Origin of the sequence: uncultured Citricoccus sp., from assembly GCF_937871995.1 — a bacterium.
Taxonomy (GTDB): Bacteria; Actinomycetota; Actinomycetes; order Actinomycetales; family Micrococcaceae; genus Citricoccus.
In genome coordinates this window covers 1-57671 of record NZ_CALMQR010000103.1, presented here as the reverse complement: position 1 = coordinate 57671, position 57671 = coordinate 1, and the positions used below count along the sequence as shown (strand labels likewise).

Genomic DNA, 57671 nt, shown 5'->3' with positions numbered 1-57671 from the left:
CAGCCTGGAAGGAGTGCACCACGATGACACCTTCGAACACTGAGTAATACATTGCCGTCAGCGCCAGGATGATGCTCGTGATCACCGTGCCAGACTTGCCCAAGATGGTGCGCGAAAAGCGCACCACCGTAGCGCGGTTGTTGAGAGAGTATTTAGTGAGAACGCGGTTGATCAGACTGTAGACGACGATCGTCAATGCGATGCCAATGAGCGCATCTCGGGTGCCGTAAGCCATGGCCATGGCTGCACCGATGTACAGCATGAAAATTGCGCTGCTGATGGCCCAGAAAGCCATCATTAGTGACCATTTGCCCATTTGATCGTCGTCAGGACCTGATCGGTACAGGGCGTCGGTCACCTCGATAGTGTCGTTGGTGCCTTTGAGATCCATAGCTTCCCCTTAGGAAGTGAGAACGCGTCTCCGTGCGATCGACTGTGACAGATCACGTTCTCTTGGTAGATGATTCCCCATCGGCTTGAGGGTTCGTGTGCAGACCTGGTGGATCCACTAGAACGCCTGAGGCCGCCTCCGCTTGGTGGGTCGTTCGGGCCCGGCCGGGCCCGAACGACCTGTCTGTGCCGGTCGCGTTGGAGCTGGTCAGATCAGCTTCATGGCGAGCGGACGGATAGGGGCACCCGTGGCGCCCTTTAACCGGATGGGGGCAGCGATCACACATAATTCGCTGACATCATCGGTCGACAGCTCCTCGAGGTTCAGGAGCTCGATCATGGGAACACCGGCCTCGGTGAGGAAGTGTCCGTGTCCAGGAAGCCAGTTGTCCTCGTGCTCACTGGGACCAACCTCGACGCATTCCTGATCCGCGCCGATGATGCTGATCCCTTGCGCCGTGAGCCACCGAGCGGCATCCAGGCCAAGCCCCGGGGGATTACCCAGAGTCTTCGTGCCGTCGGGCCAGTAGGACATTCGCCCGGTCCGAACGAAGACCACGTCGCCTTGTTCGATTGTCAGGCCGGTGCGCTGCAGTTCGCTCTGGATATCGTCGACTGTGATGGCGTAAGAGTCGTCGAGACACTGCACGCCCTTGAGCTTGGCGATGTCCAGCAGGATCGTCCGAGCGATGATCGGGGGAATGACATCGGCTCCGCCCTTGGTCCATGCCCTGCTTCCGAGGTGGTCCTTTGCAGTGAAGCCGTTGTAGATCTCACCATCGACACCGAAGTGGTTCAGCGCATCGATGTGGGTGCCGGTGTGCGTGTAGAGGAAGACGACGTCACCGGAGTAGCAGACATGTCGGTTGATCTCAGCGCCCACTCCATTGAGGTTGTCGACAACCGTCCCGTCGGGGGTGTGACTCATAAAGATTTGATACGACGGGTCACCGGCTCCCTGAAAGCTGGGCATTCCGACGAAGTAGTCGACACTTAGGTCGTAGACCTTCGAGGAATCGGCACGGCTGAGCGTTTTCGCCTGCTCGGTGGCGGCCAGGGCGTTCAAGGCACCGAGTTCGTCGTGCGATCCATACGGGCTCTTCCCGACCTGGATCCCTGCCTTGGCCTTCAGGTCCGCAGTCACTTCCGGCCCTCTTCTCGGACAAAGTCGACCACAGCCCGGCTGCGGACCATAGGAAGCAACTGCCCCACAATCTCCTCGTGGAACGGGTCCGTGGAGTACGCTTCGAGGTCTTCCCAAGTGGCGAAGTCGGTGATCAGGGCCCCATCCCAAGGTTCACCGTTCTCATTCGGTTCCCCCTGATGTCCGCCGACCTCCCAGCTGTTGATCATCGTGAGGCGATCCGAGAGCTGACCAAGCAGATCAAGGACCTCTGAGTTCTTTGCAGATTCGGCAACCTGCCACATGAATATATGCCTAATCAAAGCGTTCTCCTATCGACGTCAAACACTCGCGTTACGAACTTGTAAACGATATGTTTCGCTGTGTTTCACTCTGCTCTTGCCGTGAATCGAGTCTCATACAACGCCCATAAGAACGTCCAACACCTGGTTGTCATTTCATCTATCGATGGCGATCATGGATGGATGGAACTGCAGCAACTCCGCTATGTGGTCGCCGTGGCGGAGGAAGCCAACTTCACACGCGCCGCCGCCAAGTGCTTCGTGGTGCAATCTGCCCTGAGCCATCAGATCAAACGGCTCGAAGAGGAGTTGGGCGTAGCGCTGTTCAATCGCACCAGTAGACGCGTTGAACTCACCGCCGCGGGAGCAGCCTTCGTAGAAGAGGCGCGCTCAAGCCTGGAGCACGCAGAGCGGGCCGCCGTGGAAGCCGCCGCAGCAGCAGGGCACATCAGGGGCCATTTGAGCGTGGGAGTCATCCCAACAGTGACAGCAATCGATATGCCGGCCGCCTTGAAAATCTTCCGCAAAGCTCACCCTCAAGTGCACATTTCCCTGCAGGTCGCCGGGAGTCATGAGCTTGAAGCAGCCATCTCAAGCGGCGCCGTTGATATTGGCTTGTTGGGCCTCCCTCAGCACCGGCGACCGCGCGGTGTCGCCTGGCGCCACCTCATGTCGGATGAGTCTGTTGCGGTCGTTAGCAGTGCCCACCCTCTGGCTGGCGGTCGGCAGTTACGGCTCGCGGACCTCGCGGAGGAGGTCTTTGCCGATTTCCCGGCCGGGACACCAGTACGCATCGAGAGCGATCAAGCATTTACCGCGATAGGCATCAACCGCAACGTGGCCTTCGAGTCCATTGCCATCGATCTAATCATCGCTCTAGTCCAAGAGGATCTTGCAATCACGCTTCTTCCGTCCAAGTACGTTGACCACCACCCCGACCTAGTGAGCGTTCCGATCGCAGGCGGCCCAACGCGCAGCGAGTATCTCGCGTGGAGTAACTTCAATCCCAGCCCCGCCACCCAGGCCTTTCTGCAGATTGTCGGCGCGACCGACAACTAACCAGCTAGGCCTCATGTCATGAAGCTGCCTGCCTCACTCGGAAGCCGAGCGATGCCGATTACCCAACGATGTGCAACGCTTCGTTCAGCTGGAACTGAAGCGCATACATTCATGCGGACTCCGAAGCATTGCCGCGTGGAGTGACCGACCACTCAGCCTCTCGGGGAACACAGCAGCGGGATGGTGCAGCATCCGATCCTCCTCGTCCCTCCACGGCCCAAAACGCCATCCTGAGGCACCCAGATCATCCATGAGGCCGATCGATCGGTCTGACGAAGGTCAATCCTTAGACGTGTCGTCCTCACCTGCCACACACTGGAGCTAGCACATTGTGTGGCTCAGGGCACACCCAGAAGCTCGCTACGGACCTACAGGAGGATTCCATGAGCACCGTCGCGCCCTGGCCTGCTGCTTCGCACAGAAGGTGCTCACTGATCGGCAATCACCGAGGAAACGGATAACGTACTTTCCCATCAGACCATGACATGTTCACGTCAGATGCGAATACGCCAGTCTGGACGAATCCCCCGCGATGGAGGCGGCGCTGCCGCTTTCCTGGGACACCTTCGGTCGTCCATGGGGATCTGTCTTTGGACGGGTGGGCATCAGACCGCCCCCGACCTGGGCTTGCGTGAGGTTCTCATCGGAATTCGCGTCCTCTGCGAAGTTTTCGCACTCTACGCGAACGACTTTCCCGGAGTAGAAAGCTTCTGACCAGCCCCGCAGCCGGATAACCAGCGGAGTACGCCGGTCCCGAATACGTCAGGGCAGCACTATGGTCTCGCGTACCCGCTGGATAAAACGCGTGACTGTGGCAATGGGGCACGATCCCATGCCGATACTGAGATGGGTACCGACGAGGTGGGGTGGAGGCTGCAGGATTCAGATTCTTGACGTCCGGAGCAGGCCGCGGTGGCGTGCCAGGTCGTTTCGGGCGATCTGGACAGCAGCTTCGGTGATCAACTCGGGGACATAGAGGGCTTCCACATGATCCATGTAACCGGTTACCTCCATCCCGGTCCATTGCGTGGAAAGTGCGATGCCTGGGCCGTCGAAGCGCCAGAGCCGGTCGGCATCTCGCACGAGGGCATCTTCGAGGGAGTAGGCGACATGTCGGGTGTCGTGCCCGTCGATGATCTCGCAAACACGCGCGATGAAGTCCCTGTCATATCCCAGGGCGCTCAGGACGCGGCGGGCCACGGCGCATCCATGGACTTCGTGCTCGAACCGGATGAGTTCTTTGCGCCAGTCACCGCTTCCGCGGAATCCCTCGCTAATGAGCCGGGACTGATCCACGTGTGCCCATCCGGTGTCATGGAGGATGATCGCAACCAGGACGAGGTCGCGATCGGCCTGAGGGTAGGCATCGCATAGGCGTGCCGCGTATGCCGCGGAAATCGGCAAGTGCACGTCGTTAGCCCGGGACCGCAGCTCCGGATCAATGGACCGCCACAGGGCGTCGTACCCAGTGGACGGTGTTAACATAATCGGCGCGGTATTGACCGGACCGGACGGTGGGATCGGCACCTCGGGATAGGCTGCAGCGAACGCCAGGGCCCGCGGATCCTCACCGTGGGCGGTGGGATCCACGGCCATCCGCGCGGCGACCTCGTCGGAAATGTCCTGGGCCTGCTGGGCGTGCTGTTCAGTCGTACTCACGTCATCACCTCATGTTCCACGGGCGGTCAAAATAGCAAAGGGCCCTCGGTGCTGGGCACGCGGGCCCGGGGCCGTGCGTTCAGGCAACAGCCCCGAACCCCACCGACCCCACCGGCCCGGGCGCCTGTCAGCATGGTCAGGGTTCTCGGGGCTGGCGCTGATACTGGCGTGCTTGCCGAATGAACCAGTCGAGGGCCTCGGGGTTGGCCAACGAACCGGGATTGATCACGGCCTGCGGGGCATGCCCGAAGAACAGTCGTTTGATCGGGACCTCAATTTTCTTTCCGGCATGGGTCACCGGCAGGGCAGGGACTTTCAAGACTTCATCGGGGACATGCCGGGCACTCGTGCGGGCCCTAATGGTCGAGGCGATCCGAGCCGTGAGTTCCTCGGACAGGGTAACCCCGTCCTTCAGGACCACGAAGAGGGGCATGTAGTACCCGCCGTTGGATTCTTCGACGCCGATGACCAGCGCCTCGACCACTTCTGGCACGTGCTGCACGGCGGCGTAGATATCCGCGCTACCCAGGCGCACCCCCTGCCGGTTCAGGGTGGCATCGGAGCGTCCGTGCACGATGAAACCACCCCAGGAGGATTCGGTGATCCAGTCACCCTGAGCCCAGGCCCCGGGGAACTTCTCGAAGTACGCGCTGCGGTAGCGGGAACCGTCCGGGTCACCCCAGAACGCCACGGGCATGGAGGGCATGGGGCGAGTCACCACGAGGTCGCCGACCTCGTCCGTGACGCGCACACCCTCCTCGTTCCACGCCTGGACGGCCACCCCGAGTAGAGGGCCCTGGAGGTACCCCAATCGGACGGGCTCGAGTGGATTGGACCCGATGAACCCGGAGCAGATATCCGTGCCCCCAGTGTCGGACCCCAAATGCACGTCAGCTTTGACCTCGTCGTGGACCCACTGCCAGGTCGACTCCGGTAACGGAGATCCCGTGGAGAGGATCGCCCGGAGCCGGGACAGGTCCCAATCCTGCCCTGGGTGCACCTCGGCCTTCTGCGCCAGACTCAGGTACGCGGCGCCGGTGGCGAACATGGTAGCCCCGGTCTGCGCGATGATCTGAAACTGCCGGTCCTTGCGCCCATAGGTGGGGGAGCCGGCATAGGTGACGACCGAGGCCCCCACCATGAGGTTGTTGACCAGGGTGTTCCACACCATCCAGGAGGTATTGGCCGCCACGTAGTACAAGTCACCCGGGCCCATGTCCTGATTCAGCCCGCATCCCTTGGAGGCTTCCAGGGTCATGCCACCATGGCCGTGCACGATTCCCTTGGGGGCCCCGGTGGTGCCCGAGGAGAACAGCACCCACAACGGATGATCGAACGGCACCCGTTCAATAATGGGATCGACCGCGACCTCCGTCAGCTCGGCGAAGTCCACGGCGGGAAAATCGAAGGTGTCGGCAGAGACCTCCGGGTTTAGCTTCCTAACCACCACGGTGTGCTTGAGCGTGGGCAACCCGGTCCGGATGTCAGCCAGATGCTCGGTGCGATCAAACGTCTTGCCGTTGAACTGGTACCCATCCGTCCCGATGAGCACCGTCGGTTCCAACTGGGCCAGACGATCCAGGGTGGCCTGCGCGGACAGGTCGGGGGAGTTGATCGTCCACACCGCACCGATCGAGGCCGCGGCCAACAACCCGATGATCGCTTCCGGGATGTTGGGCAACACGGCCGCCACCCGGTCCCCGGGGCTCACACCGAGACCGCGGAGCTGCTGGGCCAGGGCCCCCACCCGGCCGGCGAGCTGGGCCCAGGTGATGTCCGTCCGCACGTCGTCTTCCCCGACGTCGACGATGGCCGGTGCATCCCTTAACCGCGGATCGTGGGCATGACGTAGGACGTTTTCGGCGAAATTCAATTTGGCGTGGGGATACCACACCGCCCCCGGCATCGCCTCGGTGGCCAGGGCGGGGCCCTCGAACCCCTCACCGAGATGACCGAAGTACCGCCACACGGCGTCCCAGAAGTCAGACAGCTCCGTGACCGACCACGACCACACCTGCCGGTAGTCCCGCAGGTGCACCCCGTGGTGCTCGCCCACCCAGCGCATGAAGTCCGTCAACCGGGCCTGGGCCACCTGCTGTTCGGAAGGCTGCCACGTCACCGGGGGCAGCGCGAGAGATGCCGTGCTCATGAAACCTCCGTCGGGGTCACAGGCGCCGTCTCCAGCAGGTCGGCCAACTCATCGAGAGAATCCAGGATCAGATCGGGGCGGTGTTCCGCCTCCACCAGGGCGGCATCCTGACGGGAGTGGGTCCCGGTGGTCACGAGCACTGCCATCGCCCCGTGCTGGCGGGCCATCAACGTCTCTAACTGCAGGTCATCTCCGACCACCAGCATCTGGTCCGCCTGAGTGTGGGTGCGGGAACAGATGGCCTGAAAGGCCTCCGCGGAGGGTTTGCCCAAGACCCGGTAGGGCCGGCCGGTGACATGCGTCAGCCCGGCGGCAATAAACCCGGACACCCCCACGTTCAACCGCTCATGAGAGGCAAAGGTCGGCGCCGCCGAGGTGGTGTACAGCTCGGCACCGGAGAGAATCACCTCCGAGGCCGCCACGATCTTGGACCGCACGAATTCGGTATCCCAACCGACCACAACCGCGGCCACCTCCCCGGCCCGGCCGGCCGCCGCCTCCTCCAACTCCACCAGGTCAATCCCGCGGGCACTAAGGGGTTCGGTCACCCCCGGACCCCCGAACGCGAGCACCCGTCCCCCCGGGTGCCGGTGAGCGATCGTCTCAGCGGCGACCACGGCCGGAGTCATCACCTGCTCATCACTCACCTCCAGACCCAGCTCGCGCAGGGTTGAGGCGATCGCCGCAGGGGTTTGAAACGACCCGTTGGTGAAGCAGACGAACTCACGCCCCGTGGCGCGAACGGCCTCCAACGCGCGGCGGGCCCCAGGCAGCACGGTGCCCCCATACCCACTGGGTTGGTCGGCCAACAGCAGACACCCGTCGACATCGAACATGACCGCGCGGACCTGCCCGATCTGCGCGGTACCATCCTCCGAGTCGGGCGCCGTCGTTGCTGGCGCGCCAGGGGAGAGTGCAACGGAAGTCTTCAAGGGGGTGTTCATGTTGTGCTCACCTTCTGCCCGCCCACCTGCTCGGTGGTGGGCCGGTCCGTACGCCGGTCCAACCGGATCTCTTGGGTACCGCGGCGCACATGCATCGACGTCCACCGTGGCAGGGCATGGGCGGCCCGGATGAAATCGGCCAACGACTCCACCCGTGGGGCAGGGTCCGCCGCCCACGTGGGAGCCGGCCCGGTGGCATGAACGGCCGCCAAGACATCCGGGGCCATGACCAGACGCAACAACAAGTCCTCATCGGACAGCTCCCGACCGGCCGTGCGGCTCTGCTCGGTACGGATCTGTTCCAGCGGGGCGTTGTGGGCTGGCTCGAAGTGCAGTTCCTTGGCCCGGGGCAGGGCCTGCACCCGTTCCACCACGCCCGGGTCGATGTCCCCGGCCGGGGTGCCGAAGTGGCCCAAGACGAAACGCACGACTTCATCCGGGATGCGGCTGTAGCGCTCCTGACCGGACTTTACGGCCAGAACATTCATCAACGCCTGGCTGCCGACGAACTGACTGAACGGGGTCACCATGATCGGGTACCCCAGCTCGGCCCGCACGCGACCGGATTCGGCGATCACGGCCGGAAGCGCATCCTCCATCCGCAATTCGGCGAGTTGGCGCTTAAGGGTGCCCATCATGCCCCCCGGAACCTGGTGGGCGTGCGGTGCCAGATCGTACGGCATGACCGGCCCGGCCGGCAACCCCTGGGACGAGGCGATCCGTTCGATGATGGCGGTTGCCCGAGCCAGGGCGTCCCGGTCGAGGACGTGGGGGATACCCGCGGCCTCCAGGTTGTCCGCCACGGACAGCAGGCCCGGCTGGGCCGTGCCATTCGACAGTGGCCCGATCCCGGTGTGCAGCGCGTCGACGCCCAGCTCGGCGGCCAGAATATAGTTCTGGGGCGCCTCCCCGGTCGTGCAGTGCCCGTGCAGTTCCAGCGGCTTGCCAACCACCGCCGCACGCAGCGCCGGCACCAACTGTGCGACCCGGTCGCGGGTGAGCAAACCCCCGGGGTCTTTGAGATAGACCGCGTCAATGCTCGCATCCCCGGCGAACTCGCGGGCGGCCTCGACATAACTGGCGTCGGTGTGCACCGGAGACTCGGTGAACGTGGTGGCCGCGACCACGGTCGCGAAACCCTCCTCCTTCGCCCAGCGGGCCACCATCCGGACCGCGGCAGAGTCGTTCATGGGATCGGCGATCTGCAACCGGTCCAGTCCATGCCGGGCCATCAACCGCAGCGCCAGGCGCATCACCGTTTCCGAGGCCCGCTCCCAGGACATGAAACGCATGCCGGTCGTGATCGCCGACAGGGCAGTGTCCCCGGCCGCCGCGCGCATCCGGGAGATCCGCTCCCACGGGTCCTCCCGGTGCGTCTTGGCGCCCATGAGCAGGTTGGTGGAACTGGTGAAGTCCAGCGCCGCGAAACCGACCTGCGCCAAATCAGTACCCAAGGCCTCCACCATGCCCGTCGTCAGACCGGTGGCTCCCCAGAGTGATTGGTTGCCATCACGCAACGAGGTATCCACGAAGCGAACGGGCCGGCGCCCCGTCGTGGTGTCGGAAGCGGTCATCGATCCGCCTTTCGCATCTCTGCCGTGGCCCGGGAGTGTTCTTCCCACAGGGGCCCGAACCACGTGGTGGGCACACCCCCGGCCCGGAAATCGGGGTGGTTCAGGACGTGTTCATGCAGGGGCAGCGTGGTGACCACCCCGTCGATGCGGGTCCGTCGGACGGCCGACTCCAACGCGCCAACGGCGGCAGCGCGGTCATGGGCTCGGACGATGAGCTTGGCCATGAGGCTGTCGTAGAACGGCGGGAAGGAGTACTCGTCGCGCAGGTGCGTATCGACCCGGATTCCGGGCCCGCGAGGCCACGACACCGTAGTGATCCGTCCGGGGGCCGGCCGGAAGTCCCGGTCCGGGTCCTCCGCATTCACCCGCACCTCGATCGCCGTCGCCGGGGGCACCGCCGGTACCTCGGGCAGTTGGGGGTCCAGGCCCAGCGCCAAGCGCAACTGGGCGGCGACCAGGTCAACGCCGAAGGCCTCCTCGGTCACCGGGTGTTCGACCTGGATGCGGGCATTGACCTCCAGGAAGATGACGTCCTCGGACTGGGTGTCCACCATGAACTCGATGGTCCCCGCCCCGCGGTAGCGCAACTCGCGGACCAACGCCCGGGACGCATCATGCAGTACCCGACGACGCTGCTCACTGAGCCCGGGGGCCGGGCATTCCTCAATGAGCTTCTGATGCCGGCGCTGCACCGAGCAGTCACGGTCACCGAAGATCAGCACCCCGCCGTCACCATCACCGAAGACCTGGACCTCCACGTGACGGGCCGCCCCGTAGTAGCGCTCCACGTACAGCTCGCCATTGCCGAACGCGGCGATGGCCTCGGCCGCAGCCTGGGGAGCCAACTGCACCAGCGTCTCGTAGTCCGGGGCTAACCGGATGCCGCGACCGCCACCGCCATAGACCGCCTTGACCAACAGGGGGTACCCCACGCTTTCACCCAGCCCCCGCAGGTGCTCGGCGTCGTGCGGGTCCACCACCGGTGCAGCCGCTGCCACCGGCACCCCGGCGGCGATGGCCACCTTGCGCGCACTGGATTTATCCCCGACCGCCCGCAGCGTTTCCGCCCGCGGACCAGCGAACGCGACGCCCTCGGCCTCGAGAATCTCCGTCAGCTCGGGTTGTTCACTGAGGAACCCGTACCCCGGGTGCACGACATCCGCACCGGATTGCAAAGCCGCTTGGGCTATGAACTCCGGTCGCAGATAGGACTGCGAGGCCTGGGCTGGACCGATGACGATGGTCTCATCCGCCAAGTGAGCCCCCACCGAGTCACGGTCGGCGGTGCTGACGGCCAGCACCGCACGAGCGCCGATGCGGTGGGCGGCCTCAATGACCCGCACGGCGATCTCTCCGCGATTGGCCACCAGGACGGTGGGCACCGTCGCCGGATCGCTCATGATCTCTCCGGTACGACGTAGAGCAGATCCTCACCGAACTCCACGGCCTGGGCATCAGCCACCGCGAAGGAGGACACGGTGCCGGCCACACCGGCCTGGACCGGGTTCATCAGCTTCATCACCTCGATGATCCCGATCGTGGAATCGGCCTCGACTCGATCCCCCTCCTGGACGAAGGGTGGTGCACCGGGGGAGGGGCTGCGGTAGAAGACCCCGACCATCGGGGAGGGCACCGCCGTCCCCGTGGTGTCCACCCCTGAGCCCCCCGTCCCCGACGGGGCTGGTTCGGCTACTGGTTCTGGTGTCGAGGCCGCGGGGGCCGGTGCGGAGGGAACCTCAGCTGGTGTGCTGACCTCCGTGGCCGGCCGGGTGGACCCGTTCGAACTGCCGTTCTCGGAGATTAAGTCACCCCGGGAGAGCCGGACGGAGACATCACCGTAGGTGATGGCGACGTTCTCAAAGCCCGCTCCATCCAGTTCGGTAACCAACTCCAGCAGATCACTCCAACTGGGCGTAGACCTCTCAGTGGCCACGGTCAGGCTCCCTTCGCGACGGCAGAGAGCAGATTCAGCATGCCGGTGGTCGCTCTCGGTGCCTTCGCCCGGGCGGCCTGCTCGTCCTTGCGCTTCTTCCAATTGGTCTCGGGCCGGGACTGCAGCAACATGATCGTGCTCGTGCCATCGGCGTTGCGTTCCAACGCCCACTCAATGTCCTGCGGTGTCCCGTAGTGCTTCTCCACCGCCATGGCGATGCGCGCCAGGTCAATCAGTTCCTCCTGCGTCAGACAGGCCTGCCCACGCCGCTCGGCGTCAACCTCGCGCAATTCAATGCCCGTCCCGGCGGCATTGACCACATACTCGTGGGCCTTGTCCGCGATCCGGGAATCCTTGATCGTCGGACCGATCTTGGATAACCAGTACTCATCGGGTGTGACCTCGCCGGAGACCACGGCCTGACCCAGCCCGTAGCTGGCATTGATGGCAATCACCGAGCGGTCCCCGGTCTTGGGACTAACCGTGAAGGTCACTCCCGCCACATCCGCGGTGGCCATCAACTGCACCGCCACGGAAATCCGAGAGGTCGCCGCGCCCTCAGCAGCATCCATCGAGGACCGGTAGGCGATGGCCTGCGGTGTGTAGAGACTGGCCCAGCACTCCCGGACCTTCTCCAGCACCGCGGTGACCCCGTTGACCCACAGGAACGTTTCCTGCTGGCCAGCAAAGGAAGCGGCATCCCCGTCCTCGTCGGTCGCCGAAGACCGCACCGCCACCGGGATCTGGACCTGGGAGGCGTCCAACCCGCGACGCTGTGCCGCGTGCCGGACCAGCTCCTCGTACGCCTCGGTGATCTGTGCTTCCATCGGTGCCGGCAACGGCCGATTCAGGATCATCTCCACGGCCCGGTCGTGGGCCCGTTGAAGTTCCTGCGGGCCGGCACCCTGCATTCCCTGCACCAGTGCCTGCAGATCTGCCCTCAGTTCAGAAGCATCACGGAAATCCTCGAACGCGTCCACGGTCACCGCGAACCCGTCCGGGACGGGCAGGCCGGCGTTGACCATCTCACCCAGGCTGGTGCACTTGCCCCCGACCGACTCCCGGTCCCCGGACCCCAGCTCGCTAAAGGGGCGAACATAGCGTGACATCAGTCCTGCTCCTCCAGAATCGTCACCGTGCCGGCATCGCCATCCACACGGATCAGCTGACCGGTCTTGATGTTGGACGTGCCGAATCCGACCCCGACCACCGCCGGCAGTTCGTACTCGCGGGACACGATGGCCGCGTGGCACATGATGCCGCCGATATCGGAGACCGCACCACGGATGCGTCCGAAGACCGGCGTCCAGCTCGGACTGGTCACCGGTGCCACGAGAATCTCTCCGTCCTGGACCGTGTCCAACTCATCGGGACGGTGCACCACCCGGGCGCGTCCCTCGGCGACCCCGGGAGAACCGGCGAAGCCCTCCAACACGGCGGAGGTCGAACCACCCTCCTGGGCGCGCAGCCACCGGTCCACGGTCTCCGGGGTGATACCCCACAGCATGATCGTCAGCGGTTCGTTGACCTCCCCGGGCACCGGGCCCAGGGCAGGCGGCGGGTTCCACGCGTCCAGCACCTTGTAGATCTCCCGGCGGCGCTGGATGATCGCCGGCCAGTGGTACCCACCCTGCGGAACGCCCCCGGCGCCCCAGGCCATCTGCAGATCAAAGAGCGCCTCCTCGACCTCAGCGCGCCGCAGGAAGAAGATGTCTTCCACGTCCGCCCAGAAACCCCACTCGACGAACTTCGCGCTGAACTCACGGACCTTGTTCCAAAAACCGGTCATGAACCAGTGCTCGACATAAAAGTTGTGGTTCTCCACGTACGGGAACACCGTGCGCGCCAACCCCAACGCGTCATCGAACGCGGGACGGTCCTGCTCCTCGAGCAGGTCCCGGTACCGTTCCACGATCTCGTCACGTTCGGCCTGGAGCCGGTCCAGCGGACGGGAGAGGTCCGCACCGTTGCGCAGCTGGTCGATGTAGTCACCGATGGCCTGGATGGGCAACGACATGTCATCGATCCAGCTGCGGTGGGAGTGATACATGCCCGAGCCGTAGGAGAAGTGGAACCACGGGTCCTTGGCCTCATCCAGTGCGGCCAGCCACTGCCGGCCCGCCTCCTGCTGGCCCAGGGCGGCCCGCAGCTCAGCCTCCGACGTGGCCGCCCGGACGGTATCGGACACCTCCAGGTTCTCGGCCAGGCGGGCCAGGTTGCGCAACTCATCATCCGGGCGGAACAGCAGTACGTCGATACCGGAGACCATCCGGGAGATGGTCTGATCATCGATCTCCGGGAAATGTTCCTTGCACAGCGTCAGAAACTGCAGGTACGCCGCATACCCGAGGTTCAAGAATTCCGAGTGCAGCGTCCAGATCTGATCCCCGGCCTCCAACAGGCGGTGGTAGCTGGCCAACAGCAGGTTGCCCTGGGTCGGGCCACGGTCCTCCAGGACCTTCTCGATGGGTTCGAACTCGCTGAGCTCGGGGACCTCAATCTCCCCGACGGAACGAATCGCCTCGGTGACGCGCGTCTCCCACTCCTTGTACAGCGTGTCCCAGTTCTGGAAGTAATACCCGGCCCGCTGAGCGAACTCCTCAGCCCGCCGAGCCTGCGTCTGCTCATCCGGGGCCGGCAGCGTCGACATGTACGTGTACCCATTGATGACCCGCACATCCAGACCCAACGCCGGCGGCAGCGCGAACACCCGCGCGTTCGTCACCCCGGTCCCGGTAAAGGACCCGTCAATGACCGCATGATCAAAGGGATACGACACCTCCGGGAAATGCAGCGAGTTCCGGAACCAAGTCTTCTGAGAGTCCTCCGCCCGCCGGGTTTCCAAGAACCGGTTGTGGTACGAATACATCTCTTCCCAGCCCTCGGCACCGGACGGCGTCTCAATCTCGTAGGGATCCGGGAAGCTCTTCTCGCTGCCTCGACGGGGCTCCTGGCTCGTGTCCATCTGCGTCATGGTGAGTCCTTTGCACTGAACGGGACGGGCCGACCGATCGCCTACGCGCGGACCGGACCCGGGGGGTGCACCCGAGCATGCTCCACTGTGACCCCTATCACCAGCTTGTTTTCCAAAGAATGAAAAACCATCCTTAGAGGGCACCGGAAAAAAGGAACGATATGACCACGTCCGCAGAACCCTCGACCGATACCACCGCCCTATCGGCGGTCACCGCCCTGGGGGCGAAATCCGTGGCCGAACGCGTCTTCACCGTGCTGTTGTCCTTCGACTCCGAACACCGCGCCCTGACACTCTCGGCCATCTCGCGCCGCACCAACCTGCCGGTCGCCACCGTGCACCGCCTGCTGCACAAGCTCGAAGGCATGGGCGCCCTGGAGAAGAACACGGGCGGCACGTACAGCATCGGACCCCTGATGTGGCGCATGGGCATCCTCGCCCGCAGTCACGACGTCATCGGGTATGGCGCCCGGCCCCTACTGATGTCCCTGAGCGCCCGTACCGAATCCGACGTCAGAGTGTTCAGTTACTTCGACGAGGCAGCCATGTGCGTCGACGAGATCCTCGCAGCCTCGATGGCCGCCGACCGGGGACTGGGGGAGATGCACCCCCTCAATGGAACCGCCGGCGGCATCGCCATCGCCGCACAACTTTCCCCGGAAACCCGGGCACGGCTCAGGCTGACCCGCCGCGGGCTGCAGGACCTCGAACAGCGCATCACCACGTCCCGTGAGCAGCGCTGCGTCATCCTCGAGGGCTCCGAGGCCGTGGAATACGCCGTACCCCTCGACGTCCATGATCGGCCCCCCATGTCGATCTCACTACGACACGAGAGGTCACCCCGTGCAGGAGGGCGAGACCACACCAGAATTGCCGCGCTGCAAAGTACCGCGCGGGCCCTCTCAACGCTCCTGAACGAAAGGCAGCGCTAATGCCTGCATTCACCGATGCACCCGGACTACCGCGATCGGTCGTCGCACGCGCGCTGTTGATCCTGGGACAGTTCAGCGTCGCGGCCCCCGCGCTGACCATCAGCGAGATCTCCCGCAGCACCGGACTGCCGGTGGCCACCGTCTTCAGGCTGCTCGGAGAACTCGAAGCCGGAGACTTCGTCGAACGTTCCTCCGGAGGGCGATACCGCCTCGGCAAGCGGCTCTGGGAAATGGGTCTGCTCACCCCCTTACACGGTCGGGTGCGAGAGACCGCTCTGCCCTTCCTGCTCAACCTGCAGTACAAGACCCGGCAAACCGTCCAGTTCGCCATCCCGGATGACCTCACGGCGCTCTACATCGAAAAACTCACGGACGAAGAATCCGTCCCTCTGCAGAGCCGCATCGGTGCCCGCATCCCGCTGCACGCCACCGGCCTCGGCAAGGCCATCCTGGCCTTCAGCGACACCCCAACCCAGGACCACATCCTGACTGCCCCCCTGGCCCAATTCACACCGCAGACCCAGACCAACCCCGACCAATTGACGTGTGAGCTCCACGCCATCCGTGAGCAGGGGTATGCCACCAGCGCCGAAGAGTACCTCCCCGGATCAACCTCCATTGCCGCACCTGTTCTCGTTGACGGAATCGTCCAAGCGGGCGTCGGCCTCGTCAACTACCAGCTCGACCCCAACCTGGAACGCTTCACAGAACCCCTTCTGCACGCCGCTCAAGGGATTAGCCAACGACTGCAAGAACTCGGCGAGCAAGACTTTCCCAGCCTCCACGCGTAGCGCCATGCCCCGTTAGTGCAATGAACTGGAACACCACAGAGTGACAGCGTGACAGAGTCTGTTACTGCGCTGCTAGGAGGCCTACACTCTAGTCCCGATCGCCAGAGACTACGGAGGCCTTCGCCCGGGAAGGCACGTTTTGTAAACCAGCTGGGCTGCCGTTAGTCCGTTTATACGTGTCCCAAGCCAGCGCCGGTTGTCCAGCTCTAGATCAATTGGTGCGGACAGCCGCGCGGCCCTTGATCGATGACGGTGGAAGTGTGGAGAGCACGTCGGTTCAGTAGGTGGGCTTGCCCGGTTCGACTTGATTCACCCAGGCGAGCACGCCGCCGTCGAGGTGGCGGAGACTTTCCTCCCGGTGGGCGAAGTAATCCCGCAGCTTGGTCAGGGCGGTGGCGGAGCGTGCCCCGGTCTTGCAGTGCAGCACGAGGTCGGTGCCACGGGCCCACCTGGGCAGGGCAGCCTCTCCATCGGCGATAAGTTGCTGCAGGGAGGCGGGTAACGCGCCTGGGATGCTGACCAGCTCTCGTTCCCATTCTTCGCGCACGTCCACCAGGGTGAAAGAAACCTCTCCGCGCTCTCGGCGCGCAAGTAGGTTTGCCAGCTCGAGGGCGGTGAGCGTCTCATGCGGGGCCACCTCGGTATCACCTGAGACCGTGCAGGTGAGATTGGGTTCGTGCACGGCCGTGACCGGGGCAGCGTCCGGATCCGGGGTGAGCTGCAGTTCCCGCCAGGTCATCATGAGTGCGTCGTGCATCAGGATGCGCCCGATCAGAGGCTGTCCGGTGCCGGTAATGAGCTTGATGGCTTCTGCGGTCATGACGGAACCGATCACGGCAGGAAGAACCCCCATCACTCCGCCTTCGGCGCAACTGGGCACCTCACCGGGCGGGGGCGCCTCGGGATAGAGATCCCGGTAAGTGGGTCCATGCCCGGCCCAGAACACGCTGACCTGTCCCTGAAAGCGCAGAATGGACCCCCACACGCAGGGGCGCCCGGTCAACGTTGTAGCGTCGCTGACCAGGTACCGCGTGGCGAAATTATCCGCCCCGTCCAGCACCAGGTCGTACTGACCCACCAAGTCCACGGCATTGTCTGCGGTCAAGCGGACGGGATGGACCTGCACTTGAACCTGTGGATTGAGACGGGCCACCGCGTCGGCCGCTGAATCCGTCTTGAGCCTGCCAACGTCGGCGACCGTATGAATCACCTGGCGTTGCAGATTGGACAGTGCCACCACGTCATCGTCGACAATGCCGAGCGTGCCGACCCCGGCGGCGGCCAGGTACTGCAGCGCTGGAGTTCCGAGTCCGCCGGCGCCGATGACGAGGACTCGGGCATTCTTGATTCGCTGTTGGCCGAGGAGCCCGATCTGGGGCAGAGACAGGTGACGGGCGTACCGTTCGAGCTCCTCGCCCGTCAGCTGCGGGCCGGGAGTTACGAGTGGAGGCAGCGGAGTCATCGGCTTGCCCCGGTGGGTGCCCAGTCTCCGCGCGCCACAGTCTCTGAGGCGTCGGTGGCGATCAGCCCGGTCGTGGGCGAGGACGCGACGGCGTGGCGGCGCGCGGGGATACGGCCGGCGCCGGCGGCTAGTCGTCCCGCGGCCACGGCATGGCGCATGGCCGTAGCCATCGCCACGGGGTCCTGGGCCCGGGTCACAGCGCTGGCCAGTAGCACGGCATCACACCCTAGTTCCATAGCCCAGGCGGCCTCGGAGGCGGTGCCGATGCCCGCGTCGAGGACCACAGGCACCCGGGCCCGAGAGGTGATGAGTTCAATGTTATGAGGGTTGAGAATGCCGAGTCCGGTGCCGATGGGTGCCCCCAGGGGCATGACGGCGGTCGCTCCCAGGTCCTCCAACCGGCGTGCAACGGCCGGGTCATCGGAGGTGTATGCGAAAACCTTGAAGCCTCGGGCGACCAACTGCTCGGTGGCCTCGAGCAACTCGGAGACGTCGGGCAACAAGGTGTCCTCGTCCGCGATGACCTCGAGCTTGACCCAATCGGTCTCCAAGGCCTCCCGACCCAGCTCCGCCGTCAGCACAGCGTCGCGGGCGGTATAACACCCGGCGGTGTTGGGCAAGACACGAATCCGGTTGCGTTCCAGCACCGAGAACAAACTGTCTCCCTGCCTGGGGGTGTAACGGCGCAGAGCCACCGTGGTCAATTCAGTCTCGGAAGCCCGCAGGGCCCGCTCCAGGGTGTGCAGAGAGCTCAAACCCCCGGTCCCCATAATCAACCGCGAGGACAACTCCACCTCGTCGAGAACGAACGGGTCTGGGCGTGCGGTGGTACCCACGTGTCAACCTCCCTGGACGGCGGTAATGATCTCGATGGTCTGGCCCTCGAGCACGGGAGTGCGAGACCACCGGCTACGGGGAACCACCGCGGCGTCGACCGCTACCGCCATACCCAGCCCGCCTCCGTCCAGCGGGCGTCCATCGCTGGCCAGGGGCCGAGCCGCGGTTTGGGAGACCAGATCAATGATGGTCGTGTCACCAGACACGACCCGGGGGGCGCCGTTGAGGGTGATGGTCGGCATCAACTACTCCTGTTCTCGGGTACACACGTGCGAAGGGGACACCACCTGACGGTCGAGGACCGACGGTTCGAAGCGCTGCGGGTCAGTGGCGGCAAGATGCGCGGCATCGATATCCGGTTCGGCTCCCGTCTCACCCGTGATCAACTGGGCGGCGAGGCGGGCGGCCAACGGGGCAAGGAGTACACCGTGGCGGAAATACCCGGTGGAGACCACCAGGCCGGGCACGAAGCCACCGCCGTGCCCACGAACACGGCCAAGGTAGGGCACGTCATCGGGTGTTCCGGGACGGGCCCGGGCCATGACCTCCATCAGCTCCAGATCGACGACCCCCGGCACCAGGGCCTGGGCGTCGCGCAGCAACCGGAACACTCCGCCGGCATTGGCTCCCGACTGGTCATCCTCGCGAGAAGTAGCCCCGATCACGACCGTGCCGTCCGTGCGCGGTACGAGATAGACCGCCACACCATGCACCAGGCCGCGGACGGTCCGCTCGATCAAAGGTCGCGCGCCCGGTGGGAGGCGAGCCCGGAGGATGTCGCCATGAACAGGACGCAGCGGCAGGCGGCAATTGGCCGGCAAACCCTCAAACCCCTCGGCGCCCAGGCCGGGGGCCAGAACGGTTTCAGCGGCCAATATCTGCTGCCCGTTGGCCAGCATGACACCGGCCACGGCCCCGCGTCTGTTCCGCAACAACGCCTTGGCCCGTTCGCGTCGCACACACCCCAGGCCGCCATCCGTACTCCCGTCTGGTGGCCTCGCGGTCCCGTCTTGACCGGTCAGGACCCTCAGTAATCCCGCCACCAACCGGCGAGGGTCGACCTGATGATCGGCGGGGGCACGGAACACGGCTGAAAGACGCGGTGACAGGGCCGGTTCAAGCGAACGGGCCTCGCCCAGGGGCAACTGCTCCACCGCCATGCCATGGCGTTGCTGTAACTGGCTCAGATCGGTGAGGCCCTGGCGGTCCGCGATATCGACACCGCACACCAAGGTCTCAGTGACCCGGTAACCGACGCTTTTCCCGGAGTCCCGTTCGAGGGTCTCGACGAAACCCGGGTATTCGGCGGCCGAGGCGCTCATCAGCGGATAGAGGGCCTGTTGCTGATACTGAACCTCGCTCACCGGGGCCAGCATCCCGGCAGCCGCCCTCGAAGCCCCTTCCCCCGGGGCTGGATCGATCACCACCACCGAGCGGCCGCGTCGACGCAGTTCCCAGGCAGTGGCCAGGCCAATCAGTCCGGCACCCACCACCGCGACATCGACTGCATCGATTGCGGGACGTGAAGAGACGGCAGGGTACGCAGCACTCACCGCATGTCCTTTCCTCCGGCGGCATGATCCGCATCAGGTGTGGCGGTCGGCTCTTAAGCCCTCTCAGCCCCGATGGGGCTCCCGCAGAACTCGCTGACTATTGGCAGCGTGCGCCCATCCTATCCCCGACTTCATCACCGGCAGACGAGTGCAACACCCGCCGAGCTCGGGTTGGTAAGCATGCCCCGGCCCATCTCAGAAGGGGCCGGGCGGGCCGATCGTCACCGTGGGGACGCGGGGGAGGGGCACCCATCGCACTAAAGGTTTGCCATCAAAAGCATGGGGTGGCCCGATGACCAGTCGCTCGGGTGGGCGGGTGCAATCACCGGGGTCAGGCCGACGGGGCCACCGGCGGCTGGGCAACCGAGGACGGATCCGCTTTTTGTGGTCTTAAGGCATAAAGCCCCGTGCGCAGGCGCGGCTCGCGAACCGAACCGGCCGACCTTCCAGCTAATAGGGGGCTTACGGCGTGGTCGCGTACCCCAGCGCGTTGCTCGCAGCACGCCCAGACCGAGCCACGATGGGCCCCAGCCGTTCAACATCGTCCGGCCCGACGCGTTGGGTGGGGAAACCCAGCCCGATTACTCCTGCCAGTTGACCGGTGTGGTTGAAGACCGGGGCGCTAATGGAACCGACGTCTTCGTGTCGCTCGCCGAACGCCGCGAAATAACCCATCTCCTGGGCTTGCTGACTCTGGGCGTCCAGTAGTTCCAGGCTTTGTGGAGTGAATTGCGTGAACCGATCGAGGGAAGAACCCACAAGGGCGTCCCTGGCCTCGGGATCGAAGGCCAAGAAGATCTTGCCGGGGGCTCCAGCATGAATGGGCATGACTTGACCGACCATGAAGGGGCGCATGACCACGTGGCGGGTCTCAGCGACCGCAACCACTGTTCTGAACGCACCGTCGCGCACGTAGAAGCACGCCGTCTCACCGGTTTCATCGCGAAGGTCTTGTAGCACCGGCCTGACCAACCGCACCACATCCAGTCCTAAAGTCCCGGGCGTAGCCCACCTGACCAGGCCGATCCCGATGCGGTATCGGTCGCCGTCGCGGTCCAGAAAACCCTCCCGCACCAAGTTTTGCACCAGGCGCTGGCACGTGCTGGGAGGAAGCCCGGTCAGACGCACGATCTGCTGCAGCGTGGGGTCCGGCTCCTCCACGGAGAAGCAGTTGAGGATCTCAGCGACCTTGTGCAACACCAAGATGGGGGTGGTCCCCGAACTCGACTCCGCAGCCATGCCTTTAATCCCCTGCTTTCCTCTGGCCAAGCCGCCATCCTATCCGTCGGGAAAGTCCGTAGGTCACGCACGTCACCTCGTGTGACCTAGTTGACATTCTACTCCGGAAGCCCACATTATGAGTTCGCGACCCAAGATGTGGGTCATGATCGTTCCCCTATATCTCTGGAGAAGCCTTGAGCATCCCTGAAATCGCCTGCGAAACCTCTGCTGTGGCAAAGCCGGAGGGTTTGTCGCGGATTGGCCTGATCGTCCCCAGCTCGAACACGACGATGGAGACCGAACTGCCCGAGCTGTTCCGCCGCCAGTCCGAGGCAACGGGTCACCGTTACACGTTCCATTCCGCGCGAGCCGGCATGAAGAACGTCAATAAGGAAGAGCTCCTGGCCATGGTGTCGAAGGCTGCCGACTGCGCCGCTTCGGTCTCCGACGCCGATGTGGACACCATCGCCTACGCCTGCCTGGTGGCCGTCATGGCCCAGGGCCCGAACGCGCACGTAGATTCCGAAGCCGTGCTCGCCCAGGCCGCCCAGGACAATGGACACCCGGCCGCCGTGACGAGCAGTGCCGGCGCGCTGGTGCGCACTTTGCAGGAGGCGGGCGTTCGCAAGGTCGCCATGGTCACGCCCTACATGAAGCCGCTGACGCAAATGGTTCGCGAGTACATCGAAGGTGCTGGCATTGAGGTCCTCGAGGCAGTGAGCCTGGAGGTCCCGGACAACCTGGCGGTCGGCCGTCTGGACCCGCAGAACCTTCCCGAGATCGCACGCAACCTTCAGCGGGAAGGTGCCGAAGCGATCATCCTGTCCGCGTGCGTGCAGATGCCCTCCCTGCCGGCCGTGCAAGCGGTCGAGGATGAACTGGGGCTTCCCGTTTTCACCGCAGCCACAGCCACGGCGTATGAAATCCTTAAGTCCCTGGGACACGAGCCCGCCATTGGTGGTGCCGGTGCACTGCTGTCCGGCGCCGGCATCAAGATCCCCGCCCCGGCAGAGTAGGTCGGCAAACCATGACGCTGTCCCTTATCGCCTTCGCCGTTCTCATCGCCGCGTTCGCCATCGGTTCGTTCACCAGGATCAACGCCGGGCTCATCGCCACGGTCGCCGCGTTCGCCGTCGGTACGCTTGTCGCCGGACTTCCCATCAAGGACGTCATCGCCCAATTCCCGTCCGGCCTGTTTTTCATTCTGGTCGGCGCGACACTGCTGTTCGCAATCGTCAGAATCAACGGGACCATTGACCTGTTGGCTTACTGGGCGGAACTACTCGCCGGCAATCGACGTTTCCTCGTTCCCGTGCTCATGTTCGCCCTCACCGCCGCCTTAGCATCGGCGGGCGCCTTCACCCCCGCGGCCATTGCCATCGTCGCCCCGGTGGGCATCGCACTCGGCCTGCGCTTCGGTATCAGCCCCCTGTCGATGGGGTTGGTTATCGTCCAGGGAGCGAACGCCGGCGCGTTCTCACCGGTCAACCCCTTCGGTGTGCTGGCCAACGTTATGCTCGACGAAGCAGGCGCTGCGGAAGACTCTCTGAAGCTCTACCTGTACTGCTTCCTGTTCAATGCTCTGCTCGCCCTCATCGCCTACGTGATCATCGAAGCCATCATGAAGCGGCGCGCAGCGCGCACACAGACCGGTGACGATCCCGTCCCCTCGGCCGCATCGGAGATGACTGAGATGCCGCCTTCCGGCGGCGGCGGGTCCGCTACTGCGCTTGCCACCGCGCCGACGAAGGTGACCGTCGAAGCGCCCACCAAGACGACGCCCCAGAAAGTTGCCGTCACCCCCGCCCGCCTGCTGACCCTCGTCGGAATCGCGGCCCTGCTAGTCCTGACAACGACTTTCGGCATCGACGTGGGCGTCGCGTCCCTGGTCGTGGCACTCGCGCTGATCATGATGAACCCCGGTGTGCAGAAGCCAGCCGTGGAGAGCATGCCCTGGTCGGCGATCATCCTGGTCACCGGCATCGTCACCTATGTGGGCATGCTGGAGGAAATGGGGGCCCTGGAACAGCTGCAGGCCGGGATCGCCGGACTGGGCAACAGTTCGGCGGCCGCCCTCATCACTAGCTACGTGGTCGGCATCGTTTCGGCGTTCGCTTCCACCACCGGAACGCTAGGGGTTATCAGCCCCATCGTGGTGCCCATCGCCATGGATCCGTTGTTGAGCCCCATCGGGGTGGTGACGGCCATCGCCATCAGTTCCTCGGTCGTGGACGTCAGTCCCATGTCCACCAGCGGTGCTCTGCTGATGGCCAGCGCCCAACCCAAGGACGAGCGCATGTTCTTCCGCGCACTCCTGCTCTGGGCAGTCGTGATGATCGCCATCGTGCCGCTCGTGGTGTGGTTGGTTTTCGTCCAGCTCGGTATCGGATAAGGACCACCGACTCTGGAGGGCGCCCGGTTGGTCCGGGCGCCCTCCCGCATGCGCCGGCTTAAGAGCGAGACGCCCGGTCGAAGGTACCGGGCCATTCTGACCTGCGGATGCGCTTGAGTTCACGGACCCCACCCACGGTTCCCCACTCGTCGAGCCCGAGACGGGACAGCGGGGCCAACTCGTCGATCCGGGGATGGGAACCATCAAGGACCTCGGAGGCGACCACAGCGTGGCTCACCAACCCGAAAACGATCGTGCAATCCCCGATCGGCATGACCTCATGCACTACACATTCCAACGCGACCGGAGACTCTCGGACCCGCGGTGGTTTCACGGTTGAGCTCGTCTCGCGCGTCAATCCTGCGGCGTCGAACTCGCTCACTTCCGGCGGGAAATTCGTTCCTGTCGCGTTGACTTCTTCGATCAGGCTAGCGGGGGAGAGGTTGACGACGAACTCGCCAGTGGCGCGGATGTTGCGGAGAGAATCCTTCTCACCCACGGACGTGAACTGCACGATCGGCGGAGTAACGGAGGAAACCGTGAAGAACGAGTGAGGCGCCAAGTTGTCGACACCCTCAGGCGAGGTACTAGACACCCACGCGATCGGACGGGGAACCACCACCGCGGTCAGCAGGCGGTAAAAATCACGGGAGGACATCTCCTCGGGGCTGAAGTCCGTTCGCATGGGTCCACGATAGCGATTCAACCGATCACCGCGTCGCCGCACCGGTATGCGCTAAATGGCAGAGACAGTGCGCTGGTTCATCTGCAGGAGGCTCCAGGCTGGACCGTCGATCGAGGACCCGTTGACCCGGGGTTCATGGCCGGACGAGGTGTGGCTGGATCTGGCTGCCTGGGCAGGTCCTTAGTGTTCGTGACCTGGCAGGGCGGAGATCCACAGCCATCGCACGGCCGTTGACCCCGGGTTGCGGTAAGCATGGGGCGTACCGGGATCGATCAGTATCGAGTCTCCGGCATGGAGTTGGTGCACCGACTGCCCGGACTGAAGTTCCAGGTGCCCGTCCAACACCAACAAGCATTCCTCTTCCCCGGAGTGCGCGTACGGTGCCACGCGTGATCCTTCACCGGGTTCCAGAATTGCCTCGATAACTTGGAGGGTTCTGGCTTCAGGCGGGGTGACGAACCTGTCGCGGTAAATGCCTGATGGGTGGTCCATCAAAGCCTGCCGTAGCGGTTTCCGGTCTTCCGGCTCTGGGGTTTCTTCCGCCAGCAACGTGGACATCGGGACATTGAGGGCGCCAGCGATACGCATCAGTGAGGAGAAGGAGAGGTTGGCCTTCTGCCGTTCTGCCTGGGACAGGAACCCCTCGGAAAGACCGGTCCTGTTGGCCAACTCCTGCAGAGTCATGTCAAGGGAACGCCGAAGTCGACGGATGCGCGGGCCCGGTGAGATGGAGGGGGCGTCGGGACTATCGTCCCGCGCCCTCGTCTCCGTCTCCCGCATCTCAGGCACTTATCCCCCTGGCAGAGTCGCTGTTTCCCATGGTGACTCGGCCCATCCCAAGGCCTCGAACTGACACTATCAGGGCTCAATTCATGAGGTTTCTCTAAACCGCTCGACCGCCACTGCGGCAATCAGGACGACACCGATCACGAGCTCCTGGACGTAGCTAGAAACATGCAGCAGGTTCATGCCGTTGCTGAGCACACCCAGGAAAACTACGCCGAGGACCACGCGCCACAAGACGCCTTCACCGCCAAAGAGCGAGGTGCCACCGAGCACCGCCGCGGCGATGGAGAGCATCACGTAACTGGCGCCCAGCGATGCTTCGCCGGAACCCACGCGGGCGGTGAGCAGGATGCCAGCGAGAGAGGCCAACACGGAACACAGGACGAAGGCCAGAATGATGGTGCGCTTGACGTTGATGCCGGCAACGAGAGCGGCCGCGCGGTTACCTCCAACGGCGTACATGTCGCGCCCGGCATGCATCCGCGACATGAAGACTCCGACCCCAACAGCCAGGGCCGCGCCGAGCAGAACTGTCACCGGAATCCCGAGAATGGAGGACGTGGCCAGAGAATCGGTCAAAATCAGTGGTACACCGACAATCGGTGCGCCCTTGGAGATGATCAGGGCTAGTCCGGTCAAGACCGAGGTGGTTCCGAGCGTGGCCATAAACGAAGGAACCTTCAAGTAGGCCACGAGGAACCCGTTCAACAGGCCGACGGCACCACCCACGACAAGCCCGACGACGACGCCGACCAGGACCGATTCCGGACCGCCAGCCGTGGCGGCGGTCGCCATCGCCACGACCACGCTGGTCAAAGCGACAGTGGCTCCGACCGACAAATCCAGCTGGGCATTGATCAGAACGATCATCTGACCCATAGCAATGAGCAGCAGAAAAACGGACTGTCGAGCAATGTTCACCAGATTCGCGCTGTCCAGGAACCGAGGTTCCATGATGACGAAGAACAGGAACATCACGACAAGCAAACAGGGCAGCAACCCCACGGTCAGCAGAAACTGAATATTGCTCAGCCGCGGCATAGATGCCTGTTCAGGGCGGGTAAGAGTAGTCAAGGTCTCTCCTCAGTGAAAAAGATGGGGATTCGTCACGCCGCGGCGTGGGAGAAGAAGGCGTGAGCGATAGCTTCTTCAGAAATATTGGAACCGGTCAGATGGGCCGAGACGCTGCCTTCATGCATGACATAGACGCGATCGCTGATGCCGATGATCTCCGTGAGGTCGGACGAGATGACGACCACCCCGTGGCCGGCCTCGGCGTAGTCGTCGATCAACCGATAGACGTCGGCCTTCGCTCCGACGTCGATGCCGACTGTAGGTTCGTCGAAGATGTGCACTTTGGCGGCATGGAGCTGCCCTCTGGCCAGGACTGCCTTCTGCTGATTGCCGCCGGAAAACGCGCTGGCTTTGCGGCCCAGCAACATCGGTCGAAGATCCAGGGCTTCACCGATATGGGCAGCTCGACGCGACTCTTCACCCTTTTTCAGGAAGCCGTACAGCCGTAGACCTGCAGCCCGGTGTGAGCCCATGGTCATTCCCTCCAGCAGTGGTCGGCCCATGACCAAGCCCTCTGTACGCCGGTCCGACGGGTAATACACCAAGCCCTGTGAGAGCATGCGGGCAGGAGTGGGTGTCTCGATCTGTCGACCGTCCAACACGATCTGCCCCCCGAGGACTTTGTCCAAACCGAAGCAAGCTCGGCCGATCTCCGACTTTCCCGAGCCCAAGAGGCCTGCAATGCCGACGACTTCACCGGCTCGCACGGTCAACGACGCTTGACGCAGTGTGGCGGTCGTCAGCTCACGCAAACTCAAGAGCTCCGCTCCAGGACTGCGCATCGAGTGTTGGTACAGCGACGAGACCGGCCGCCCAATCATGCGTTCGACCACCACGGACTCGTCCAACGGCGCCTGAAGCGTTCCGATGAACTCTCCATCCCGGAGAATGGTGGCCCGATCGGCGACCTCCATCACCTCATGCATGCGGTGCGTGATGTACAGGATGGCCACGCCACGGCCGGCCAGGTCCTTCACGATCTGAAGCAAGCGGCGGCTCTCCTGCTCACCCAATGACGCTGTTGGTTCGTCGAGAATGAGCAGTTTGGCGTCTCCCATCAGTGCCCGGGCAATTTCGATCAACTGCTGCGAGGAACGGGGGAGGGAGCCAGCTTTGGCATCCAAGGGTAAGGGCGTCCCCAGCGCGGACAGGCTCTCCTGGGCGCGTTGCAGCATTCGTGGACGGTCGACAAATCCCGACCGTCCCGGGAGGGCACCGAGGCAGATGTTCTCGGCAACGGAGAGTTGCGGCACCACGTTCAGTTCCTGGAACACCGTCCGGATGCCTGCGTCCTCGGCATCCTGGGGGCGGTTGAAATCAATCGCCGTGCCATTCAACCGGATGGTCCCGGTGCTCTGCTTTTGGGCTCCGGCCAAAATCTTGATCAACGTCGACTTCCCGGCGCCGTTTTCTCCCATCAGAGCGTGAATCTCCCCGGCACGAATGTCGAACGAGATCTCACTCAGCGCCTTGACCCCGGGAAAGGTCTTGCCAACCTGGTCAATGTCAATCAACGGATTCATGCCCGATCCCCGCTTCCATATACCAGCGCGCCATCGACATACGTGCTGTGCACTCGAATACTCGTGAGCTCATCTCCGGAGACGCTCCGTGGATCCTTGTCCAGAATGGTGATGTCGGCGGCCTTGCCGACTTCCAACGAACCGACCAGATGGTCAACGCCCAACACCTTGGCTGCTTCGATGGTGTGCAAGCGGAGCGCTTGTGCCACGGAGATCGCTTCCTCCGGCTCAACGTGGTGTCCCCAGTAGCTGCGTCGAGTGACAGCGGAGGCGATGGTCTGCAGTGGATTGGTCGCTCCACACTCGCCCCCGAGCGTGATGTCCGAACTGAACACCGGGGTAACGCCCTCATTCAGCACGGTGTTCACCGGTAGTCGACCGGTCGTCCCAGTATCGGGAAACAACATGGGCAGGTAATCGCCAATGAAATTGTGCAGGAACCCCGGTTGCATGACCGGGATGACATTGGCAGCCCTCCACAGGGCGATGTCCGTCCGGGCAGCCACGACGTTGCCCAAGTGCTCGACACGGATCGGTGCATGGTCATGAGGTGTGCCCAAGGCAAGTATTGCCTCGAGCACTTCACGCTGCGCTCTCGTCCCGTTGGTATGAACAGCAAGTTGTACATCATGCTCTCGGGCCAGGCTGATGGCCTCCATCAAGGCGCTCCGTGACAGATTCAGCTTGCCGCGGTACCCGCGGTGCGGGCTGTGATCCCGGGTGTACTCCGAAAGGCTGGCAGCATTCCGCGCCGAGTACCCGCCGTCGGCAAACACCTTCACTCCACGTGCCCACACTTTGTCCGAGCCACTGCGGGACGCGTAACCAGAGACCCAATCACAGGCCTCAACGACGGGAAGGTACGACGGCGCCATCGCATAGAAGGCGATACGACCGGGAAGACGGCCCATGCCGACGACCTCATCCAAGACCTCGACATCGCGGCTGGATTCGATCATCTCGCCGATGGTGGTCACACCATTGGCCAGGAAATCGGTACGGAACGTATCTGCATAGAAGTCGGACAGTTCGCTGTCACTGCTGGCAGGGATAGGCAACAAGCCGTCGATCTCTGCGACCACACCGGTGGGTTGGCCCTGACCGTCCAGATGGACCACGGGGCTGCCCCACAGGCCCTCGCTACCGTTCATGTACTGCTCGACCTGAGCGATATCGAGGGCGGCACTGTTCAACACCGAGACGTGCCCACCACAATGCAATACGATCGGCACGATCCGGCTGACCGAGTCCAGCTCCTGCTTGGTGGGCAGCCGGTGTTCCGCCAGCTTCTGATCGAAGAACAAGTTCCCATAGCCGATCAGCCAATCACCGACAGTACGTCCTGCCTTCAGCCCGGCTTCCAGAGCGTCGAGGACATCGGCAATGGTCTTGCAAGCCGGCACCCGGCAGTCGATGCCGCGGTGGGTGCCGGCCGCATACTGCGAGAAGTGCACGTGCGGGTCGATGAAACCGGGTAGGACGGCACGGTCACCCAGGTCATATACGGGAATGTCGTCGCGGCGGAGCTGATCAGCATAAGAGCTGTCACCAGTCCCGGCAATCCGTCCATCCTCCACATAGACCACCGTGATGCCGTGGGCTGGGGTCATGGTGATGACGTTGCCCTGCAGGGCGTATCTCGCGCTCATTTTCCGCTCGCTTCTACAGTGAACATCGGGTCCCAACCGTCGGGAGCGAAACTCCCAGTGGCATCGAAAAACTGGATGTTCTCGTAACCACTCTCCCGCGGACCGCAGATGACCAGGGGTTCGGGTGCATATCGTTCAATATCAGGATCCAGGGGCATGTCCTGAAGCACGCGCACGGCCAGATCCACGGACATCTTGCCGATCCGGCTCGATTGCTCGGACGGTGCGCAGTTGGCTCGGCCCTTGTCGATCAGTTCGACGGCCTGCGGTGTCACATAAGTCCCGTACAGCCGAACATCGTCAGTCTTTCCCTGCTCTGCCAGCACCGTCGCTGCCACTTCCATGGTGATAGCGGTGCCAACGATCGCATCAAGCTCTGGATTGGCGGAGAGCACGTCTTCCACCAGCTTGAGCTGAACTTCCTTGCCGGTGTCGCCGTACTTGATGTCCATCACGGTGACTCCGGAACCCTCAATAGCGGCTTCGAAGCCCAACCGGGTCCGTTCCGTCCATGCCGCTCCGGCGGGACCAGGCAGCAGAGCGACCTTCAGTGGCTCACCCAGGGACGCCACGTGATCGCCGATCAGCTTTCCCATGTCGAAGTAGTCCTGCAAAACCCGGGCATCCACGTCGGTGGAGGAAACACCATTTCCCACGTCGATGACTTTGACTTCATGACGCTTTGCCGCTGCAATAGCCGGGTTCAGAGACTCATTGCTGACCGCACTGAGCAGAATGGCGTCAGCACCGGAGCTCACACAATCCTCCACCTGGGTGACCTGATCGGCGAGATTCTCATATCCACCGGCATCCGTCGTCGTAAGGGAAACGCCCAGCTGCTGCGCCTGATTGGCTTGTCCGTAGTTCATCCCGATCCACGTCTGATCCTTCAAATGCGGCAGGATCGAACAGATCCGCCAGGCCTCTTCCACACTGTTCTGATCGAGAGATTCGTAGGACCCGGGACTATTCGGACCAACGCAACCGTTGATCTCCACGCCGGGATCGTCGCAATCCGTCAACAGCGCCGGCACCTTCCAAGAGGAACCGGTTACAGGCTCTGCTGCGATATCAACCGGAGCACATCCGGCCAGCAGTGGTACCGCTGTCAGTGGTGCAAGAGCTAAGACTCTCAGGGCGTGGCGGTTCATGCCAGCAGTTCTTGAGCCAACCGGTCCGCATCGGACTGCACCGGACGGATCTCACCGGCCGGAAAGCTCTCCGCGGCGAAATTGATCGCACCTTGAACCCGGCGCGAAGCCGTGAACTTCTTGACCAGTGCGGAACGAATGTTGAGAAGATCCTTCGGCCAAGCCGTGCCGACCTTTCCGTAGATACGCGAGTACTGCTGGACGCCATCGCTCATCTCCCGCTGTGCGCTTTCCCACGACTTGAGCGCGAACTCCAGGGTCGTGCTGCCAGTCGCCGAAATAGCGAGGGCCACCGCATTGGTCATAGCCACGCAAGCCGCCTGACCCAAGTTGGGAGACATGGCATGGGCTGCGTCACCCACCAGGGCGACCCGACCGCTGTACCACTTAGCTACATGCACATCATGGAACGGCGCCCACCGGCCCTCGGTATTGGTAGGAATACGCTCCAACTGTGACCTGAACTCCGGGAAGCTCTCGACCCAAACAGCAGGATTGAACGGCTGCTGCTTCCTGCCCTCAAGATCATTGGCGGGGCAGCAGAGGAAAATGTAGGTCTCCTCCGGTGAACACGGAATAACACCGATGCGCCGGCCACCGTTCCACTGCTCAATGGTTTGATTCACTGGATCATCACCAGTCCGGGGAATCAGATGCCGCCCACCGCCGTCGCGAAGATCAACTAGCTTCTTGCGCAACCCCAACGAATCCCGGACCTTGGAGAAGACACCATCTGCGCCGATGACCAAGTCGGCCTGATACTGCGTACCGTCGGCCAGGGTCAGCTCCCCATTGGGGGAGGCCTTGACGACGGAGGAATTGGTGAGGATCTCGGCACCGTTACGGCGAGCAGCGTTGACCAGACTCTGATGAAGGTGTCGACGCCCGACGGTGTAGAGACGATGGTTCCGCAGCCACTCTTCCTGCAGGGTGCGCCCATCATGATCGCGCAGGAAAGGAACCTCAACCTTTTCCGACCAGCTCACGACCTCGTCGTAGGCACCCACTGCTTCCAGAGCGCGCAACCCGTTCTCCCACAAGTAAATGCCCGCGCCGATCTCGCGCAGCTCGGACCCCTTCTCATGGACCCGGACGGAGGCTCCGGCCTTAGCGAAGGCAGCGGCTGCCGTCAGCCCCGCCAGGCCCGCACCAGCAATTTCGATGTGCATATCTGGGTTCTCCTACTAGACATCCGTGCGACGTACATCACGTCGTCATGGATGCTAGTGGCGCAGATCATAGGTATGCAACAATTTTCTTGGATCACACCAAAGTTTTTTCGACTCCATCGATCGTCCGGCCGGCGAGGGTCTCGGTCAAGCGCTCAGCACGCGCGGATTCGAGATTGGCTTCACGGTCTTCGGGGGATCTCCGGAATTGTCTTCCGTGTTGCTCCAGGGGCAGCTGCCCAGGCCAGCGTCCGTCGACCGGCTGGGAAGGACCACGTGCGTAGGCAGTTCCGTGAGGACATTCCTCCGAGGGGCGGTCTCGTCGAAACGTCAAATAGCGCAGAGCAACCAAGTGCCGCTCTCTTGCAGCCGCATCAGATTGGGCGCCGATAACCATTGTTACGTCAAGTGGCACTCTGCGTATCTCATCTGATGCATCATTCTCTTGCGATGCACCCCTCTCCCGCTAGGCCTGCGAAACAGGTCACTGACAAGAGGTTTAGGCCCGCGGATCGTCGTGCTGGAGGCGACGATCGGCCCGTGCGGTTCTGGAGCAGGATATTTGCCTCACCCGCGGGACCTGGGCCATTGCGCTGTTGATGCATCCGATGAAGGATCCATTCATCTGTTGAGACGGCGGTCGGAGGCTCCGTGGCGGTCGATAAGGCGGGTCGGGTGCATCTGGTGGCCGCGGCGGCCCTGCTGCATCCGGAGCAGCAGATGGTCGAGGAAATGCTCGAGGGATGGCGCAATCAGCAGCTGTGCCGGAACCTGCAGTTCGCCACGATCGATCAGCGGATCCGGTATGTGCGTCGGTTCCTGGATCACGTCAACGAGTTCCCCTGGCACTGGACGCCGGGGATGGTCGAGGAGTACTTCGCCGATCTGCGCTCGGTGCGACGGCTCAGCCACGCCACGGTGCGCGGCCAGCAGTCGGCGCTGCGACATTTCACCTCGTACATCTGCTGCCCGGACTACGGTTGGGACCGGGTCTGTGAGCAGCTGTTCGGCATCCATCCGGCCCAGGTGTTCTTCGACTGGAACACCGCCGCGCATGCTCAGGAGTACGAGGCCCGGCCGGCCAAGCGCCCGTTCACCCGCCGGGAGTTGCAGCGACTGTTCGACCACGCCGACGACGAGGTGCAGCGCATCGCCGCCTCGGGCCGCAAGGGCTGGGCCCCGGCCTACCGGGACTCGGTGATGCTCAAGGTCGCCTACTCCTACGGGCTGCGATTCAACGAGCTGCGCCACCTGCAGACGGTGGACTTCGCCACGAACCCGCACGCGCGCCGCTTCGGTACCTTCGGGATGTGCAAGGTCCGCTACGGCAAGGCCCGCCGCGGCTCCCCGCCCAAGCCGCGCAGCGTGCTGACCGTCTTCGCCTGGACCCCGGAGATCCTCCAGGCCTGGCTGGCCAACGGCCGCGGGAGCCCGGGCACCCTGGAGCTGTTCCCCAGTGAACGCGGTGGTCTGGTCCATGAATCCACGCTGCTGCGGCGGCTGCGCCGCTATTGCGCGGAACTGGAGTTGCCCGAGGGCCTGGATCTGCACTCGCTGCGCCGGTCCTACGCCACGCACCTGCTCGAGGACGGCTGGGACCCGATGTTCGTCCAGCACCAGATGGGCCACGAGCACCCCTCGACCACCGGGATCTACCAGTTCGTCAGCTCCGATTACCGCAATGCCACCCTGAAGGCCGCCCTGGACCGCACCCTGGCCCAGGCCGCCGGAACCCGGGAAGGAACCGAATGAGACGCGCGGTCGATTACACCTGGCGCCTGGCCGAACTGATGGCCGGGCGCGGACTGCACAACACCACCGAGCTGATCCCCCTGCTGGCCGACCGCGGCATCGCCCTCTCCCGGCCTCAGGTCTACCGGCTGGTGAACCAGCGCCCCGAACGGGTCTCGCTGCACCTGGTCTCGGCGATCTGCGACATCTTCGGCTGCGGGCCCGATGACCTGATCACCGTCACCGCCACCGACGCCCGACCCCGGAAGACCGGCACCTCCCCCGGCGTGAACGTGGTCGACCTGAACCGCGCGGTGAGGCCCCGCCGGGCCCGGATCATCGACGATGGACAGTGAGGCCCCGGCCGGGCTCACGCCCCGCTCCACCACCCGCGGCCGGCCCCGCACCACCGGGACGGTGATCTGCTCCCGCTGCCACCGCGCGGTCGGCCGGGCCCGCACCACATGGCCCGAGGGACCGATCTGTGGGATCTGCTACCACCAGGCCACCCGCACCCACGGCACCTGCCCCGGTTGCGGACAGCACCGCCTGCTGCCCGGACCACCCAACAACGCCGGCCAGCCGCGTTGCGCACCCTGCGCGGGGATCGCCCAGGACTTCGCCTGCGCCCGCTGCGGGCACGAGGGCGAGTTCTACCGCCGCGGCATCTGCGCCCGCTGCGCCCTGCGCGAGGACCTCACCGACGAACTCCTCCCCGGCTCCCCCGACCCCGAGCCGATCCGCCGGCTCATCGACGCCCTCTGCGCCGCCAGGCGCCCCGAGAGCATCCTGACCTGGAAACGCTCCACCAAGGTGAACGCCCTGCTGCAGCACCTGGCCAGCGGACAGACACCCCTGAGCCACGAGGCACTGGACGCCCACGGCACCGGCCGCCACATCGAGCACCTACGCGCCCTGCTGGTCCACCACGGACTACTGCCGCCACGGGACCACTACCTCGCACTGTTCCAGACCTGGATTCAGGTCAGGATCGACCCACTACCGCGGCACATCGCCGCAGTGGTGGAGCAGTTCGCCGCCTGGCACCATCTCAAGCGCATCCGGGCCAAGGCCGACGCCGCCGAACCCACCCAGGGACCGGTGCACTCGGCCAAGCAGGAGATCACCGAGACCATCAAGTTCCTCACCTGGCTCGATGCCACCCACCAGCGCACCGCGGCCAGCTGCACCCAGCAAGACCTCGACGCCTACCTCGCCAGCGGGCCGACCACCCGACACGCCATCCGCACCTTCATCGTCTTCGCCCACAGCACCCACCTGAACACCAACCTCAGTCTCGGACACCGCGCCGCGCGCACCAGCCCGGCCCTGACCCAGGACCAACGCCTGGCCTGGCTCAACGAGCTGCTCACCGGCACCAGCGAGTCCCTGCCCTACCGCACCGCCGGCACCCTGCTGCTGCTCTACGCCCAGCCCCTGATCCGGATCACCGGGCTACGCACCGGCGACATCACCACCACCGAGGACCACCTCCACCTGACCCTGGGCAAACACCCCACCCCCGTGCCTGCCCCGTTCGCCGAGTTGCTGGACCAGCACCTGACCACCCGACCGAACCTGAACACCGCCACCGGCCCCGACAGTCCCTGGCTGTTCCCGGGCACCCGCGCCGGCACCCACCTGCACCCGAACACCCTCCGCAACCGGCTCCGGGCCCTCGGGGTGAACCTGCTCGGCGCCCGCAACCGCGCCCTAGCCGACCTCGTCACCGAAGTCCCTCCCCCGGTGGCCGCCGACGCCCTGGGCTACAGCCACCAGGTCGCGTTCAAACACGCCGCCCACGCCGCCGAGCCCTGGGCCCGCTACGCCGGCCGACAACGCTAAGCGCGAATCCCCGGCAGCCCCCTGCTATCACCACACGGCTTCTACTGCTTCTGCCGTGCCTTCTTCAGAAACGGATAGGCAATCAACATGCCCACGGCAATCACCACGCCGGGGCGCAGATGCTCCCAGAACGACTGTTCAGGTCTCAGCACCGCACCGACCACCAGGAAACCGACAAGGACAGAAACCACCAACACAGCCAACGCCAACACTTCATAGCGCCGCGGCGGGGACCGCCGATCGTCCATGGCCTGGCTCCTCTGCTCGTGCCCTCCCGGGAGCATAAGTCACCGCCGGACATGATCGGACACGAGCGACCCACTCACGTCCTAGGCAACAAGACCCAGGTCAGGTTTACGCCCTCACCCGATACGCAGGGGTGCCAGTAGAAGTTTAACCATGTGCGCCCTTCGCACATCCTGAGGAAACGGATAACACCGTGGACGCGCACCTAATGCGAACGTCTGAGCAGGAGCTGACGCGTGCTGTGCCGGCCGTGTCGCGCTCCTGGGCGGGCTTAACCCGCGACCAAAGGCCGACTCAAAATACTCGGGTCGCTTTTGCCCGATGCCCTTGACGCGGAACCGGCAGATGATGCCTAGCCGATCATGCGATTGGCAATACACCGGCCCGATCATCGATTCAGTGCTCACCGTTGTTGCGCCATCGAATCTAGCGCTGCCGCAATTCCAGCGTTGCAGCAATGCAGGCGAACCGTGATGTGAAGCTGATCCCTAACGCCTCAGCACCCTCCGCGCCAGCAGGTTGCCCAGGGCTTGGATCACCTGGACCACGATCACGATGATGAATAGGGCCGCCCACGTGACCACTGGGTCGAATTGGCGGTAGCCGTAGGCGACGGCGTAGTTGCCCAGTCCTTCGCCGCCGATGATGCCGGCCACGGCGGACATATCCACTAAGGCGATGATCGCGAACGTGTAACCCAGCAACAGGGGCCCGAGGGCCTCGGGCAGGATGACCGTGCGGATGATGCGCCAGGGGCCGGCGCCCATGGCGCGGGCCGCTTCGATCACCCCAGGGTCAACGGCCATCAGGTTCTGCTCCACCAGTCGGGCGATGAAGAAGCTCGCCGCGATGGAAATGCCGAAGACCACGGCGTCTGAACCGATTCCGGTGCCGACCACTACGCGGGCTAGCGGCTGTACGGCGGCGATGAAGATGATGAAGGGCACCGGCCGGAAAGTGTTCACCAGGATCGAGATCACCCAGAAGACCACCGGCTGCTGCAGGATCCCTCCCTTGCGCGTCACGTACAGCAGCAGCCCCAGGATGAGTCCTGCGATTCCGCCAAAGAACAGCGCCAGCGCGACAATCCACATCATGATGCCGGTCTGCTCCAACAGGGTGGGCATCAACTCCGCAATCTGCGTCGTAATGTCGTTCACGGGGAAACCTCCTCGACCTTGACCAGGGACCCGACCGTGGATAGGGCCTCACGCACCCTGGAGGCGTCACCACGCACGGCGATCGTCAACAGGCCGTAGACCCTGCCCTGGATGGAGTCCACGCCACCGTGGACCAGATTGAAGTCCACGCCTGCCCGCGCCAGCGCCGCGAATACCCTCGCTTCGGTCGCGCCCTCGTCGGTGAAGGAGATAGTGAAGAATCGTCCCTGGTGCTGGGCCCGCAGTTCGGCCAGCTCGTCGCCGGTGGGCAGGTTCCGCACCACCGTGCGCACGAATCGCCTGGCCGTAGGTGTCTGGGGATTGGTGAAGACGTTGTAGGTCTCGCCAGACTCGACCACGCGACCGCGCTCCATGACCGCCACCTTGGTGGCGATGCGCGCGATCACGTCCATCTCATGGGTGATCACCACGATGGTCACACCGAGTTCTCGGTTGACCTTACCCAGCAGGTCGAGGACCTCGTCCGTGGTTTCCGGGTCCAGGGCCGAGGTGGCCTCATCGGCCAACAGGATGGCGGGATTGGCCGCCAGGGCGCGGGCGATGCCCACCCGTTGCTGCTGGCCGCCCGAGAGCTGCTCGGGGAAGTTGTCCGCCTTGTCCGCTAGGCCCACAAACTCCAACAGCTCCAAGGCCCGGTCCTTGCGATCCTTGCCCTTCCATCCGGCCACCTCCAGGGGATACTCCACATTGCGGCGGACCGATCGGGAACCCAGGAGGTTGAAGCGCTGGAAGATCATCCCGATGCCAGTGCGCATCTGGCGCTGCTTGCCGGCCGAGAGAGAGGTGATGTCCACGCCGTCGATCTCGATGCTGCCGCTCGACGCTGGCTCCAATGCGTTGATCAGACGTACCAGAGTTGATTTGCCGGCGCCGGAGTAGCCGATGATGCCATACACGTCGCCTTGCTCGATCTCGAGGGAGACGCTGTCCACGGCGATGACGGGGTTCCCGCCACGTTTAGCGGGCGGATACTCCTTGGTGACGTCCTTCAGGATGATGTGTAGCACGGGTGACGGGCCGTCCTTCCGAGGGCACCCGACGCCGGCCGGCACCTTCCCCGGGGAAGGCGCCGGCCGGCGTCGGGTTGAGAGGGTGTGTCCTTACTGGGCGTCGCGGAGGGCCGTCTCCGTCTCCTCGAGCGAGGACTGGAGTTCCTCAGCCGGAGTCTTCAAGAACACGGCGGTGCCGCCGGCGGACTCCTGGGCACCATCCAGGACGTCCTGGTTGGTCTGGTAGATCTCCACCAGCTTCTGCAGTACCTCATTGTCCACGTCCTTGGCCTGGGCCGCGAAGATGTTGACGTAGGGCAAAGCGGAGGGATCGTTGGGGTCGTCTTGGGCCAGGGCGTCCTCTGGCTTCAGGCCCGCGTCGTTGATGAAGTCGTTGTTCACGATGGCCCCGGCCACGTCGGGCAGGGAGGTCACAGTGACGGCCGCATCCAGGGCCTTGACGGTCACCTTGGACTTGTCCTTGATGACGTCCTCCAGGGTCGAAGAGGCGTTGCCACCATCCTGCAGGCTGATGAGCCCGGCCGACTGCAGCACCAGCAGTCCGCGGGCCTGATTGACGGTGTCGTTGGGCACCACGACCTCTTCACCCTCCGGGATCTGATCCACGGACTCATACTTCTCCGAGTAGAAGCCCAGCGGGTAGATCGCCGTGGCGCCAATCGGCTGAATGTCATCCCCAGAGGAGACGTTGTAGTCGGCCAGGTACTGGATGTGCTGGAACTGGTTGATGTCCAGCTCGCCCTCGCTCAAGGCCGGGTTCGGCTGGGTGTACTCGGTGAAGTCCACGATCTCCAACTGAATGCCCTCCGCCTCCACGGCCTCCTCGTAGGTGCTCCAGTACGGCTCGGATGCGCCCACGACGCCGAGCTGGACCGGGTTCGCCTCGGTGCCCAGTTCGGCTTCAGCCTGATCCCCGCCACCACCGCCGCATGCCGACAGAGCCAGGACACTAGCCAGTGCAATAGCGGACAGAGAGAGGGTGCGGGTGCGGATCATGGGGCGCTCCTGATCATGAGACGGATGGGTCGGAGACCATACAACACGACGGTGAGCGCCGGCATAAACCCCAGCGTTCATGAGCGGACACAGGCCACGCCGACGAGGGTGAATACACCACCCAAGATGACTGATGCGTCCCAGGGTGACGCCAAGTTACCCACGAGTTGCGATCACTTTCTCGAACGTAATCTAGCCCTGTGAGCAATCGATCATGCTGACCGTCGCGCTCCAGGCAGGCAGGATGGGAGACCCGTCGGCTAAGGGGTGCGCGCGGGAGTCAGGGGATCGCGCCGGGGAGTCCCGCCCGGATGATCTGCGCCCCTGCAGCCAGGGCCCTCATCTTGTCTCGCGCAACGCTCCGGGCCAGTGGCGCCATACCGCAGTTCGTGCTCGGGTACAGCTTGTCTGCATCGACGAACCGGAGCACGTCCCGGAGGGTGGCGGCCACCTCCTCGGGAGTCTCGATCGCGTCGCTGGCGACGTCGATGGCCCCGACCATCACCTTCTTGCCCCGGAGCAGTTCGATGAGCTCGACCGGGACGCGGGAGTTGTGGCGCTCCAGCGAGATCATGTCGATCGAGGACTGCTGGAGCAGCGGGAACGACGTCTCGTACTGGCGCCATTCCGCTCCCAGCGTGGCCTTCCACTCGGTATTGGCCTGGATGCCGTAGCCGTAGCAGATGTGCACGACCGTCTGGCTGCGCAGCCCCTCGGCCGCGCGCTCGAGGGCGGCCACGCCCCAGTCCTTCAGGTCGTCGAAGAACACGTTGAAGGCGGGCTCGTCGAATTGGATGATGTCCACGCCTGCCGCCTCCAGCTCGTGGGCCTCCTGGTTGAGGATCGTTGCGAACTCCCAGGCGAGCTTCTCGCGGCTGCCGTAGTGCTTGTCGGAGAGGGTGTCGATCATGGTCATGGGGCCGGGCAGCGTCCACTTGATGGGCTGGCTGGTTCGGGCACGCAGGGCCTTCGCGTCGTCGACGAAGACCGAGCGCTCACGGCCCACCGCGCCGACGACCGTCGGCACGCTCGCGTCGTAGCGGTCGCGGATCCGCACCGTTTCACGCCGCTCGAAGTCGACGCCGCTGAGGTGTTCGATGAACGTGGTGACGAAGTGCTGACGGGTCTGCTCCCCGTCGCTGACGATGTCGATACCCGCCTGGCGCTGCTCGTCCACGGCCAGGGCCAGCGCATCCCGCTGGCCCTCCCGCAGTTCCTCGCCGTCCAGCTTCCACGGCGACCACAGCGTCTTGGCCTCCGCGAGCCAGGAGGGCTTGGGCAGGCTGCCGACGATGGTGGTGGGCAACAGGGTGTTCATCGGTGGTTCTCCTTGTTTCGTGCGGTCAGGATGCATGTGTCGCGGCCCATCGCTCAAGGAGGCCCTGGTGTGGCTTCACGAAGTGCTCCTCCGTAAACTTCCCCTGCGCGAGGGCCAGGTGGCTGCGCTCCTCGCGGTCGTAGGTGACACGCGTCATCGAATAGTCGCGATGGTCCAGGCTCGGCCGGTAGACCCGGCCGGCCGCCGCGTTGGCGTTGTAGATCTCCGGGCGATAGATCTTCTGGAACGCCTCCATCGTGCTGATGAGGCCGATGAGCGCCAGGCTGGAATAATCGTTGAGGAGATCGTCCCGGAAGTAGAACGCCAGGGGCGCGACCGAGCCGGGGGGCATGAAGTAGCGGACGCGCAGCCCCATCCTCTCGAAGTATCGATCGGTCAGGGAGGACTCGTCCTGCCGATACTCGACCCCGAGTATCGGATGCCGATTCTCGAGCCGGCGGTAGGTCTTGGAACTCGAGACACTGATGCAGATCACAGGAGGCTGGGGGAACCGCTTCCGATAGGCATCGGAGTCCACGAAGTGCTGGAAGAGTTTCCCGTGCAGTGCGCCGAAGTCGCTGGGGATGCTGGACCGCGGCGCCCTCGCCTGGTGTTCCGGCAACACCACGCTGAAGTCGTAGTCACGGAGGTAGGACGAGAAGTTGTTCCCCACGATTCCGTCGAGACGTACGTTGGCCAGCGTGTCCCGGATCCCCACGTCGAGCATCTCGACCAGGGGGAACGCCGCGTCCTCGCCGTACGCGGTGAAGAGCAGGTCGACGGAGACGATGTCGATCTCCACGGCATAGCGGTCACGGCCCGGGTTGTCCCAGTGCGCCAGGTCGTTGAAGCGATTCTCGATCATCGCCAGGGTGTCGCGCAGGTTCTGCTGACGGTCGGCGCCGCGGGCCAGGTTCGCGAAGTTCGTGGTGCCGCGGGAACTGGATGACGGGGAGTAGTCCTCATCGAAGCGGGTGGTGCTGATCCCGAAGGTGAACTCGTTCGTCCTGGTGATCCGATCCATCGATTCCCCCCGATCGTCCGCGAGCCGGCTGCCCCCGTCCGTCCCGGTCCCGACCGCCCGTCGCTGCTGCTCGTGCACTGCTCTCCCGAGACCCGTCTCAGTCATGCTTCCGACACCCCCGGGCTGGCCGGAGGACGTCGTTGCGGGCTCCGGTGGCTCCGGCTCCCCGCGCCGGTCGGCGCCGCGACGCTGACACCGCGTCGATCCATCCGAGACTTCGAACGCAGTCCAGGGCCGCCTCGAGGTCGGCCCGCAGGTCGGTGACGTCCTCGACGCCCACGGACAGCCGGACTAGGTCGGCCGGGACCTCCAGGGCGGTGCCGCGCACGGAGGCGTGGGTCATCTCGGAGCAGTAGCAGATCAGGGACTCGACCCCGCCGAGGCTGACCGAGAGCGCGAACAGCTCGGTGGACTGGGCGAAGGCCCGCGCGGCGGGCTCTCCCCCGGTCAGCCGGACGGACACGATCCCGCCGTAGCCGTCCATCTGCCGGGACGCCAGCTCGTGCCCGGGGTGCTCCGGCAGTCCCGGGTAGTAGACCTGCGCGATCCCCGGTTGGTCCTGCAGCCAGCCGGCCAGTTCCGCGGCGTTCGCGCCGTGCCGGTCCATGCGCAGCCCCAGGGTCTTCAGCCCGCGCGCGGCGAGGTAGCTGTCCTGCGGCCCGGCCACCGCGCCGGCGGCGAACTGCTGGTAGCCGACCGCCTCGGCCAGGTCCCGCCCCCGGTACTCCCGGTCGGCCACCACCACGGCCCCGCCCAACACGTCCGAGTGCCCGCCGATGTACTTGGTCGTGGAGTGCACCACCGCGTCCGCACCGAGGTCCAGGGGCCGCTGCAGGTACGGGGAGGCGAAGGTGTTGTCCACCACCAGCAGCGCCCCGGCCCGGTGGGCGATCTCCGCCCAGGCGGCCAGGTCCGCGATGCCCAGCAGCGGGTTCGACGGGGTCTCCACCCACAGCACGGCCGTGGTGCCGGGGCGGACCGCCGCCGCGACCGCCATGGGATCGGTGATGTCCACCGGGGTGTTCTCAACGCCCCACGGCGCGAGGACGCCGTTGATGAGCCGGTTCGTCCCGCCGTAGCCGTCTCCGCCGAGCACGATGTGGTCCCCGGGGCGCAGCACCGAGCGCAACAGGGCGTCCTCGGCGGCGAGCCCGGAGGCGAACGCGAACGCCCGGCTCCCGTGCTCCAGGGCGGCCAGTTGGGTCTCGAAGCCGTTGCGCGTGGGGTTGGACCCGCGGCTGTACTCGTGGCCGCCGCGCAGCAGGTTGATGCCGTCCTGGACGAAGGTGCTGGTCTGGTAGATCGGCGGCACGACCGCCCCGGTCAGCGGGTCCGGCTCCTGGCCGGCGTGCACCGCCGTCGTGTTGAAGCCCCGGCGGGTGTCCTGCGCGGTGGCCAGCGCGGCGTCGTTCAGGAGGGTCATCTCAGCGCACCTCCCCGGCCAGGGCGGAGGTCGGCACGGTGGCCGGTACCGAGACCGGCACGGTGGCCAGCGCGCGGTCGAGGTCCGCGACCAGGTCCTGCGGACACTCCAGTCCGATGGACAGCCGGATCGTGGTCTCGCCGATCCCCGCGGCCTCGCGGCGGTCCGGGGCGAGGCGACAGTGGGTCATGGTGGCGGGATGACAGACCAACGAGCGCACGTCGCCCACGTTGGCCACGAGCTGGAACAGCTCCAGCGCGTCGATGAACGGGCCCACGGCCTCCGGTCCGGCCGCCAGGTCGAAGGAGAACACCGAGCCGGTGCCGTGCGGGAAGTCCCGCGCGGCGAGGGCGGCACTGGGGTGCCCGGGGATCCCCGGGTGGTGGACGCGCCCGACGGCGGGGTGCCCGGCCAGGTGCTCGGCCACCGTGAGGGCGGTGGTCCCGTGCCGGGCGATGCGGACCTCGAGGGTCTCCAGGCCCTGGATGAACTGCGCGGCGCTGGCCGGGGCGAGGGTCGGGCCGAGGTCGTGCAGGAACTTGCTGCGGGCCAGCGCGAGGTACGCGCCGCGGCCGTGCCGGTCGACGAGCGTCTGCCCGCCGTAGCGAGCCTTGGGCCGGGCCAGTTGTGGCCACCGTTCCGGGGCCGCGCCGTAGTCGAAGGTCCCCCCGTCCACGATCGCCCCACCGAGCACCGTGCCGTGCCCGCCGAGGAACTTCGTGGCCGAGTGCACCACCACGTCAGCGCCGTGCTCCAGTGGCCGGTACAGGGCCGGCGTGGCCAGCGTGCTGTCCACGATCACCGGCACGCCGGCGCCGTGGGCGATGTCCGCCAGCGCCGGCAGGTCCGGCAGGGTGGCCAGCGGGTTGGTGATGGCCTCGAGGAAGAACGCGCGGGTGTCCGGCCGGATCGCCGCGGCCCACGCCACCGGGTCCGCGGGGTCGGCGAACGTGACCTCAATGCCGAAGTCGGCGAAGGTGTCCGTCAGCAGGTCCACCGTCCCGCCGTAGAGCTGACTGGAGGCGACCAGGTGCTTGCCGGCGTGGAGCAGGGTCAGCAGGGACAGGGCGACGGCGGCCTGGCCGGTCGCGGTGCCGATGGCCCCGATCCCGCCCTCCAGGGCCGCCAGCCGGTTCTCGAACACGGCCACGGTCGGGTTGCCCGTGCGGCTGTAGGTGAAGCCCGGGGTCTCCAGCCGGAACATCGAGGCGGCCGTGGCGTGGTCCGGGAAGCGGTAGGCCGCCGTCTGGTGGATGGGCACGGCCACCGGCCAGTAGGGGGCCTCGGGCTCGTAGCCGGCGTGGATCTGTTCCGTGGCGTGATGATTCATTTGATCCTCCATCGATCCTGGCGGTAGCACCGTGCCGGCCGGTCCCGGTGTCCCGGGTCGGTTGGCTGGTTGCTGCGGCGTCGTCGAGCCAGATCTCTCGGCCGCTCTGGATGGTGTGGTGGGCCAATCCCACTCGATGGACCCGGTGGGAGTCCAGCGGCGGGCGGGCAGGTGCGTCACAAAACCGCACGTCGGGACATCTTCGGGCCGGACGGTCGCGTCGGCCGCTGCGGCCGGCGTCGGGACCGGGTTTGTGACAGGTTGTGACGGGGCCGGGAGGTGTCGGCCGGTCCGCCCACCGGCCGCTCAGTCCTTCAGTCCGGGTGGGTTCAGCGCGGAGGCGTCGATTCCCTCCTCGGCCAGACCCCACTGCTGGAGGATCTGCCCGTACACTCCGGTTTCAATCAAGTGGTCCAGTCCTGACTGGGCGGCCTCACCCAGCCCCGTGCCCTTCTGCACGGCCACCGAGATGTGCGCAGTGTCGGGCCAGCCGCCGGCCACCAGTCCGACCAGCCGGGTCTGTCCCGTCTGGGCGGCCTTGTAGGCACCGGTCGAGTTGGGACCGAAGGTGGCGTCGGCCCGGCCGGCCTGCAGCGCGAGGCCGGCGGCGGAGTCGTCCTCGTAGTACTGCAGGTCCACCGGATCCAGTCCGGCCTTTCGGTTCTGCCGATCCCACGCCATCAGAACTTTCTCCTGGTTGGTGCCGGACCCCACGATGACCCTCAGACCCGCCACGTCCTTCGCCTCGGTGATCTGTTGGATGTCCGAGTCCGAGGTTACGTAGAACCCGAGCTTGTCCTCGCGGTAACTGGCCATGTCGTACTTCTGCTTGCGCTCGTCCGTCACCGTGACGTTGGAGATGACGGCCTCGTACTTGCCGGACTCCAGGCCCAGGGGCCAGTCCTCCCAGGCGACGGGGACTAGCTCCAGCTCCAAGCCGAGGGAGTCGGCGAGGGCGGAGGCGATGTCCGGATCGCTGCCGACGGGCGTCGCATTGTCCGTGGCGTAGACCGAGAGCGGAGCCGAGTAGGGGACGGTGGCGACGGTGAGCCTGCCATCGGCGGACACCGCTTCCGGGACCAAGGCAGCCGCCTCCTCGGACGCCGTGGCCCCGGGGCGTTCGCGGTCCGGGGACAGGTCCACCGTGGTGCCGCTGCCGATATCGACCTCGGCGGCACCGGTGGCGGCGCTGCTACCGGGATCGGAGCAGGCGGTCAACCCGAGCAGTGCGGCCAGCCCGGTGGCGGTGAGCGCGGTGAGACTCCGGTGGCGGTTCCGGGGCCGCGGGACGGTGCGGAGGGTGGTGGTCATGCTGGGGGTCCTCTCAGGTGGTGGCCGGCAAGGCCGGCCGGCCGGTGTCGTGGTCTCGGTGGGCTGCGCGGGTCCCGATGGCGGCGCACGAGTCGCCCGTGCCGTCCGCAGCTCCTGCGTCAGAGCCCTCGCCCTCGGGCCAGTCCAGGCCCAGGTGCTCGCGCAGGGTGTCCCCGGCGTACTCGGTCGGGTACACACCTCGGTCCTGCAGTGCGGGGACAAGGTGGTTGACGATGTCGTCGAGCCCGGAGGGGATCAGCCACGGGGTGATGTTGAACCCGTCCACGGCACCGAGCCGGGCGTACTCGGCCAACCGGTCGGCCACCTCGGCGTAAGAGCCGGAGAACGTCCGGGCGGCACCCCGGGAGGAACGTTCACGGACGAACTGCAGGATGTTCTGGCCCTTCTCCGCGGCCTCACGCCGCCACGCGCCGGTCAGCTCTGCGGCCTTCGCGCCCTGAAATCCGCTGCCCCGGGTCACGTCGGTCTCATCCACGGCCGGGGCAATCTCCGGCAACGGGCCCTCGGGATCGACCCCGTCCAGGGGCCGGCCCCAGAACTGCTCGAGGTAGGCGATCGCCTGCTGCGGGCCGACCTGATGACTGCGTACCCACTCCAGCTTCTCCTGCGCCTCCCGGACGGTCGGGGCGAGTACGAACTCGGTGCCGGGCATGATCTTCACCGCGCCGGCCGGCCGCCCGGCCCTCACGGTGCGCTCGGTGATGTCCCTCCGGAAGGCCAGGGCATCGTCGAGGGCGTTGTGGGCTGAGAAGATGACATCGGCCTGGCGGGCGGCGAAGTCCCGGCCGGTGGGTGAGTCACCCGCTTGGAAGAGCACCGGCCGGCCCTGGGGGCTGCGCGGCAGTCGGGAGGTGTAGTCCACCGTGTAGTGCTGGCCCTCGTGATGGACCGGTTCGATCCCGTCCGTGTCCAGCCACTGCGGTGCCGTGCCGTCGGCAGCGATGGCCTTCGCGCCCCAGGAGGCCCAGATGCGCTTGGCGGTGCGCACGAAGGCCTCGGCGTGGGTGTACCGGTCGGCGTGGTCCAGGTAGCCACCGCGGCGGAAGTTTGCCCCGGTCCAGGCGTTGTCCGTGGTGACGATGTTCCAGGCCGCCCTCCCCCCGGAAATGAGGTCCAGGGAGTGCAACCGGTGAGCCAAATCCGCCGGGTCGTTGTAGGTGGTGTTCTGCGTGGCCACCAGCCCAATCTTCGTGGTGACCTGCGCCAGGGCCGCGAGCATGGTCTGGGCGTCGGGCCGGCCGACCACATCGAGGTCGTGCAGGTGGCCCAGGTGTTCGCGCAGCCGCAGTCCCTCCCCGAGGAAGAAGGCGGCGAACAGGCCCTGCTCGGCGGTCTGGGCCAAGCGCCGGAAGGACTCGAAATCCGTTTGCGAACCGGCCTCGGGGACGTTCCAGACAGTGGAGGAGTTCACCCCCTGGAAGAAGACACCGAACTGGAGTTGGTGCCTCGGCCGACTGGGGGTGGTGGATGCATTGTGGTCTGACATCTGAAGGTCTCCTGGTCTTCTCGGACGTCCGGTCTCGTCGGGCCGTTCAGGCGGTCGGGCGCTCGGCCCGTCAGGCGGTGGCAAAGCGGCTCGCCGGGCGGGCCAGGCCCAGGGTCTGACGGAAGGTGCGGCCGGGCCCCACGGGGGCCAGCAGCCCGGCCCGGCGCAGTTCCGGAAGCACCAGGTGCCCCAGCTCGGCGGCATCGACGTCCAGGACCGCCGGGTGGATTCGCACCCCGCCGGCTACGGTGAACAGTTCGGCGAGGTAGTCGGTCAGTTCCGTAGCGGTCCCAGCGAACAGTGCCGGGCCACCGGTGGCGGCCTCCCACGCCTCGAGCTCGGCCCAACGGGCCGCGCCGCTCTGCCCCCGCGCGTCGAGCACCACCGTCAGTTCCGCCACGACCGTGTCTGCGTCCAGGCCTCCAGCGGACCGGGCGGTCGCCGCGGACAACAGGGCCTCGGGGTCGGCGGCGGAGACCAGCACGGCGTCGGCCCCGTGGACGGCGTCCAAGCGCAGGCCGTCGCCGACCCCGGAGCGGTCCAGGAACTGTGTCGGCGCCCATACGGGCAGCTGGCCCTGCAGTGGACGCGGGATGATCGACGGGCCCTTCACCGAGAACCGCTTTGCCTGCACGTCGGCGTAGTGGACCTTGTCCCGGTCGATGTACCGCCCGGTGCACCGGTCCCGGATGACCGCGTCGTCCTCCCACGTGTCCCAGAGTCGGCGGTTCGCGGCCACGACGTCTGCCGCCTCACCACCCAACTCCGCTTCTGGCAGCGCATCCCTCCCGACGGCGGACCCCTCCTTGGCCAACCCGCGGGCGGATACGATCCACCCGGCCCGGCCTGAGGAGACGTAGTCCAGGGACGCCAGTTGGGTGGCCACGTGGAACGGTTCGGTGTAGACGGCGTCCACGACCGGGACCAGGCCGATCGCCCGGGTCGCCGGCGCGGCGTGGGCCGCTCGCTGCACCGCATCCAGACGCGCGGCTGGGCCGTGCGTGGGAGCCAGCCGGCCGTCGTCGAAGGTCACGGCGTGGAAGCCGGCGATCTCGGCGTCCTGGACCACGCGCACGGTACGCGGCCCGGTCAGGACCTCCGCGGGGTCCCGGCCGGTGACGCGCCACGCGGCCGGGTGGGCGCCGTCACCGTCGACCTCCAGGGCCAGGATGCCGCGACCACCGCGGGGTGGGGTGTTATTGGTGAATCGGGTGCTGCGGGTCATGGTGTCCTCCATCCGGCGGGCACGGGTTCCACCGGGTGATCAGTGCTGGTCGATGGGCCGGGATGGGCCGTGCTGGTCGGTGCCACGCCCTCGGTCCTGGCGCCGTAGGGATCCTCCGGACCCCACAGGGTGGTGGGCGCCGCGTCCCGCACGAGCGGGATGACCTCGGTGGCGAAACGCTCGAGGACCTCCAGCTGATCGGCGAAGGGCAACGTCGTCGGCAGGGAGATGGACTGCAGGTCGTGTCCGTACGCCACGTGGTAGTCCAGGATCTTCCGGGCCACGTCCTCGGGGCTGCCCACCAGCGCCGGGCCGTGCGAGACGGCATGGTCGATGTCCCGGAAGGGCGTGTTGTTGCCCGGCACGTCCCGGCTGGCCGTCAGCGCCTCGTAGACCGGGCCGAAGCGGCGCTTGGCCTCGGACGTGGTGTCCGCGATGAACACCCCGCCTGCCCCGGACCCGGAGCCGATGTACCGGTGCCGCGGATCGTGGCCGGCCTCGTCGTAGCTGCGCACGTAGTGCTCGATCAGCACCCGATAGTTCTCCCGGGGCTGGATGGCGTTCGCGGTGAACAACGGGTCCCCCCACCGGCCGGCCAGCTCCGCCGAGGCCAGGGACGTCGCCGAACCGTGCCAGACCCGCGGGGTCCCCGCGAAGGGGCGTGGCGTCGTCGTGGTGGGCTCGGTCAGCGGGGCGCGGAACCGGCCGGACCAGGTGACGTCCTCCTCATCCCAGAGCCGGCGCAGCAGCGCGTACTTCTCGGCCAACAGGTCCCACTGGTCGTCCAGGTCCAGGCCGAACAGCGGGTACTGCAGCACCTCGTTGCCCTTGCCGATGGTCAACTCCAGCCGGCCCCGGGAGAGCTGGTCGATGGTGGCGTAGTCCTCGGCGACCCGCACCGGGTCCAGCACCGACAGCACGGTCACCCCCGACTGCAGGCGGATGCTGGAGGTCGCCGCCGCGATGGCCGCCAGCACCGTGGTCGGGGAGGAAGAGATGAACTCCCCCGCGTGCCGCTCGCCCACCGCGAAAGCTTCATAACCTAGCGCCTCGGCCCGGAGGGCGGTCTCGATGACCTGCTCGAGCCGTTCGGCGGTGGAGACCATCTGTCCGGTGAGGGGGTTGCGCTGGTGCGGGATGATGTCCAGGACCTGGAATCGCATCAGGAAGCCTGGAAGGTCTCGGCGGTGACAACCTCGGACTCTGGCACGGCCTCTTCGCCCAATCCCCAGCGGTCCAGGACCTCGGCGTAGCTGCCGTCCTCGATGGCGGAGTCGATGGCCGCGCTGATCGGTTCGGCCAGGCCGCTGCCGCGCAGGGTCGTGGCCGCGACGAGGGTCTCGGAGGGCCAGCCGGCGTTGACCTTGCCGACAACCTTCAGATCGTCCCGGGTGTTCTCCCGGTAGACGGTGCTCGGATACGGGGCGAAGTTCAGGTCGATGCGCCCGGAGGACAGGGCCAGGATGGTGTCCGCCTCCGAGGAGTAGTACTGCAGCTCGGCCGGGGTCTTGCCCTCCGCCTCGAGCTCCTCGTTCCAGGCCAGCAGGATCTTCTCCTGGTTGGTGCCCGAACCCACGGCGACCCTCAGGCCGGAGATGTCTTCGGCCCCGTCGACCGCGAGGTCGGACTCCGTCTTCGCCTCGAAGCCCATGTAGGCCGCCCGGTAGGGAGCGAAGTCGAACTTCTGCACCCGTTCGCCGTTGATCCCGACGTTGGAGAACACCGCCTCGTACTCCCCCGCCTCGGTCTTCAGGGGCCAGTTCTCCCACGACGTGGTCTGCAGCTCCAATTCCAGCCCGAGCTTATCGGCCACCAACTGGGCGATGTCGATCTCCGTCCCGACCACGGTCCGGTCGTCCGTGGCGTGGAAGGACAAAGGGACCGAACCCCCGGTGGAGCCGATCGTGAGCTTGCCGTCCGCGGCGATGTCCTGCGGCACGAGGGCGGCCAGCTCGGGGTCCTCCTCGGCGCGGATGCGGCCCTGCTGTTCAGGGCTGGCGTCGTAGACGATGCCGTTGGCCCCCGTCAGCGCCCCGGGGCTGGCCTCGGCCTCGGTCGCGGACGTCGCGGCGCCGGCCTGTCCCGTGACCGGGTCGGAGCAACCGGCCAGAGCCAGCAACCCGACGGCGGCGGCCGCCATGACCGCGAGGCGGGGCGAAGGGCGGCGGGGCGGGACGGGGCGGGTCGCCGCGATGCGGCGGTCGGTGACGTTCATGGTGGAGTCCTGGTTCTGTCGATGCGGGTGGAGACGGTGGCTCAGATGTCGTAGGCCGGCTCGAGGACCTTGGAGAGGAAGGCCCGAGTCCGTTCGTGGCGGGGTGCGCCGAAGATCTCGGCCGGGGTTCCCTCCTCGACGATGACCCCCTGGTCCATGAACACGACGCGGTCGGCCACGTCGCGGGCGAAGGTCATCTCGTGGGTGACGATCACCAGGGTCGTCCCGGACTCGGCCAGGTCACGGATGACGTCCAGCACCTCGTTGACCAGTTCGGGGTCCAGGGCCGAGGTTGGCTCGTCGAACAGCACGATCTTCGGATCCAGGGCCAGCGCCCGGGCGATGGCGACCCGCTGCTGCTGCCCGCCGGAGAGCTGGCGGGGGTAGGCGTGGATCTTGTCCGCCAGCCCCACACGCGCCAGGAGCTCGACGGCCCGGTCCTGGACCGAGGCCTTGTCGCGGCGCTGGGCGTGGATGGGCGCCTCGGTGACGTTCTCCAGGGCGGTCAAGTGCGGGAAGAGGTTGAAGGACTGGAAGACCATGCCGATCTGGGTGCGTTGGGCCAGCACCTCATGCTCGCGTAACTCGTGGAGCCTGCCCTTGCGGGGCCGGTAGCCGATGAGCTCGCCGTCTACGGCAATGGTGCCGCGGTCGACCCGTTCCAGGTGGTTGATGGTGCGCAGCAGGGTGGACTTCCCGGAGCCCGACGGACCGAGGACGGCCACCACCTCACCGGGTTCCACGGTCAGGGTGATGCCCCTCAGGACCTCGTTCGCACCGAAGGACTTGTGCACGTCACGGATCTGGATGAGGCCGCGGGTGGGCTCAGTAATCGACGCGGTGGTCATCGGTCGCCCTTTCTGGTCACGGACAGGTTCGCGGAACGAACGGCGAGGAACCGCCGGAGCTTCTGCAGGGGTGTCAGGGGCAGGGTGCGCAGGGCACCCTTCGAGTAGTGCCGCTCGATGTAGTACTGGGCCACGCTCAACACCGAGGTGATGACGATGTACCAGAGGGTCGCCACCAGCAGCAGGGGCAGCACCTGCTGGGTGCGGTTGTAGATCACCTGCACGGTGTAGAACAGCTCGGAGTAGGCCAGGACGTAGACCACCGAAGTGCCCTTCACCAGGCCGATGATCTCGTTGAACGCCGTCGGCAGGATCGAACGCATCGCCTGGGGCAGCACGATCCTGGTGCTGCGCCGCCATGCGGGAAGGCCCAGCGCGGACGCGGCCTCCAATTGGCCCTGGTCCACGGACAGGATGCCACCGCGAATGATCTCCGCCGAGTACGCGGCCTGGTTCAGCGTCAGGCCGAGGATGGCGGCCGCGAACTGGCTGATCAGCGAGGTGGTGCTGGCCTCGAAGAACCGGACGTCGGTGAACGGGATGCCGAGGCTGATCTTGTCGTAGAGGTAGCCGAGGTTGTACCAAAGCAGCAGCTGCACCAGCAGCGGGGTTGAGCGGAAGATCCAAGAGAACGTCCAGGACACCGAGGCCAACAGTGGTGAGGAGGACAACCGCATCAAGGCGAGTAGGAACCCGAGGACGAAGCCCAGGATGCCGGCGATCGCGGTGAGCTTCAGCGTCTCCCCCAGCCCGCGGATCACCGACTCGGCGGTGAACCACTGGGCCACCACGTCCCACTCCCAGCGCGGGTTGGTGAACAGCGACCACATGATGGCGGCCACCAACAGTCCGACGATCACGGTCCCGACCCAGCGGCCCGGGTGCCGGGCCGCCTGGACCGGGTAGTCCGAATAGTCCGTCGCCGGTTCCCTCGCCCCCGCGCCCGGGGGACGCCCATCCCCGGGGCGCGGCTCGGCGTCGGGATGGTCCTGGGCTGCGCTGTCGGCCAGGCCACCGGGTGTGGCGGCCGACGGCGTGCCGGCGGGACCGGTGCTGCTCCCCGCGCCCGGTGGCGCCGGCCGTACCTCGGTGTTCGGCGTCGTCGCCATGCTGGACTCCCTTCCGGCGTCTGACGGCCGTCGGAAGGCCACCGACGGTGCGTGTGACCGACACGCTATGAACGGCACCGGGGCGGATCCACCGGGACGACGCGCGGCGCAATCCACGTCCGATGCCGTCGTCCGGTGTCACCGGAGGTCATCGGACGACGCATCCGCGGCGCTGTGTGTCGCCCTGTGTCATTCCGGCCGCGTGGGCCGGGATTGCGACGCAGCTTGACGTGTCTTAACCGTCGCCCTCGCCGAGCCGGCGGCCTGTTTCTACGCTGGGGGCCGCCGCACCGATCACGGAGGACACCGCATGGCACATATGACAGGCACCGCATACGGCACCGCCGGCCGGGACCTGGTCCTGGTCGGTGGTGGGCCGCGGGCCGCCATGCTGCTCGAACGCCTGGCCGCCAACGCGCCCCTGCTCGCCCCGGGGCCGGTGCACGTCCACCTGGTCGAGCCCTTCAGTCCCGGTTCCGGGCGAATCTGGCGGCGCGAACAGAGCCCGCTTCTCAAGCTGAACTCCATGGCTCAGGACGTCACCCTGTTCACGGACGACTCCGTGGAGTGCGCCGGCCCCGCGCAGGACGGGCCGTCCCTGACCGAGTGGCGCGACGCCGTGCTGGACGGCCGGTTGGCCGACGTTCCACCCCTGGACGAGGATCTGCGCCACCAGTTGCAGGAGCTGGGCCCGCAAGACTTCCCGACGCGCCGGCTCCACAGCGTGTACCTGGAATGGTTCTTCCAGCGCACGGTCGCCCGCCTCGGCGATCACCTCTGCCTCACGGTGCACCAGGACACCGCGGTCGGCATCCACCGCGAGGGCACCGACCGCTGGCGGGTCCAGTTGGCCGGAGGTACCGAACTGGGCGCCGATGCCGTCGTCGTGGCCGTCGGGCACACCGAGTCCACCCCGCCGGAGGAGTCCGCGCGCTTCGCCTGCTTCGCTGCAGCGCACGCCGCCCACGGCGTGGTCCATGTCCCGCCGGCCTACACCAACGACGTCGACCTGGCGGTGCTGCAACCGGGAGAGGATGTCATCGTCGCCGGTATGGGCTTGGCGTTCATCGACCTGATGGTGCTGGTCATGGAAGGCCGCGGAGGATCCTTCCACGAACGGCCCGACGGCCGGTTGCTGTACCGACCCTCGGGCCTTGAACCGCGGCTCTGGGTGGGCTCCCGCCGCGGCGTGCCCTACCACTCCAAGATCCGCGGCGGACTGAAGGGTCTGCCCGCAGAACCGCCGCGGTTCCTGACCCGGGCAGCGGTGGACGCCCTGCGCGACGAGCACGGTCTGCTCGACTTCGCCACACACCTCTGGCCGCTCATGGCCAAGGACATGGCCTACGCCTACTACCGTGAACTGGTCACCGGCCACCCGGAGCGCGTCCGCCTCCCGTGGACGGATTTCTCCGAACGGTTCGCGGCCACGGACTGGTACTCCGATTCCCGCCGCGCCCTGGTCGCCGGCGCCGTCCCAGACCATGCGGACCGCCTGGAATTCGAGGACGTGAACCGGCCGTTCCACGACCGGCAGTTCTCCGGGATGGACGAGGTCCAGCGCGCCATCACCGGATACATCTCCCGGGACCTGGACCTGCGCGACAGTGGCCAGAACTCAGAGACCCTGGGACTGTTCCTCGGCGTGCTCGGCGTCTACATGGAACTCGGCCGAGTGCTGCCGCTGGGGGCCTTGACCCCGGAATCACGCAGCATCGTCTCCGGATGGTGGCACGGCTTCTTCAGCTTCGTGGACTCCGGGCCACCGGCCCACCGCCTGCGCGAACTGCTCGCCCTGCACGAGACCGGCCTGGTGCGGTTCCTCGGGCCGGGCCTGGAAGTGGGCACCGACGAGCAGCGCGGGGTCTTCACCGCTGCCTCCTCCCAGTCCCCCGTCAGGATCAGTGCTCGTGCGCTCGTCGAGGCGCGGCTGCCGGCAGCGACCCTGACCACGGCCACTGAACCCCTGCTCCGGCAGCTCAAGGCCGACGGGATCGCGGTCGAGGACCCGGCAGGCTCCGGCAAGATGCTGGTCGACCCAGACCAACGGGTCGTGACCTCCGGCCAGGTGCCGGCCGACCGGTTGTTCGCGGTCGGCGCCGGCACCACCGGCTGGGGGCAAGGCGCCTTCGCCCGGCCGCGGAGCAACGCCGCACCCTTCCGGGACACGGACGCCCTGGCCCGCACCATCCTGACCGCCCTGGCCGGGGAACCGGAACGGCCTTCGACCGAAGATGCCCTCGAGGTGCCGGACCTTCCCGAGGATGAGATGATCGCCCGCATCGCCATGGCCCACAGCAGTGTCGGATGATGCCATGAACCACCCCACCGCCCCGGTCTCGCCCCAGCCGGCGACCTCGTTGTCCCCCGGTCCGCCACCAGACGTGGTGCCCGTCTCCCCGGGCCACCCGACCGCGGCCGCGCGCATCGGCCCCGCCGACGTCGCGGAGTGGATCGTTCTGCGGTTGCCCATGGACGACCCGCGCGTCACCCCGCTGATCGAGGGACTGACGATCGAGTACGACACCCGCTACGGTTCGATGTACGGCGGGGCCAGCGAGGAAATGCGCCGCTACCCAGCCGAGGAGTTCGCAGCCCCGCACGGCGCGCTGCTCATCGTCCAGGAGCGCGGGCAGTCAGTGGCCGGTGGGGCCTACCGACAATATGACCGGCACACCGCGGAGCTGAAGCGAATCTGGACCCACCAGGAGCATCGCCGGCGGGGCCTGGCCCGATTCGTCCTCACCCACCTGGAAGCAGAGGCGATCCGCAACGGCTACCGGAGGCTATACCTGACCACCGGCCCCCGACAGCCCGAGGCAAAACACTTGTACCTGGCCACCGGATACCAAGCCGGCTTCGACCTGGACGCCGACCCGGAGTCCATCACGCACCTGGCCTTCACCAAGCACCTGCTTGCCTGAGATGGACCAGTTGGGACGCCGGGCCGTCTTCGAGCGCAAGCACGTCGCTGCGCCAGGAACTTTAACCTAGCCAAGACCCGAACAGGCTCAGCCGGCTGACCAGTATGCCCCTCCTCCATTGGCGTTTAAGACGGATCGCCGTCATGCCGCGATCATCTCGATTGCTCCCGGCTGGTCGAAGTCACGGGCAAAGACCACTGCTATAGAAATGCAAGCCCCATCAGCCACCACAACATCAAGGGTCAATGCTCGTGCCGAAATTGAAAACGCGAGATCACAGAGACATCCAAGTGAACCTGTTCGATCCCGGGGTCAAGCCCCTTGTGGTGGTGTAGTGGTCTGATCCTTCACGGGGTCAGGCGCTGAGGCCGAGGGTGAGGGCGGTGTCGGTGTCCACTCGAGGGTGCTGTGAGAGGTTCACTCGAAGGATCACACGGTGGCCGCGTCCACCTCTGAGACGACGTGCCCGACCACCGGGCGTTACACCACTATGCGGGACTCAACTTGGCGAGGTCCTCCACGGGTTCGGCAAACGCTCCGCGATAGCGTGTAGCGGGGTGGCGTTCGTTCGGCCGGTCGACGCCGAACATCTTGGCCCACAAGGCGCCGGGGGCGTATGCGGTCTTGTTGGGAGCCGCAATGAGCCAGAGGTTAGGAACGCACGGGATCCAGTTCCTGGCCGGGCACTGGTTCGACATCCTGAGCCTGCCGGTGGGCGGCGGTGGCCAGCGGCGCGAACAACGCGTCGACCCGGCGTCGTTCCTCGGTGCCGGTCGGAACCAGGTAGGCGCACGCGATGTACACCGCGGTGTTGACCAGCAGCCCGGCGACGCCGGAGGTCACCCCACCGAGCCAGGGCACGGAGGTCGGGTAGATGACCTGCAGTACCCCGGCCGTGCCGATGCCGGCCAGCATCGAGGCCACGGCGGCCACGGCGTTGCCGCGCTTCCAGAACAACCCGAAGTACAGGGTCGGGCCCAACTGCACGATCCCGGCGTAGGAGACGATGGCCAGCATGTATAGGGCCGGGGCCTCGAGCCAGATCAGCGCGCAGACGGCTGCGGCCACGGTGATGATGACGGTGCCGATCTTTGCCATCCGGGTCTCGCCCTGGCTCTGCGCGTCCGGCACCGTGCGGGTGAAGTCATTGGAGAGCTGGGCGCTGGAGGCCTGGATGAGCGCATCGATATTTCCCATGGTCGCGGCCAGCACGATCACCCCGGCCAGAGCCACCAGCACCGGACCGCCGACGGCCGCGACGGTGAACCACACCGAGTTCGGGTCCTCGGCCACGCCGGGGAAGGACGCGGCCAGCAGCGCCACGGTGCACAGGCCCGTGGAGAACGCCATCAGGATCGGCGCGGACAACACCGTGGATTTCTGGATGGCCGCGGTGCTGCGCGCGGTGAACAGGCGCACGAACACGTCCGGCCAGCACCAACCCCCGATCGCACCCACGAACACCAGCGAGAAGAAGTACAGCGGGCCGGCCTCGCTGCCCGGGCCCGGCAGCAGGTAGTAACCCTCCGGCACGGCGTCGAACCCATAGCCATGGACCAGCAGGTACACCAGCAGGCCGACAATGACCACCAGTCCAACCCCGTAGGCCACGATGCCCTGGACCATGTCCGAGATGACGACCCCACGCATGCCCATCCGCACCGTCCAGATCTGACGGAAGGACAGCACCAGGATGCTCAGGATGATCGCCACGACGGCCGGGGTCGCCCCGAAACCCAAGTGCACGAACACCAGGCCCAATGACTGCATGCCCAGCACGATCCACGGGAACGCGGCCACCAGGGCGATCAGCCCGGCGGTGCGGCGCACGGCGCGGGAGTTGTAGCGGAAGCCGAGCAGTTCGGCCTGGGTCCGCAGGTCGAACCGCTTGCCCCAGACGTGGACGGGCTTGGCCATAAAGAACATCAACGCCAGGGCCAGCAGTGAGTAGAACACCAGGTAGTAACCGATGATGCCGCCACCGGCGACCATCCCGGCGAAGGAGATAAACACGGACCCGGCCAGCCAGGTGTTGAGGAAGGACATCGTCTGGAACCACGGGCCGAACGAGCGGCCCCCGGTGGTGTAGTCGCTGAAACCGGACGAGCGGACGCGGGTGCGTTCCAGCACGACCACGACCACTGCCAAAAACAGCGCGATGGCCCCGTAACCGATGAGCATGTTCACTGGCCGGCCCCTTCCGCTTCAACGGTCCCCTCGGCGGTGCGCCCGCTGAGGTAGACGGCGATGATGCCCACGGTGATGAGCGCGGCCGTGCCGATCAGGTAGGTCATCGCGGTCGCCGCGGCGCCCAGGGACCAGTGGAAGACCGGCAACAGCGCCGCGACGAATCCGGCCGCGAGCACAAAGAACGCGACCGACCGCCCCGGGCGGGATACCCCAGACGGTGCGGGACTGGGTTGAGTAGTCATGGAACGTCCTTCGCAAAGAGTCCTTCACCGAACCAGGATTCGTCGGGAGCTGGCATCTCGCGGCGAGATCGGCAGGTCGAGTGTGGTCGCGGACATCCCCGGGTGGCCATTAAGACGGCACGAACCGTCATGTCAGGTCACAACCGGGCGCCTCCCATCCGGTGCAGCACCGATGGCGTCATCCGGCGTCACGAGACCTCGCCGAAGCCCCGGCTTGGCCGGCGGGGCGGGCCTACAGTGGCTTTGCCGCTTTGGGGGGTCACCACGGCATCGCCCACCGTTAGACCCGACCATGAGCTCCAATGCCATCACCATTCCGCCCCGTTCGGTGGTCCGCCCGGCGGCACCGCCCCCACCATGGCCCCGTGGCACGTGCAGGAGAACAAGTGGCGCGCCGCCCGCTACGGGCTGGACGCCATCATCATCCTCAACGCCGCCGGGGACGAGATGCTGGTGACCGAGCACCTGCGCGCCGAGTTGGAGCGCCTGGCCCCGGTGGCCGAACGGCTGGGGTGCGCCGCGGAGCTGGCCTCCGTGGAACGCCTCCTGCGTGACGGCGGCACCCCGGCCCGCCAGCGCCGGGTCGCGGCCCACGCGGCGCACGCCATGACGGTGGAGCAGATGGAGTCCGCCGGCCTGCCCGCGTCCACCCCGCTGGCCGGGC

The 57671-nt window shown here is 65.9% G+C and carries 50 protein-coding genes, 1 pseudogene and 2 riboswitches (1 of these 53 running past the window's edge); of the genes and pseudogenes, 11 read left to right on the top strand and 40 right to left on the bottom strand.

The window, feature by feature from the left end; translation table 11 throughout:
- The 3 genes from Q0283_RS12500 to Q0283_RS12490 all read right to left on the bottom strand — a co-directional run.
- On the bottom strand, positions 1-391 hold the start of the coding sequence (locus tag Q0283_RS12500) for a cytosine permease (RefSeq protein ID WP_298044932.1). It extends 1010 nt beyond the left edge of the window; only the first 391 of its 1401 coding nucleotides appear in the window; the start codon lies at positions 389-391; its stop codon lies off the left edge, out of view.
- 207 nt (positions 392-598) lie between these two features.
- Positions 599-1534, bottom strand: coding sequence for a cyclase family protein (locus Q0283_RS12495; RefSeq protein WP_298044930.1), 936 nt, complete (start codon positions 1532-1534; stop codon positions 599-601).
- On the bottom strand, positions 1531-1836 hold the full coding sequence (locus Q0283_RS12490) for a Dabb family protein (protein WP_298044928.1): 306 nt from the start codon (positions 1834-1836) through the stop codon (positions 1531-1533). Before Q0283_RS12490 ends, Q0283_RS12495 begins: the two co-directional genes overlap by 4 nt.
- A 162-nt stretch (positions 1837-1998) precedes the next feature.
- Between Q0283_RS12490 and Q0283_RS12485 the strand changes: the two genes are divergently transcribed.
- Positions 1999-2874 (top strand): LysR family transcriptional regulator, encoded by an 876-nt coding sequence (locus Q0283_RS12485; RefSeq protein WP_298044926.1) that lies wholly within the window; start codon positions 1999-2001, stop codon positions 2872-2874.
- Between the two features lie 882 nt (positions 2875-3756).
- Here Q0283_RS12485 and Q0283_RS12480 read toward each other — a convergent pair.
- The 8 genes from Q0283_RS12480 to Q0283_RS12445 form a co-directional block, all read right to left on the bottom strand.
- A complete protein-coding gene (locus Q0283_RS12480) occupies positions 3757-4533 on the bottom strand; it encodes an HD domain-containing protein (RefSeq protein ID WP_366134464.1) in 777 nt (258 codons plus the stop codon).
- A gap of 136 nt (positions 4534-4669) precedes the next feature.
- Positions 4670-6682 (bottom strand): acetoacetate--CoA ligase, encoded by a 2013-nt coding sequence (locus Q0283_RS12475; protein WP_298044923.1) that lies wholly within the window; start codon positions 6680-6682, stop codon positions 4670-4672.
- Entirely contained in the window at positions 6679-7626 is a 948-nt protein-coding gene (locus Q0283_RS12470; RefSeq protein ID WP_298044920.1) for an HAD-IIA family hydrolase, read from the bottom strand. The genes Q0283_RS12475 and Q0283_RS12470 overlap by 4 nt, the downstream gene beginning before the upstream one ends.
- Positions 7623-9200 carry a hypothetical protein gene (locus tag Q0283_RS12465; protein ID WP_298044918.1) on the bottom strand — a complete coding sequence of 526 codons (1578 nt, stop codon included), beginning with the start codon at positions 9198-9200 and terminating at the stop codon, positions 7623-7625. Before Q0283_RS12465 ends, Q0283_RS12470 begins: the two co-directional genes overlap by 4 nt.
- A complete protein-coding gene (locus tag Q0283_RS12460) occupies positions 9197-10600 on the bottom strand; it encodes a biotin carboxylase N-terminal domain-containing protein (protein ID WP_298044916.1) in 1404 nt (467 codons plus the stop codon). The genes Q0283_RS12465 and Q0283_RS12460 overlap by 4 nt, the downstream gene beginning before the upstream one ends.
- Complete coding sequence (locus tag Q0283_RS12455; RefSeq protein ID WP_298044914.1) at positions 10597-10854, bottom strand: acetyl-CoA carboxylase; 258 nt, start codon at positions 10852-10854, stop codon at positions 10597-10599. The genes Q0283_RS12460 and Q0283_RS12455 overlap by 4 nt, the downstream gene beginning before the upstream one ends.
- Before the next feature lie 281 nt (positions 10855-11135).
- Positions 11136-12242 carry a PEP/pyruvate-binding domain-containing protein gene (locus tag Q0283_RS12450; RefSeq protein ID WP_298044912.1) on the bottom strand — a complete coding sequence of 369 codons (1107 nt, stop codon included), beginning with the start codon at positions 12240-12242 and terminating at the stop codon, positions 11136-11138.
- Positions 12242-14107: a PEP-utilizing enzyme gene (locus Q0283_RS12445; RefSeq protein WP_298044910.1), complete on the bottom strand. Its 1866-nt coding sequence runs from the start codon at positions 14105-14107 to the stop codon at positions 12242-12244. The genes Q0283_RS12450 and Q0283_RS12445 overlap by 1 nt, the downstream gene beginning before the upstream one ends.
- Positions 14108-14268: 161 nt before the next feature.
- Between Q0283_RS12445 and Q0283_RS12440 the strand changes: the two genes are divergently transcribed.
- Together Q0283_RS12440 and Q0283_RS12435 are read left to right on the top strand one after the other, a co-directional pair.
- Positions 14269-15039, top strand: a complete 771-nt coding sequence (locus tag Q0283_RS12440; protein WP_298044908.1) for a helix-turn-helix domain-containing protein — start codon at positions 14269-14271, stop codon at positions 15037-15039.
- Positions 15039-15830: an IclR family transcriptional regulator gene (locus tag Q0283_RS12435; RefSeq protein ID WP_298044904.1), complete on the top strand. Its 792-nt coding sequence runs from the start codon at positions 15039-15041 to the stop codon at positions 15828-15830. The genes Q0283_RS12440 and Q0283_RS12435 overlap by 1 nt, the downstream gene beginning before the upstream one ends.
- 277 nt (positions 15831-16107) lie before the next feature.
- On the opposite strand, the gene moeB is transcribed toward Q0283_RS12435, so the two are convergent.
- The 5 genes from moeB to Q0283_RS12410 all read right to left on the bottom strand — a co-directional run bounded on the left by moeB (position 16108) and on the right by Q0283_RS12410 (position 20921).
- Entirely contained in the window at positions 16108-17292 is a 1185-nt protein-coding gene (gene moeB / locus Q0283_RS12430) for a molybdopterin-synthase adenylyltransferase MoeB (protein ID WP_298044902.1), read from the bottom strand.
- The gene (locus tag Q0283_RS12425) at positions 17289-18128 is read right to left on the bottom strand and encodes a thiazole synthase (protein ID WP_298044900.1); all 840 of its coding nucleotides are present in this window, start codon (positions 18126-18128) and stop codon (positions 17289-17291) included. The genes moeB and Q0283_RS12425 overlap by 4 nt, the downstream gene beginning before the upstream one ends.
- 3 nt (positions 18129-18131) lie before the next feature.
- A complete protein-coding gene (thiS, locus tag Q0283_RS12420; protein WP_298044899.1) occupies positions 18132-18371 on the bottom strand; it encodes a sulfur carrier protein ThiS in 240 nt (79 codons plus the stop codon).
- A 3-nt stretch (positions 18372-18374) separates the two neighbouring features.
- Positions 18375-19682, bottom strand: coding sequence for a glycine oxidase ThiO (gene thiO, locus Q0283_RS12415; RefSeq protein ID WP_298044897.1), 1308 nt, complete (start codon positions 19680-19682; stop codon positions 18375-18377).
- Positions 19676-19777: riboswitch (TPP riboswitch) on the bottom strand. Its footprint overlaps the gene before it by 7 nt.
- 367 nt (positions 19778-20144) lie before the next feature.
- Entirely contained in the window at positions 20145-20921 is a 777-nt protein-coding gene (locus Q0283_RS12410) for an IclR family transcriptional regulator (protein ID WP_298044895.1), read from the bottom strand.
- A 176-nt stretch (positions 20922-21097) separates the two neighbouring features.
- On the opposite strand from Q0283_RS12410, the gene Q0283_RS12405 reads away from it, so the two are divergent.
- Both Q0283_RS12405 and Q0283_RS12400 read left to right on the top strand, forming a co-directional pair.
- Complete coding sequence (locus tag Q0283_RS12405; protein WP_298044894.1) at positions 21098-21919, top strand: Asp/Glu racemase; 822 nt, start codon at positions 21098-21100, stop codon at positions 21917-21919.
- Positions 21920-21930: 11 nt separating this feature from the next.
- Positions 21931-23295, top strand: coding sequence for an SLC13 family permease (locus Q0283_RS12400; RefSeq protein ID WP_298044893.1), 1365 nt, complete (start codon positions 21931-21933; stop codon positions 23293-23295).
- A gap of 58 nt (positions 23296-23353) precedes the next feature.
- Here the strand turns inward: Q0283_RS12400 and Q0283_RS12395 are convergent, their stop codons facing one another.
- The 7 genes from Q0283_RS12395 to Q0283_RS12365 all read right to left on the bottom strand — a co-directional run bounded on the left by Q0283_RS12395 (position 23354) and on the right by Q0283_RS12365 (position 31332).
- Positions 23354-23980 (bottom strand): flavin reductase family protein, encoded by a 627-nt coding sequence (locus tag Q0283_RS12395; RefSeq protein WP_298044892.1) that lies wholly within the window; start codon positions 23978-23980, stop codon positions 23354-23356.
- Between the two features lie 180 nt (positions 23981-24160).
- A complete protein-coding gene (locus Q0283_RS12390) occupies positions 24161-24760 on the bottom strand; it encodes a helix-turn-helix domain-containing protein (RefSeq protein WP_298044961.1) in 600 nt (199 codons plus the stop codon).
- A 90-nt stretch (positions 24761-24850) separates the two neighbouring features.
- Entirely contained in the window at positions 24851-25840 is a 990-nt protein-coding gene (locus Q0283_RS12385) for an ABC transporter permease (protein WP_298044891.1), read from the bottom strand.
- A gap of 32 nt (positions 25841-25872) precedes the next feature.
- Positions 25873-27363 carry a sugar ABC transporter ATP-binding protein gene (locus tag Q0283_RS12380; RefSeq protein ID WP_298044890.1) on the bottom strand — a complete coding sequence of 497 codons (1491 nt, stop codon included), beginning with the start codon at positions 27361-27363 and terminating at the stop codon, positions 25873-25875.
- Positions 27360-29012, bottom strand: coding sequence for an amidohydrolase (locus Q0283_RS12375; protein ID WP_298044888.1), 1653 nt, complete (start codon positions 29010-29012; stop codon positions 27360-27362). The genes Q0283_RS12380 and Q0283_RS12375 overlap by 4 nt, the downstream gene beginning before the upstream one ends.
- Positions 29009-30163, bottom strand: a complete 1155-nt coding sequence (torT, locus tag Q0283_RS12370) for a TMAO reductase system periplasmic protein TorT (protein ID WP_298044887.1) — start codon at positions 30161-30163, stop codon at positions 29009-29011. The genes Q0283_RS12375 and torT overlap by 4 nt, the downstream gene beginning before the upstream one ends.
- On the bottom strand, positions 30160-31332 hold the full coding sequence (locus Q0283_RS12365) for an NAD(P)/FAD-dependent oxidoreductase (RefSeq protein WP_298044886.1): 1173 nt from the start codon (positions 31330-31332) through the stop codon (positions 30160-30162). The genes torT and Q0283_RS12365 overlap by 4 nt, the downstream gene beginning before the upstream one ends.
- Positions 31333-31983: 651 nt before the next feature.
- Between Q0283_RS12365 and Q0283_RS12360 the strand changes: the two genes are divergently transcribed.
- The 3 genes from Q0283_RS12360 to Q0283_RS12350 are packed head-to-tail and all read left to right on the top strand — an operon-like array spanning position 31984 to position 34908.
- Complete coding sequence (locus Q0283_RS12360) at positions 31984-33084, top strand: site-specific integrase (protein ID WP_324590167.1); 1101 nt, start codon at positions 31984-31986, stop codon at positions 33082-33084.
- Positions 33081-33419: a helix-turn-helix transcriptional regulator gene (locus Q0283_RS12355; protein ID WP_298044883.1), complete on the top strand. Its 339-nt coding sequence runs from the start codon at positions 33081-33083 to the stop codon at positions 33417-33419. Before Q0283_RS12360 ends, Q0283_RS12355 begins: the two co-directional genes overlap by 4 nt.
- Entirely contained in the window at positions 33409-34908 is a 1500-nt protein-coding gene (locus Q0283_RS12350) for a recombinase XerD (RefSeq protein WP_298044881.1), read from the top strand. Before Q0283_RS12355 ends, Q0283_RS12350 begins: the two co-directional genes overlap by 11 nt.
- Before the next feature lie 41 nt (positions 34909-34949).
- On the opposite strand, the gene Q0283_RS12345 is transcribed toward Q0283_RS12350, so the two are convergent.
- From Q0283_RS12345 to Q0283_RS12275, 15 genes are all read right to left on the bottom strand, one after another.
- Entirely contained in the window at positions 34950-35156 is a 207-nt protein-coding gene (locus tag Q0283_RS12345) for a hypothetical protein (RefSeq protein ID WP_298044879.1), read from the bottom strand.
- Positions 35157-35642: 486 nt separating this feature from the next.
- Positions 35643-36281: a methionine ABC transporter permease gene (locus Q0283_RS12340; RefSeq protein ID WP_298044959.1), complete on the bottom strand. Its 639-nt coding sequence runs from the start codon at positions 36279-36281 to the stop codon at positions 35643-35645.
- A gap of 29 nt (positions 36282-36310) precedes the next feature.
- On the bottom strand, positions 36311-37342 hold the full coding sequence (locus Q0283_RS12335) for a methionine ABC transporter ATP-binding protein (RefSeq protein ID WP_298044878.1): 1032 nt from the start codon (positions 37340-37342) through the stop codon (positions 36311-36313).
- A 93-nt stretch (positions 37343-37435) separates the two neighbouring features.
- Positions 37436-38203, bottom strand: coding sequence for a MetQ/NlpA family ABC transporter substrate-binding protein (locus Q0283_RS12330; protein WP_324590168.1), 768 nt, complete (start codon positions 38201-38203; stop codon positions 37436-37438).
- Positions 38204-38621: 418 nt separating this feature from the next.
- Complete coding sequence (locus Q0283_RS12325) at positions 38622-39659, bottom strand: methionine synthase (protein ID WP_298044874.1); 1038 nt, start codon at positions 39657-39659, stop codon at positions 38622-38624.
- A gap of 25 nt (positions 39660-39684) precedes the next feature.
- Positions 39685-40683: a putative oxygenase MesX gene (locus tag Q0283_RS12320; protein ID WP_298044957.1), complete on the bottom strand. Its 999-nt coding sequence runs from the start codon at positions 40681-40683 to the stop codon at positions 39685-39687.
- A gap of 97 nt (positions 40684-40780) precedes the next feature.
- A complete protein-coding gene (locus Q0283_RS12315) occupies positions 40781-42106 on the bottom strand; it encodes a cystathionine gamma-synthase (protein WP_298044872.1) in 1326 nt (441 codons plus the stop codon).
- Position 42107: 1 nt separating this feature from the next.
- On the bottom strand, positions 42108-43436 hold the full coding sequence (locus Q0283_RS12310; RefSeq protein WP_298044870.1) for an O-acetylhomoserine aminocarboxypropyltransferase/cysteine synthase family protein: 1329 nt from the start codon (positions 43434-43436) through the stop codon (positions 42108-42110).
- A gap of 5 nt (positions 43437-43441) precedes the next feature.
- Positions 43442-43553, bottom strand: a riboswitch (SAM riboswitch).
- A gap of 189 nt (positions 43554-43742) precedes the next feature.
- A complete protein-coding gene (locus Q0283_RS12305; protein ID WP_298044869.1) occupies positions 43743-44747 on the bottom strand; it encodes an ABC transporter substrate-binding protein in 1005 nt (334 codons plus the stop codon).
- Between the two features lie 13 nt (positions 44748-44760).
- The gene (locus Q0283_RS12300; RefSeq protein WP_298044868.1) at positions 44761-46254 is read right to left on the bottom strand and encodes an NtaA/DmoA family FMN-dependent monooxygenase; all 1494 of its coding nucleotides are present in this window, start codon (positions 46252-46254) and stop codon (positions 44761-44763) included.
- Between the two features lie 70 nt (positions 46255-46324).
- Positions 46325-47479: an LLM class flavin-dependent oxidoreductase gene (locus Q0283_RS12295; protein WP_298044866.1), complete on the bottom strand. Its 1155-nt coding sequence runs from the start codon at positions 47477-47479 to the stop codon at positions 46325-46327.
- Complete coding sequence (locus tag Q0283_RS12290; protein WP_298044864.1) at positions 47476-48642, bottom strand: LLM class flavin-dependent oxidoreductase; 1167 nt, start codon at positions 48640-48642, stop codon at positions 47476-47478. The genes Q0283_RS12295 and Q0283_RS12290 overlap by 4 nt, the downstream gene beginning before the upstream one ends.
- Positions 48642-49619 carry an ABC transporter substrate-binding protein gene (locus Q0283_RS12285; RefSeq protein WP_298044956.1) on the bottom strand — a complete coding sequence of 326 codons (978 nt, stop codon included), beginning with the start codon at positions 49617-49619 and terminating at the stop codon, positions 48642-48644. Before Q0283_RS12285 ends, Q0283_RS12290 begins: the two co-directional genes overlap by 1 nt.
- Positions 49620-49735: 116 nt before the next feature.
- Positions 49736-50542, bottom strand: a complete 807-nt coding sequence (locus Q0283_RS12280; RefSeq protein ID WP_298044863.1) for an amino acid ABC transporter ATP-binding protein — start codon at positions 50540-50542, stop codon at positions 49736-49738.
- Positions 50539-51651: an amino acid ABC transporter permease gene (locus Q0283_RS12275; protein ID WP_298044861.1), complete on the bottom strand. Its 1113-nt coding sequence runs from the start codon at positions 51649-51651 to the stop codon at positions 50539-50541. The genes Q0283_RS12280 and Q0283_RS12275 overlap by 4 nt, the downstream gene beginning before the upstream one ends.
- 310 nt (positions 51652-51961) lie before the next feature.
- Here Q0283_RS12275 and Q0283_RS12270 point away from each other — a divergent pair, with 310 nt between their 5' ends.
- Positions 51962-53962 carry an FAD/NAD(P)-binding domain-containing protein gene (locus Q0283_RS12270; protein ID WP_298044860.1) on the top strand — a complete coding sequence of 667 codons (2001 nt, stop codon included), beginning with the start codon at positions 51962-51964 and terminating at the stop codon, positions 53960-53962.
- Positions 53963-54122: 160 nt separating this feature from the next.
- Complete coding sequence (locus Q0283_RS12265; RefSeq protein WP_298044954.1) at positions 54123-54575, top strand: GNAT family N-acetyltransferase; 453 nt, start codon at positions 54123-54125, stop codon at positions 54573-54575.
- 651 nt (positions 54576-55226) lie between these two features.
- Here Q0283_RS12265 and Q0283_RS12260 read toward each other — a convergent pair.
- Complete coding sequence (locus Q0283_RS12260) at positions 55227-56756, bottom strand: sodium:solute symporter (RefSeq protein WP_298044952.1); 1530 nt, start codon at positions 56754-56756, stop codon at positions 55227-55229.
- Positions 56757-56758: 2 nt separating this feature from the next.
- Complete coding sequence (locus tag Q0283_RS12255) at positions 56759-57007, bottom strand: hypothetical protein (RefSeq protein ID WP_298044858.1); 249 nt, start codon at positions 57005-57007, stop codon at positions 56759-56761.
- Positions 57008-57346: 339 nt separating this feature from the next.
- Between Q0283_RS12255 and Q0283_RS12250 the strand changes: the two are divergent.
- Positions 57347-57671: pseudogene (locus Q0283_RS12250) on the top strand (carboxylate--amine ligase); the annotation flags it as partial.

What these genes read in the sequence shown, in the direction of transcription:
- Q0283_RS12485 (WP_298044926.1), top strand. Translation starts at nt 1,999, where the DNA reads ATGGAACTGCAGCAACTCCGCTATGTGGTCGCCGTGGCGGAGGAAGCC.
- Q0283_RS12475 (WP_298044923.1), bottom strand. Translation starts at nt 6,682, where the DNA reads ATGAGCACGGCATCTCTCGCGCTGCCCCCGGTGACGTGGCAGCCTTCC.
- Q0283_RS12470 (WP_298044920.1), bottom strand. Translation starts at nt 7,626, where the DNA reads ATGAACACCCCCTTGAAGACTTCCGTTGCACTCTCCCCTGGCGCGCCA.
- Q0283_RS12465 (WP_298044918.1), bottom strand. Translation starts at nt 9,200, where the DNA reads ATGACCGCTTCCGACACCACGACGGGGCGCCGGCCCGTTCGCTTCGTG.
- Q0283_RS12460 (WP_298044916.1), bottom strand. Translation starts at nt 10,600, where the DNA reads ATGAGCGATCCGGCGACGGTGCCCACCGTCCTGGTGGCCAATCGCGGA.
- Q0283_RS12450 (WP_298044912.1), bottom strand. Translation starts at nt 12,242, where the DNA reads ATGTCACGCTATGTTCGCCCCTTTAGCGAGCTGGGGTCCGGGGACCGG.
- Q0283_RS12445 (WP_298044910.1), bottom strand. Translation starts at nt 14,107, where the DNA reads ATGACGCAGATGGACACGAGCCAGGAGCCCCGTCGAGGCAGCGAGAAG.
- Q0283_RS12440 (WP_298044908.1), top strand. Translation starts at nt 14,269, where the DNA reads ATGACCACGTCCGCAGAACCCTCGACCGATACCACCGCCCTATCGGCG.
- Q0283_RS12435 (WP_298044904.1), top strand. Translation starts at nt 15,039, where the DNA reads ATGCCTGCATTCACCGATGCACCCGGACTACCGCGATCGGTCGTCGCA.
- moeB (WP_298044902.1), bottom strand. Translation starts at nt 17,292, where the DNA reads ATGACTCCGCTGCCTCCACTCGTAACTCCCGGCCCGCAGCTGACGGGC.
- thiS (WP_298044899.1), bottom strand. Translation starts at nt 18,371, where the DNA reads ATGCCGACCATCACCCTCAACGGCGCCCCCCGGGTCGTGTCTGGTGAC.
- Q0283_RS12410 (WP_298044895.1), bottom strand. Translation starts at nt 20,921, where the DNA reads ATGGCTGCGGAGTCGAGTTCGGGGACCACCCCCATCTTGGTGTTGCAC.
- Q0283_RS12400 (WP_298044893.1), top strand. Translation starts at nt 21,931, where the DNA reads ATGACGCTGTCCCTTATCGCCTTCGCCGTTCTCATCGCCGCGTTCGCC.
- Q0283_RS12395 (WP_298044892.1), bottom strand. Translation starts at nt 23,980, where the DNA reads ATGCGAACGGACTTCAGCCCCGAGGAGATGTCCTCCCGTGATTTTTAC.
- Q0283_RS12390 (WP_298044961.1), bottom strand. Translation starts at nt 24,760, where the DNA reads ATGCGGGAGACGGAGACGAGGGCGCGGGACGATAGTCCCGACGCCCCC.
- Q0283_RS12380 (WP_298044890.1), bottom strand. Translation starts at nt 27,363, where the DNA reads ATGAATCCGTTGATTGACATTGACCAGGTTGGCAAGACCTTTCCCGGG.
- Q0283_RS12375 (WP_298044888.1), bottom strand. Translation starts at nt 29,012, where the DNA reads ATGAGCGCGAGATACGCCCTGCAGGGCAACGTCATCACCATGACCCCA.
- torT (WP_298044887.1), bottom strand. Translation starts at nt 30,163, where the DNA reads ATGAACCGCCACGCCCTGAGAGTCTTAGCTCTTGCACCACTGACAGCG.
- Q0283_RS12365 (WP_298044886.1), bottom strand. Translation starts at nt 31,332, where the DNA reads ATGCACATCGAAATTGCTGGTGCGGGCCTGGCGGGGCTGACGGCAGCC.
- Q0283_RS12355 (WP_298044883.1), top strand. Translation starts at nt 33,081, where the DNA reads ATGAGACGCGCGGTCGATTACACCTGGCGCCTGGCCGAACTGATGGCC.
- Q0283_RS12350 (WP_298044881.1), top strand. Translation starts at nt 33,409, where the DNA reads ATGGACAGTGAGGCCCCGGCCGGGCTCACGCCCCGCTCCACCACCCGC.
- Q0283_RS12345 (WP_298044879.1), bottom strand. Translation starts at nt 35,156, where the DNA reads ATGGACGATCGGCGGTCCCCGCCGCGGCGCTATGAAGTGTTGGCGTTG.
- Q0283_RS12340 (WP_298044959.1), bottom strand. Translation starts at nt 36,281, where the DNA reads ATGCCCACCCTGTTGGAGCAGACCGGCATCATGATGTGGATTGTCGCG.
- Q0283_RS12325 (WP_298044874.1), bottom strand. Translation starts at nt 39,659, where the DNA reads ATGAACACCCTGTTGCCCACCACCATCGTCGGCAGCCTGCCCAAGCCC.
- Q0283_RS12320 (WP_298044957.1), bottom strand. Translation starts at nt 40,683, where the DNA reads ATGGATCGGATCACCAGGACGAACGAGTTCACCTTCGGGATCAGCACC.
- Q0283_RS12315 (WP_298044872.1), bottom strand. Translation starts at nt 42,106, where the DNA reads ATGACCCTCCTGAACGACGCCGCGCTGGCCACCGCGCAGGACACCCGC.
- Q0283_RS12310 (WP_298044870.1), bottom strand. Translation starts at nt 43,436, where the DNA reads ATGAATCATCACGCCACGGAACAGATCCACGCCGGCTACGAGCCCGAG.
- Q0283_RS12305 (WP_298044869.1), bottom strand. Translation starts at nt 44,747, where the DNA reads ATGACCACCACCCTCCGCACCGTCCCGCGGCCCCGGAACCGCCACCGG.
- Q0283_RS12300 (WP_298044868.1), bottom strand. Translation starts at nt 46,254, where the DNA reads ATGTCAGACCACAATGCATCCACCACCCCCAGTCGGCCGAGGCACCAA.
- Q0283_RS12295 (WP_298044866.1), bottom strand. Translation starts at nt 47,479, where the DNA reads ATGACCCGCAGCACCCGATTCACCAATAACACCCCACCCCGCGGTGGT.
- Q0283_RS12290 (WP_298044864.1), bottom strand. Translation starts at nt 48,642, where the DNA reads ATGCGATTCCAGGTCCTGGACATCATCCCGCACCAGCGCAACCCCCTC.
- Q0283_RS12285 (WP_298044956.1), bottom strand. Translation starts at nt 49,619, where the DNA reads ATGGCGGCCGCCGCCGTCGGGTTGCTGGCTCTGGCCGGTTGCTCCGAC.
- Q0283_RS12280 (WP_298044863.1), bottom strand. Translation starts at nt 50,542, where the DNA reads ATGACCACCGCGTCGATTACTGAGCCCACCCGCGGCCTCATCCAGATC.
- Q0283_RS12275 (WP_298044861.1), bottom strand. Translation starts at nt 51,651, where the DNA reads ATGGCGACGACGCCGAACACCGAGGTACGGCCGGCGCCACCGGGCGCG.
- Q0283_RS12270 (WP_298044860.1), top strand. Translation starts at nt 51,962, where the DNA reads ATGGCACATATGACAGGCACCGCATACGGCACCGCCGGCCGGGACCTG.
- Q0283_RS12265 (WP_298044954.1), top strand. Translation starts at nt 54,123, where the DNA reads ATGGACGACCCGCGCGTCACCCCGCTGATCGAGGGACTGACGATCGAG.
- Q0283_RS12260 (WP_298044952.1), bottom strand. Translation starts at nt 56,756, where the DNA reads ATGCTCATCGGTTACGGGGCCATCGCGCTGTTTTTGGCAGTGGTCGTG.
- Q0283_RS12255 (WP_298044858.1), bottom strand. Translation starts at nt 57,007, where the DNA reads ATGACTACTCAACCCAGTCCCGCACCGTCTGGGGTATCCCGCCCGGGG.